This is a genomic window from Kluyvera sp. (genome assembly GCF_047971185.1).
Lineage (GTDB): Bacteria > Pseudomonadota > Gammaproteobacteria > Enterobacterales > Enterobacteriaceae > Kluyvera.
This window is the reverse complement of the sequence record NZ_JBKDZH010000025.1, coordinates 1-47,216: the sequence shown is the minus strand read 5'-3', so window position 1 is coordinate 47,216 and position 47,216 is coordinate 1. Positions and strand designations below refer to the sequence as shown.

General features: G+C 57.9%; 41 protein-coding genes and 1 pseudogene. 19 read left to right on the top strand and 23 right to left on the bottom strand.

What is annotated here, in order from left to right:
• The 4 genes from ACK5JN_RS06875 to trmJ all read right to left on the bottom strand — a co-directional run.
• Positions 1-132: iron-sulfur cluster assembly scaffold protein (locus tag ACK5JN_RS06875; protein WP_416869474.1), on the bottom strand; the 132-nt coding region annotated here is incomplete at its 3' end.
• A 150-nt stretch (positions 133-282) separates the two neighbouring features.
• Complete coding sequence (iscS, locus tag ACK5JN_RS06870; protein ID WP_416869472.1) at positions 283-1,497, bottom strand: cysteine desulfurase; 1,215 nt, start codon at positions 1,495-1,497, stop codon at positions 283-285.
• A gap of 160 nt (positions 1,498-1,657) precedes the next feature.
• Positions 1,658-2,149 (bottom strand): Fe-S cluster assembly transcriptional regulator IscR, encoded by a 492-nt coding sequence (iscR, locus tag ACK5JN_RS06865; RefSeq protein ID WP_416869471.1) that lies wholly within the window; start codon positions 2,147-2,149, stop codon positions 1,658-1,660.
• 243 nt (positions 2,150-2,392) lie between these two features.
• A complete protein-coding gene (gene trmJ / locus ACK5JN_RS06860; protein WP_416869470.1) occupies positions 2,393-3,124 on the bottom strand; it encodes a tRNA (cytosine(32)/uridine(32)-2'-O)-methyltransferase TrmJ in 732 nt (243 codons plus the stop codon).
• Positions 3,125-3,244: 120 nt separating this feature from the next.
• Between trmJ and suhB the strand changes: the two genes are divergently transcribed.
• Positions 3,245-4,048, top strand: coding sequence for an inositol-1-monophosphatase (gene suhB, locus ACK5JN_RS06855; protein WP_416869469.1), 804 nt, complete (start codon positions 3,245-3,247; stop codon positions 4,046-4,048).
• Between the two features lie 117 nt (positions 4,049-4,165).
• Here suhB and ACK5JN_RS06850 read toward each other — a convergent pair whose 3' ends face one another.
• On the bottom strand, positions 4,166-5,149 hold the full coding sequence (locus ACK5JN_RS06850; RefSeq protein ID WP_416869468.1) for a nickel/cobalt transporter: 984 nt from the start codon (positions 5,147-5,149) through the stop codon (positions 4,166-4,168).
• On the bottom strand, positions 5,140-5,778 hold the full coding sequence (locus tag ACK5JN_RS06845; protein WP_416869467.1) for a DUF1007 family protein: 639 nt from the start codon (positions 5,776-5,778) through the stop codon (positions 5,140-5,142). The genes ACK5JN_RS06850 and ACK5JN_RS06845 overlap by 10 nt, the downstream gene beginning before the upstream one ends.
• Before the next feature lie 116 nt (positions 5,779-5,894).
• Here ACK5JN_RS06845 and csiE point away from each other — a divergent pair, with 116 nt between their 5' ends.
• Positions 5,895-7,172 (top strand): stationary phase inducible protein CsiE, encoded by a 1,278-nt coding sequence (gene csiE, locus ACK5JN_RS06840; RefSeq protein ID WP_416869466.1) that lies wholly within the window; start codon positions 5,895-5,897, stop codon positions 7,170-7,172.
• On the opposite strand, the gene ACK5JN_RS06835 is transcribed toward csiE, so the two are convergent.
• Complete coding sequence (locus ACK5JN_RS06835) at positions 7,169-8,305, bottom strand: 3-phenylpropionate MFS transporter (RefSeq protein ID WP_416869465.1); 1,137 nt, start codon at positions 8,303-8,305, stop codon at positions 7,169-7,171. The genes csiE and ACK5JN_RS06835 overlap by 4 nt on opposite strands.
• Positions 8,306-8,444: 139 nt before the next feature.
• Entirely contained in the window at positions 8,445-9,329 is an 885-nt protein-coding gene (gene hcaR / locus ACK5JN_RS06830) for a DNA-binding transcriptional regulator HcaR (protein ID WP_416869464.1), read from the bottom strand.
• Positions 9,330-9,464: 135 nt separating this feature from the next.
• Here hcaR and hcaE point away from each other — a divergent pair, with 135 nt between their 5' ends.
• From hcaE to ACK5JN_RS06800, 6 genes are all read left to right on the top strand, one after another.
• A complete protein-coding gene (gene hcaE / locus ACK5JN_RS06825; RefSeq protein WP_416869463.1) occupies positions 9,465-10,826 on the top strand; it encodes a 3-phenylpropionate/cinnamic acid dioxygenase subunit alpha in 1,362 nt (453 codons plus the stop codon).
• A complete protein-coding gene (hcaF, locus tag ACK5JN_RS06820) occupies positions 10,823-11,341 on the top strand; it encodes a 3-phenylpropionate/cinnamic acid dioxygenase subunit beta (protein WP_416869462.1) in 519 nt (172 codons plus the stop codon). Before hcaE ends, hcaF begins: the two co-directional genes overlap by 4 nt.
• Complete coding sequence (gene hcaC / locus ACK5JN_RS06815) at positions 11,341-11,658, top strand: 3-phenylpropionate/cinnamic acid dioxygenase ferredoxin subunit (protein WP_316130271.1); 318 nt, start codon at positions 11,341-11,343, stop codon at positions 11,656-11,658. The genes hcaF and hcaC overlap by 1 nt, the downstream gene beginning before the upstream one ends.
• Positions 11,658-12,470 (top strand): 3-phenylpropionate-dihydrodiol/cinnamic acid-dihydrodiol dehydrogenase, encoded by an 813-nt coding sequence (gene hcaB, locus ACK5JN_RS06810; RefSeq protein WP_416869461.1) that lies wholly within the window; start codon positions 11,658-11,660, stop codon positions 12,468-12,470. The genes hcaC and hcaB overlap by 1 nt, the downstream gene beginning before the upstream one ends.
• A 9-nt stretch (positions 12,471-12,479) precedes the next feature.
• Positions 12,480-13,682, top strand: coding sequence for a phenylpropionate dioxygenase ferredoxin reductase subunit (gene hcaD, locus ACK5JN_RS06805; protein WP_416869460.1), 1,203 nt, complete (start codon positions 12,480-12,482; stop codon positions 13,680-13,682).
• Between the two features lie 160 nt (positions 13,683-13,842).
• Complete coding sequence (locus ACK5JN_RS06800) at positions 13,843-14,265, top strand: DoxX family protein (protein ID WP_416869459.1); 423 nt, start codon at positions 13,843-13,845, stop codon at positions 14,263-14,265.
• A 125-nt stretch (positions 14,266-14,390) separates the two neighbouring features.
• On the opposite strand, the gene glyA is transcribed toward ACK5JN_RS06800, so the two are convergent.
• The gene (glyA, locus tag ACK5JN_RS06795) at positions 14,391-15,644 is read right to left on the bottom strand and encodes a serine hydroxymethyltransferase (protein WP_416869458.1); all 1,254 of its coding nucleotides are present in this window, start codon (positions 15,642-15,644) and stop codon (positions 14,391-14,393) included.
• Between the two features lie 327 nt (positions 15,645-15,971).
• On the opposite strand from glyA, the gene hmpA reads away from it, so the two are divergent.
• From hmpA to ACK5JN_RS06770, 5 genes are all read left to right on the top strand, one after another.
• Positions 15,972-17,162, top strand: coding sequence for an NO-inducible flavohemoprotein (hmpA, locus tag ACK5JN_RS06790; RefSeq protein WP_416869457.1), 1,191 nt, complete (start codon positions 15,972-15,974; stop codon positions 17,160-17,162).
• 135 nt (positions 17,163-17,297) lie between these two features.
• A complete protein-coding gene (cadC, locus tag ACK5JN_RS06785) occupies positions 17,298-18,809 on the top strand; it encodes a lysine decarboxylation/transport transcriptional activator CadC (RefSeq protein ID WP_416869456.1) in 1,512 nt (503 codons plus the stop codon).
• 349 nt (positions 18,810-19,158) lie between these two features.
• The gene (gene cadB / locus ACK5JN_RS06780) at positions 19,159-20,490 is read left to right on the top strand and encodes a cadaverine/lysine antiporter (protein ID WP_416869455.1); all 1,332 of its coding nucleotides are present in this window, start codon (positions 19,159-19,161) and stop codon (positions 20,488-20,490) included.
• Between the two features lie 89 nt (positions 20,491-20,579).
• Complete coding sequence (gene cadA, locus ACK5JN_RS06775) at positions 20,580-22,727, top strand: lysine decarboxylase CadA (RefSeq protein WP_416869473.1); 2,148 nt, start codon at positions 20,580-20,582, stop codon at positions 22,725-22,727.
• A gap of 59 nt (positions 22,728-22,786) precedes the next feature.
• Entirely contained in the window at positions 22,787-24,250 is a 1,464-nt protein-coding gene (locus ACK5JN_RS06770) for an oligopeptide:H+ symporter (protein ID WP_416869454.1), read from the top strand.
• Positions 24,251-24,394: 144 nt separating this feature from the next.
• Here ACK5JN_RS06770 and glnB read toward each other — a convergent pair whose 3' ends face one another.
• The 5 genes from glnB to purL all read right to left on the bottom strand — a co-directional run bounded on the left by glnB (position 24,395) and on the right by purL (position 32,731).
• Positions 24,395-24,733, bottom strand: coding sequence for a nitrogen regulatory protein P-II (gene glnB / locus ACK5JN_RS06765; RefSeq protein WP_002914032.1), 339 nt, complete (start codon positions 24,731-24,733; stop codon positions 24,395-24,397).
• 68 nt (positions 24,734-24,801) lie between these two features.
• Positions 24,802-26,139, bottom strand: a complete 1,338-nt coding sequence (glrR, locus tag ACK5JN_RS06760) for a two-component system response regulator GlrR (RefSeq protein ID WP_416869453.1) — start codon at positions 26,137-26,139, stop codon at positions 24,802-24,804.
• Complete coding sequence (qseG, locus tag ACK5JN_RS06755; protein WP_416869452.1) at positions 26,132-26,824, bottom strand: two-component system QseEF-associated lipoprotein QseG; 693 nt, start codon at positions 26,822-26,824, stop codon at positions 26,132-26,134. Before qseG ends, glrR begins: the two co-directional genes overlap by 8 nt.
• 17 nt (positions 26,825-26,841) lie before the next feature.
• A complete protein-coding gene (locus ACK5JN_RS06750) occupies positions 26,842-28,278 on the bottom strand; it encodes a sensor histidine kinase (protein WP_416869451.1) in 1,437 nt (478 codons plus the stop codon).
• A gap of 565 nt (positions 28,279-28,843) precedes the next feature.
• Positions 28,844-32,731, bottom strand: a complete 3,888-nt coding sequence (gene purL, locus ACK5JN_RS06745; protein ID WP_416869450.1) for a phosphoribosylformylglycinamidine synthase — start codon at positions 32,729-32,731, stop codon at positions 28,844-28,846.
• Between the two features lie 245 nt (positions 32,732-32,976).
• On the opposite strand from purL, the gene mltF reads away from it, so the two are divergent.
• From mltF to ACK5JN_RS06725, 4 genes are all read left to right on the top strand, one after another.
• Complete coding sequence (gene mltF / locus ACK5JN_RS06740) at positions 32,977-34,515, top strand: membrane-bound lytic murein transglycosylase MltF (protein WP_416869449.1); 1,539 nt, start codon at positions 32,977-32,979, stop codon at positions 34,513-34,515.
• Positions 34,516-34,668: 153 nt separating this feature from the next.
• Positions 34,669-36,030, top strand: a complete 1,362-nt coding sequence (locus ACK5JN_RS06735; RefSeq protein ID WP_416869448.1) for an MFS transporter — start codon at positions 34,669-34,671, stop codon at positions 36,028-36,030.
• Positions 36,030-38,009, top strand: a complete 1,980-nt coding sequence (locus tag ACK5JN_RS06730) for an amylo-alpha-1,6-glucosidase (RefSeq protein WP_416869447.1) — start codon at positions 36,030-36,032, stop codon at positions 38,007-38,009. The genes ACK5JN_RS06735 and ACK5JN_RS06730 overlap by 1 nt, the downstream gene beginning before the upstream one ends.
• Positions 38,010-38,028: 19 nt before the next feature.
• On the top strand, positions 38,029-38,865 hold the full coding sequence (locus tag ACK5JN_RS06725; protein ID WP_416869446.1) for a helix-turn-helix domain-containing protein: 837 nt from the start codon (positions 38,029-38,031) through the stop codon (positions 38,863-38,865).
• 9 nt (positions 38,866-38,874) lie between these two features.
• On the opposite strand, the gene tadA is transcribed toward ACK5JN_RS06725, so the two are convergent.
• Positions 38,875-39,411, bottom strand: coding sequence for a tRNA adenosine(34) deaminase TadA (gene tadA, locus ACK5JN_RS06720; RefSeq protein ID WP_416869445.1), 537 nt, complete (start codon positions 39,409-39,411; stop codon positions 38,875-38,877).
• Between the two features lie 32 nt (positions 39,412-39,443).
• Positions 39,444-40,079 (bottom strand): phosphatidylglycerophosphatase C, encoded by a 636-nt coding sequence (gene yfhb, locus ACK5JN_RS06715; RefSeq protein ID WP_416869444.1) that lies wholly within the window; start codon positions 40,077-40,079, stop codon positions 39,444-39,446.
• A gap of 225 nt (positions 40,080-40,304) precedes the next feature.
• On the opposite strand from yfhb, the gene ACK5JN_RS06710 reads away from it, so the two are divergent.
• Together ACK5JN_RS06710 and ACK5JN_RS06705 are read left to right on the top strand one after the other, a co-directional pair.
• Entirely contained in the window at positions 40,305-41,153 is an 849-nt protein-coding gene (locus ACK5JN_RS06710; protein WP_416869443.1) for a MurR/RpiR family transcriptional regulator, read from the top strand.
• A gap of 93 nt (positions 41,154-41,246) precedes the next feature.
• The gene (locus ACK5JN_RS06705) at positions 41,247-41,507 is read left to right on the top strand and encodes a YfhL family 4Fe-4S dicluster ferredoxin (protein ID WP_416869442.1); all 261 of its coding nucleotides are present in this window, start codon (positions 41,247-41,249) and stop codon (positions 41,505-41,507) included.
• Here the strand turns inward: ACK5JN_RS06705 and acpS are convergent.
• From acpS to ACK5JN_RS06670, 7 genes and pseudogenes are all read right to left on the bottom strand, one after another.
• Positions 41,504-41,884, bottom strand: coding sequence for a holo-ACP synthase (gene acpS, locus ACK5JN_RS06700; protein ID WP_416869441.1), 381 nt, complete (start codon positions 41,882-41,884; stop codon positions 41,504-41,506). The two genes, ACK5JN_RS06705 and acpS, sit on opposite strands and share 4 nt — an antisense overlap.
• Positions 41,884-42,615, bottom strand: coding sequence for a pyridoxine 5'-phosphate synthase (pdxJ, locus tag ACK5JN_RS06695; protein WP_416869440.1), 732 nt, complete (start codon positions 42,613-42,615; stop codon positions 41,884-41,886). The genes acpS and pdxJ overlap by 1 nt, the downstream gene beginning before the upstream one ends.
• 96 nt (positions 42,616-42,711) lie before the next feature.
• Positions 42,712-43,419 (bottom strand): DNA repair protein RecO, encoded by a 708-nt coding sequence (recO, locus tag ACK5JN_RS06690; protein WP_416869439.1) that lies wholly within the window; start codon positions 43,417-43,419, stop codon positions 42,712-42,714.
• An 11-nt stretch (positions 43,420-43,430) separates the two neighbouring features.
• Positions 43,431-44,336: a GTPase Era gene (gene era, locus ACK5JN_RS06685; RefSeq protein ID WP_416869438.1), complete on the bottom strand. Its 906-nt coding sequence runs from the start codon at positions 44,334-44,336 to the stop codon at positions 43,431-43,433.
• Complete coding sequence (gene rnc, locus ACK5JN_RS06680; protein ID WP_064543445.1) at positions 44,333-45,013, bottom strand: ribonuclease III; 681 nt, start codon at positions 45,011-45,013, stop codon at positions 44,333-44,335. Before rnc ends, era begins: the two co-directional genes overlap by 4 nt.
• 218 nt (positions 45,014-45,231) lie before the next feature.
• Entirely contained in the window at positions 45,232-46,206 is a 975-nt protein-coding gene (gene lepB, locus ACK5JN_RS06675) for a signal peptidase I (RefSeq protein ID WP_416869437.1), read from the bottom strand.
• 15 nt (positions 46,207-46,221) lie between these two features.
• Positions 46,222-47,216, bottom strand: a pseudogene (locus ACK5JN_RS06670) (elongation factor 4); the annotation flags it as partial.

Below are 47,216 nucleotides of genomic sequence, written 5' to 3'. Positions count from 1 at the left end.
CTGCAACTTCATCACATCGCCGCAGGCCGGTGCGCCGACCATGCCGCTGCCGACGCTGTCGTCGCTGTTGTCGAAGGAACCTACGTTACGCGGGTTTTCGTAGTGATCGATTACTTTTTCGCTGTAAGCCATGATGAATTCTCCTTTTATCGATGCCCTAAATAATTCGAGTTGCAGGAAGGCGGCAAGGGAGCGAATCCCCAGGAGCGTACACAAGTACGTGACTGGGGTGAGCGAGCGCGGCCAACGCATCTGCAACTTGAAGTATGACGGGCATACCGATTAATGATGTGACCATTCAATACTGTTCAGATCCACGCCCTGCTTGAACATTTCCCACAGCGGAGAAAGGTCGCGCAGACGGCCAATGGAGTTGCGAACCAGATTGATGGTGTAGTCAATCTCTTCTTCGGTAGTGAAACGACCTAAAGAGAAACGGATAGAGCTGTGTGCCAGCTCATCGGTCATACCCAGCGCGCGCAGCACGTAGGATGGCTCGAGGCTTGCAGAGGTACAGGCAGAACCGGAAGAAACGGCCAGGTCTTTCAGCGCCATAATCAGCGACTCGCCTTCAACAAAGTTGAAGCTGACGTTGAGGATGTTCGGCGCGCCCTGCTCGAGGTCGCCGTTCAGGTACACTTCTTCCATGTCCTTCACGCCGTTCCACAGACGGTTACGCAGGCCGCGCAGACGGGCCATTTCGGTCTCCATCTCTTCTTTCGCGATACGGTACGCTTCGCCCATGCCGACGATCTGGTGAACAGGCAGGGTGCCGGAACGCATGCCGCGCTCGTGACCGCCGCCGTGCATCTGCGCTTCGATACGGATACGCGGTTTACGACGCACGTACAGCGCGCCGATGCCTTTCGGGCCGTAGATTTTGTGGCCGGAGAAGGACATCAGGTCCACTTTCAGCTGGCTCAGGTCGATAGGCAGTTTGCCCACGCTCTGGGTGGCGTCAACGTGGTAGATGATGCCGCGCGCACGGCACATTTCGCCAATGGTCGCGATGTCCTGCACCACGCCAATTTCGTTGTTCACGTGCATGATGGAGACGAGGATGGTGTCGTCACGCATGGCTGCTTCGAGCTCTTTGAGATCGATGATGCCGTTGCGCTGCGGTGCCAGGTAGGTGATTTCGAAACCTTCACGTTCCAGCTGACGACAGGTGTCCAGCACGGCTTTGTGTTCGGTTTTGCTGGTGATGATGTGCTTGCCTTTTTTCTGATAAAAGTTGGCTGCACCTTTGATCGCCAGGTTGTCAGATTCGGTCGCACCGGAAGTAAAGACGATTTCACGCGGGTCAGCGCCCACGAGGTCGGCAATCTGATTACGGGCGATATCTACCGCCTCTTCAGCCTGCCAGCCGAAACGGTGTGAACGAGAGGCCGGGTTACCAAAGGTCCCGTCCAGGGTCAGAAACTGCATCATTTTCTCGGCAACACGCGGGTCCACCGGCGTGGTTGCGGAGTAGTCGAGATAAATCGGTAATTTCATTGCTCTTTAACTCCGTACATCACTCAATGCAAGGAGTCAGGCAACCGGCTGGATGTACGACCGCTTGACGGGAGGGTGTCCCGGCCTGACTCTGAAATCTATTTTTCTATTGCCAGCCCTGCAAAGTGCACCTGAAATGGCACACGGCAGGACGGGTATATTATGCGCGTAATTTAACGTCGATTGCGTCTTGTACGCGGGTATTGCGGGTGGTGTCGTGCGAGTGTTGACGACCGGACACATCCAGAACTTCCTGGTTATTCACCAGTTCACCGAGAGTGATGTTGTTCAGGAAACCGGTCAGACGGTCGCTCAGATCGCGCCACAGAGCGTGGGTCAAACATTTATCGCCGCCCTGGCAGCCACCTTTCCCCTGGCAGCGGGTCGCGTCAACGGACTCGTTCACTGCGCTGATCACTTCGCCTACGGCAATGTGATTCGCTTCTTTACCCAGCAGATAACCGCCGCCTGGACCACGTACGCTGGACACTAAGCCATTTTTACGCAGACGGGAGAACAGCTGCTCCAGATAGGAGAGTGAAATTCCCTGACGTTCAGAAATATCAGCCAACGGCACCGGGCCCGCTTCGGAGTTGAGTGCAACGTCCAGCATCGCGGTCACGGCGTAACGCCCTTTAGATGTCAGTCTCATGTCTTACTTAACCTCAAACTCGCCCCTGCCCGGGGTTTTTAATAATAGTGTGGGTATTGCATAGCAGGGCCAAGTCTGACATTCCTGACTAAATCAGTCAACTATTTACTTGAGTAAATTAGTCAGGTATTTGGCGTTCCGTGCGGTATTGGTTCTGAGCTGTCCCCGGGGTCGGCCAGAGGCCTCGCCCGGGCTACAAGAACGGTGTAGCCCGGCCAAGCGGAGCGCCGCCGGGAATACATCTTACTCTTTGTTTTTCTGCTCAATCGAAGCCAGAATCCCACGCAGGATGTTCAGCTCCTGGCTTTCCGGGCGCGCGCGGGTGAACAAACGACGCAGTTTGTTCATCACCTGCCCCGGGTGGTTCTCGCGGATAAAGCCGGTCGACAGCAGCGTCTGCTCCAGATGCCCGTAGAAACGTTCAAGATCGTCCACCAGCGGGTACGGCGTCTCTTCGTGCTCGACTTTAGGTTCCGTGCTTTCCTGCGCCGCCAGCCAGGCCATACGCACTTCATAAGAAATGACCTGCACCGCCATCGCCAGGTTCAGCGAGCTGTATTCCGGGTTAGCGGCAATCGCCACGTGGTAGTGGCATTTCTGCAGTTCGTCGTTGGTCAGGCCAACGCGTTCACGGCCAAACACCAGCGCGACCGGCGCATGCTCAGCCTCGGCGACGCTTTTCAGGCCGCATTCGCGCGGGTCGAGCATCGGCCACGGCAGGGTGCGGGAGCGTGCGCTGGTGCCTACCACCAGGCTACAACCGGCCAGCGCTTCGTCGAGGGTGTCGACGATCTGCGCGCTGCCAATCACATCGCTAGCGCCAGCCGCCAGGGCGATGGCCTGGGAGTCCGGTTTCACCAGCGGGTTAACCAGCCACAGGTTAGTTAAGCCCATGGTTTTCATTGCGCGGGCAACGGAGCCCATGTTGCCGGTGTGGGAGGTTTCAACCAGCACAATTCGAATATTTTGCAGCATTGTCTTTCTTCGTCTAAAGATTATTCACCCATATTACCATAAAGCTGAGACAGAATCCGAATTCGCTGCTATGATATGCGCCGTTTTCCCCGTTCTTTAACATCCAGTGAGAGTAACCTGATGCATCCGATGCTGAACATCGCCGTGCGCGCAGCGCGCAAGGCGGGTAACCTGATTGCCAAAAACTACGAAACGCCAGAAGCTGTTGAAGCGAGCCAGAAAGGCAGCAATGATTTCGTGACCAACGTTGATAAAGCGGCCGAAGCGGTGATTATCGACACCATTCGCAAATCTTACCCGCAACACACCATCATCACCGAAGAAAGCGGTGAACATGTTGGCGAAGATCTGGATGTTCAATGGGTTATCGATCCGCTGGATGGCACCACCAACTTCATCAAACGTCTGCCACACTTCTCTGTTTCCATCGCCGTACGCATTAAAGGCCGTACTGAAGTGGCCGTGGTTTACGATCCGATGCGTAACGAACTGTTCACCGCCACTCGTGGCCAGGGCGCACAGCTCAACGGTTACCGTCTGCGCGGCAGCAACGCCCGCGACCTGGATGGCACCATCATCGCCACCGGCTTCCCGTTCAAAGCCAAGCAGCACGCGACCGCTTACATGAACATCCTCGGCAAAATGTTTACCGAATGCGCGGACTTCCGTCGTTCCGGTTCCGCCGCCCTGGATTTGGCCTACCTGGCCGCCGCGCGCGTTGACGGTTACTTCGAAATCGGCCTGAAGCCGTGGGACTTCGCTGCGGGCGAGCTGATCGCACGTGAAGCCGGCGCGCTGGTGTGCGATTTCGTCGGTGGTCACAACTACATGATGACCGGCAACATCGTTGCGGGTAACCCACGCGTGGTGAAATCCATGCTGGCGAACATGCGTGACGAGCTGAGCGAAGCGCTGAAGCGCTAATCAGCATTGCCCGGCGGCGCAACGCTTACCGGGCATTGATTCTCGTAGTCCGGCCGAGCAGAGCGACGCCGGGGACGCGCGGTACATCCCGGCGTCGCTCTGCTCGGCCGGGCTACGTTAGAAGGGTCTTAACCCTCTGCCTACCGGCACCGCACTTACCCACATCACTACCGCCGCCGTCACCAGAATAATCCCGCCCGCTAAGGCCAATGTCGTCCAGCCCACCTGCCGCCACAGCACCGGCGTTTTATTGCCGCTCAGCTTCACCGCCAGCGTGCGAAAACCGTGTACCAGTAAAGCCAGCGACGAGATGGTCAGCGACGTTCCCGCCGCCATGGCCAGCGCCGAGGCCACGCCCCAGGCAAACACGCCGATCACCTTGCTGAACAGCAGCACCATAATGGCGCCGGAACACGGACGCATCCCCATAGAGAGAATAATCATCAGCCGCGCGCGCCAGTCGTCGCCCTGCTCAAGCTGCTCAGGATTTGGCAAATGCTGATGCCCGCAGCCGCAGCCGTCGTGGTGCACATGCTGCGGCGTGAAGGCGGTGAATGTCGGTTTTCGCAATAACGCGCGCAGTTTTTTCAGCGCCCGCCAGCACAGCAGCAGCCCCAGTACGCCCACCAGCGCGTAGCTCCCCTTCTCCAGCCAGAAGCTGCTGAGATGCAGCTGCCGCGCCGGAAGCCGTAATACGGTGAGCACGATAACCACCAGCCCAATCGCCACCAGCCCCTGTAATAATGACGAGGCCAGCGTCAGACCGATGCTCGACTTGAGTTTCGACGGATGCGTCGCCAGCCAGGTGGTAATCACCACTTTACCGTGCCCCGGCCCCAGCGCGTGCAGCACGCCGTAGACAAAGCTGAACAGCAGCAGCGTGCCGCCCGCCTGGGTGGGATTATCGGCAACGGCTTTCAACAGGCCGCTCATCTGCTGATTAACCTCGCGCTGCCAGATAACGCTTTTCAGCATCACCTGCGGCCACGCCTGCCACAGCCAGAGCAGCCCCACGGCGGCGGCCAGCAGGAAGAGCGCCAGCGGCCACAGCGAAACCCAGCGCCGGGCCGGGCGGCGTCGGTTAACGGAAATCACTGACATGCTACGGTCACCTTCTGGGCAAACTGTTTACCTAGCTCCATATCCTCCTCCGGCGCGTCTTCTTTATCGAGCGACTGGGCGTAGGAGAGCATCTGTTCGCTGGGCTGCGGGGTATGCACGCTCACGCTACACGCGCCTTTAAAATCAGCGGCAAACGCCACGTCACTGTCTTTTTCGTAGCTCATATCAACATAGTAGGTTGGATCAAAGGTGGAGAAGGTATAGGTTTGCCCCGCCAGCGGCTGCGGCGAGGCCAGCGGCAGGGTGAAGGTCAGCACCGCCTGATGCCCCTCACGCGCCAGCGCATAGTCTTTCGGCAAATGAGTAAACTTCACCTTCTTACCGTTGTGCCAGAACTCGGTGAAGTAGTGCTGCCCGAGCACGTTAGCCATCACCTCCGCCGCCAGCTTTTTCCATACTTCGCTGCCCGGTTTGGCGTTACCCGCGTCGTACAGCAGGTCCGCCGAGGTCAGTTCATCCATTACCCAGCGCATTTTCATGCCCGTGAGCTGGCCGTCGCTCACCGCTAATTGATTGGTTATGGTAATAAAGCTGTGCGGGTGCGCCCGCGCGCTTAACGATAAAAGCGCAAGAAATACCACAACCGCGCATTGTTTCACTCTCTTCATCCGTTCCTCAGTGAAAAATTCTGTGAGCGTCGCCAGCAATCCTTTACGAAAGCGCCGTGGTCGCCGCCATCTTTTGTCTATCCTTAACCCTAGTTACCTACAGCTGGATTTAGCCGATGATGACCGTACTTGAACCGCCATCGGTGCTTTCCAGTCCCCAGCGCCGCTGCCAGGCGCTGCTGATGCTGTATCTCCCAGGGCACACCATTACCGCGGAATACATTGGCATTGTGAATAATGTCGATGTTTCAACCGCCCGGCAAGATATCGTTGACGCCGGCGAGGAGATCGAGCGTTACCATCGTCTGGCAATCGCCACTCAGGCGGATGGCAGCTATCGGATTGAAGGCACCACCCTCGACCAACGCCTGTGCCTTCTGCACTGGCTGCGACGTGCGCTGCGCCTGTGCCCGCAGTTTGTCGCTCACCATTTTACACCGGCCATCAAAACGCAGCTGAAACAGCTGAAAATTGCCCGTACGTTATATGACGAAACCAATCTCCAGGCGCTGGTTAACCGCTGCGCCCGCAGCCTGCAGCGCGAGTTTGAGTGCCGCGATGGGCAGTTTTTACGTCTCTATTTACAGTACTGCCTGCTGCAGCACCAGCAGGGCATCAGCCCTCAGTTCAATCCCCTGCAAAGCGCCTGGACTCAGTCCACCGTCGAATACCAGATGGCGGCGGATATCGTGCGCCACTGGCAGCGGCGAGTAATGCAGACGCCCAACCCTGAGGAACAGCATTTCCTCGCCCTGCTGTTTATGCTGTTGAAAATCCCTAACCCGCTCCACGATGGCCGCCAGCAGGACCAACAGCTGCACCTGGCGATTGCCCGCCTGGTCGAGCGCTTCCAGCAGATCGCCGGATGCCGCTTTACCGACGAGCGCGGCCTGCACAACCAGCTGTATATCCACCTGGCGCAGGCGCTCAACCGCTGCGTCTTTGGGATCGGCATCGATCACCATCTCCCTGAAGAGATCCACCGCCTGTATCCGCGCTTAATTCGTACCACCCGCAGCGCGCTGGCCGATTTTGAAACGCGCTACGCCCTGCGCTTTAGCGATGATGAAGCGGCGCTGATTGCGGTGATTTTTGGCGCGGGGTTGATGCAGGAGAGCGAGCTGCATGAAAAACAGGTGGTGTTACTGACCGGCGATAACCCTGCGCTGGAGCAGGCGATTGAGCAGCAGCTGCGGGAGCTGACCCTGCTGCCGCTCAACGTGAAGTATCTGGCGGCGCATATCTTCCAGAAAGAAGGCGCGCCGAAGGACAGCACGCTGGTGATATCACCTTACGCGATTGTGCTGCCGCTGTTTTCACCGCCGCTGATCCACGCCGAGCAGTCGCTCAGCGAACATCAGCAGCAGCGTATCTGCCAGATCCTCGAAACCTAGCGCACGACGGCTTTTGGCCGCAGCACCAGCGCAGGCAAGGCGACCAGCGCCATCACCCAGAACAGCCCCTGATGCAGGTGCTGATAAAGGAAGCCCGCGAACATGGTCATCACCGCGATGCTGCCGCCCATCGCCACCGCCGAGTAGACCGCCTGCAGGCGAATCACTTCGCTGCCCTGACGGGCGGCAATATAGCGCATGGCCGCCAGATGGCAGACGGTAAAGGTGCCGCAGTGGAGGATCTGAATCAGAATCAGCCACGGTAAGCTGGTGGTCCAGCCCATCAGCCCCCAGCGAATCACGCCGCAAACGGCGGAGAGCAGCAGCAGATCGCGGGCGCTAAAGCGGCGGAACAGCTTTTTGCTCAACGCAAACGTCACCACCTCCGCGACCACGCCCAGCGACCACAGGTAGCCGACGGCCGACGCCGAGTAGCCCGCCCCCTGCCAGAAAATAGCGCTAAAACCATAATAGGCGGCGTGTGCCCCCTGCAACAGGCTGACGCAGGCGAGGAAGCGCCAGTTTTGCGTCACCAGCGAACGCCAGGCCGGCCAGCCCACCGACTCCTGATGACGCGACTCGCCGAGCGGCATCACCGATGGCTTCAGCAGCATGCCCAGCAGCATCGAAGCAATGCCCAGGCTGAGCATCAGCAGAATGACATGATAATCGAACAGGCTGACCAGCTTGCCGGTCAGCGCCGAGCCAATCACAAAGGCGATCGATCCCCACAGGCGCACCCGCCCGTAGTCCATGGTGATCTGTTTTTGCCAGGTATTGGCCAGCGCATCGGTCAACGGTACCAGCGGCGAGAAAAAGAGGTTAAAGCCGATCATCACCGCCATCAGCCACGCCACGTTACTGCCCGCCCAGAAGGCCAGCGCGAACAGCAGCGTCATCAGCGCCAGCACCCGCAGAACATTAATGAGGCGTGACGGATCGCTGACCCGCGGCGCGATCAGCAGGCTGCCGAGAAAACGGGCCACAAGCCCGGCGCCGAGCAGCAGACCGATGGTTTCGGGAGACAGCCCCGCCCCTTTGAGCCAGACGCTCCAGAAAGGGAGAAAAATCCCGTAGCTAAAGAAGTAGGTAAAGTAACTGAGCGCCAGCCAGCGCGTGGAGTGCAAAACCATGGGTCCTCCCGTTATGGAGGCGATAGTCTAATGACTCCGGCCACTTTCAGGAGAGCACTAAAGCAGGTGCGTAGCAGATAAATGTGATGAACATCACCTTTCTGCTTTCTATCGGCGATGCTACCCGGGCAGGCTCACATCAGGCTACCGTCGGAAGCTTTTGTGCCAGCGCAATAAAATCTCTTAAAGCGGGCTTTAATTCGCCCTTTTTCCACGCCATCAGCAGCGCCAGCGTCGGCGCTTCGCCTTTAATCGGCCGAAAAACCACCTGTCCGGTATTAAAATTATTCATATAACCGGGTATCAAAGTGGCGCCCAGCCCCATGCCGACCAGATTCATGGTGACCAGGATATTGGTCGCCACCTGCACGATATTTGGCTGGCTGCGCTCTTTCTCAAACCACGCCTTAACCACCGAGGAAAGCTCGCCGGAATAGTCGGGATCGGTGGTGATAAAGTTCACGCCGTGCAGCTGCTGGGCGGAAATACGGCTCTCTGCGGCTAACGGATGGTCAGCCGGAAGCACCACCACCAGCGGTTCGTGAAACAGTTCGATGGATTCAATATCCTGGCCATGAATGGGATAGCGCATCAGCCCAACGTCCAGCTCGCCGCTGCGCAGCTTCTCTTCCTGTTGCGTGGTGATGAGGCTCGCTAATTCGATATGCGTGTCAGGCTGGCGCAGGCGCAGCATCGGCAGCACTCTGGGCAGCAGGTTGACCTCGGCGGAGGGGACAAACCCAATCGCCAGATGGTCGTTATTCAGCGCCGCTTTACGGGCGCGCAGTTTGGCCTGCTCGGCGTTATCGAGAATCGCCTGCGCATCCTGCAAAAAGCATTCGCCGGCCGCCGTGAGAGTCACTTTTCGCTTGTCTCGCTCCAGCAGCGATACGCCCACGCATTGCTCCAGATCGCGGATTTGACTGCTCAGAGAAGGCTGCGAGGTGTGCAGTTTCTCCGCGGCTCGCGTGAAGTTCAACTCCTGCGCCACCGCGACGAAGTAGCGCAGGTGCCTCAATTCCATGTCCCTCTCCTTGTTATCGAAAAAACGTCTCAGCTGGTAGAAATTTACCATTTCACAGATTGATAACTAACCAGCAACATCCTTAGGGCACAAAAAAAGAAGGTCAATACATCTTAGCTTTCAGGATTAAAAAATATGACCACACCCTCAAATTTAGACATCTACCAACTGATTGATACCCAACACGGTCGCGTAACCCCACGAATTTATACCGACCCTGACATCTACCAACTGGAGCTGGAACGCATCTTCGGCCGCTGCTGGCTGTTTCTGGCCCACGAAAGCCAAATCCCCAAACCGGGCGATTTCTTTAACACCTACATGGGCGAAGACGCGGTCGTGGTGGTGCGCCAGAAGGACGGCAGCATCAAAGCGTTTCTCAACCAGTGCCGCCACCGCGCGATGCGCGTGAGTTACGCCGACTGCGGTAACACCCGCGCGTTTACCTGTCCGTATCACGGCTGGTCGTACGGCATTAACGGCGAATTGATCGACGTGCCGCTGGAGCCGCGCGCCTACCCACAAGGGTTGTGCAAATCCCACTGGGGGCTGAACGAAGTGCCGTGCGTCGAGAGCTACAAAGGGCTGATTTTCGGCAACTGGGATACCACCGCGCCGAATCTGCGCGATTATCTCGGCGACATCGCCTGGTATCTCGACGGCGTGCTGGATCGCCGTGAAGGCGGCACTGAAATCGTCGGCGGCGTGCAGAAGTGGACCATCGACTGCAACTGGAAATTCCCCGCCGAACAGTTCGCCAGCGACCAGTATCACGCGCTGTTCAGCCACGCCTCCGCCGTGCAGGTGCTGGGCGCGAAAGACGACGGCAGCGATAAGCGCCTCGGCGACGGCCAGACCGCCCGCCCGGTGTGGGAAACCGCCAAAGACGCGCTACAGTTCGGCCAGGACGGGCACGGCAGCGGCTTCTTCTTTACCGAGAAACCGGACGCCAACGTCTGGGTCGATGGCGAAGTCTCCAGCTACTATCGCGACACCTATGAAGAGGCCGAGCAGCGTCTGGGCAAAGTACGCGCCCTGCGTCTGGCCGGTCACAACAATATTTTCCCCACTCTCTCCTGGCTGAACGGCACCGCCACGCTGCGCGTCTGGCATCCGCGCGGGCCGGATAAAGTCGAAGTGTGGGCGTTCTGCATCGCCGATAAAGCCGCCTCTGATGACGTCAAAGCCGCTTTTGAAAACAGCGCCACCCGCGCCTTCGGCCCAGCGGGGTTCCTTGAGCAGGATGACTCGGAAAACTGGTGTGAGATTCAAAAACTGCTGAAAGGCCACCGGGCACGCAACACCAACCTGTGCCTGGAGATGGGTCTTGGTCAGGAAAAACGCCGTGAAGACGGCATTCCGGGGATCACTAACTATATCTTCTCGGAAACCGCCGCCCGCGGCATGTATCAGCGCTGGGCCGATTTATTAAGCAGCGAAAGCTGGCAGGAAGTGCACGAAAAAACCGCCGCGTACCAGCAGGAGGTGATGAAATGAGCGCGTTAGTCTCTCTGGAGCTGCATCACCGCATCAGCCAGTTCCTGTATGAAGAAGCGCGTCTGCTGGACGACTGGCAGTTTCGCGACTGGCTGGCGCAGCTGGATGACGACATTCGCTACACCATGCGCACCACGGTCAATGCTCAAACCCGTGACCGCCGCAAAGGTGTACAGCCGCCGACCACCTGGATTTTCAACGACAACAAAGACCAGCTTGAGCGCCGCATCGCGCGGCTGGAAACCGGCATGGCGTGGGCCGAAGAGCCGCCTTCCCGCACTCGCCACATGATCAGCAACCTGCAGGTGAGCGAAACCGAGCAGCCGGAGGTGTTCGCCGTGCGCCTGAACTATCTGCTGTATCGCGCGCAAAAGGAGCGTGACGAGACGTTCTACGTCGGCACGCGCATGGATAAAGTCCGTCGTCTGCCGGGCGACGAATGGCGCTTACTGGAGCGTGAGATCGTGCTCGATCAGGCGGTGATCACCTCCCACAACCTGAGTGTACTGTTCTGATGAGCCGCATATTTGCCTGCTCCGCCACGGAGCTACCGGAGGGGGAAGCCCTCCGGCTGGAAACCTCTCCCGTCATCGCGCTGTTTCACGTTGGCGGTGAGTTTTATGCCATTAACGATCGCTGTAGCCACGGTAACGCCTCGATGTCTGAAGGCTATCTGGAAGACGATGCGACGGTAGAGTGCCCGCTGCACGCCGCCAGCTTCTGCCTGAAAACCGGCAAAGCGCTGTGCCTGCCCGCCACCGACCCGCTCACCACCTACGCGGTGCATGTGGAAGGTGGTGAGGTGTTTATTGATGTCCCCGAGGAGGCCTGATGAGCGATTTACGCGATAACGTCGTCTTTATTACCGGCGGCGGTTCCGGCCTGGGCCTGGCGCTGGTGGAACGCTTTATTGAAGAAGGTGCGAAGGTTGCCACGCTGGAACTTTCGCCAGCCAAAGTCGCCAGCCTGCGCCAGCGCTTTGGCGAGCATGTACTGGCGGTGGAAGGTAACGTGACCTGCTACGCCGACTACCAGCGCGCGGTGGATAGTATCCTCACCACCTTCGGCAAACTGGACTGTTTTATCGGCAACGCGGGTATCTGGGATCACAACGCTTCGCTGGTCAATACCCCTGCCGAGGCGCTGGAGAGCGGCTTCCACGAGCTGTTTAACGTTAACGTGCTGGGTTATCTGCTGGGTGCCAAAGCCTGCGCCCAGGCGTTAATCGCCAGCGAAGGCAGCATCATCTTTACCCTGTCTAACGCCGCATGGTATCCCGGCGGCGGCGGGCCGCTGTATACCGCCAGTAAGCACGCGGCCACCGGGTTGATTCGCCAGTTGGCCTACGAACTCGCCCCCAAAGTGCGGGTGAACGGCGTCGGTCCGTGCGGCATGGCGACCGATCTGCGCGGCCCGCAGGCGCTGGGGCAAAACGATACCTCGATTATGCAGTCGCTAACGCCGGAGAAAATCGCCGCCATTCTGCCGCTACAGTTCTTCCCCGATCCGGCCGATTTTACCGGCCCGTACGTAATGCTGGCGTCGCGTCGTAACAACCGCACGCTGAGCGGCGTGATGATCAACGCCGACGCCGGTCTGGGGATCCGTGGGATCCGTCACGTCGCGGCCGGTCTGGAGCTGTAAGGAGCAAGCATGAACGAACAGATTATTGCCATTATCGGCGGCGGCCAGGCAGGCGCGATGGCCGCCGCTGCGCTACGTCAGCAGGGGTTTAGCGGGCCGTTACACCTCTTTTCTGACGAGGCGCATCTGCCCTACGAGCGCCCGCCGCTGTCGAAAGCGATGCTGCTGGACGATAACCCGCAGCTTCAGCCGGTGCTGCCCGCCAACTTGTGGCAGGAACACAACGTGCAGCTGCATCTGGGCGTGACGCTTCGCGGGATCGATCGCGCCTCGCGCACGCTAACGCTCGCCGATGGGCAAACCTACCGCTGGACGCAACTGCTGCTGGCGACCGGTGCCGCCGCCAGACCACTGCCGCTACTGGATGCGCTGGGCGAGCGCTGTTTTACCCTGCGCCATGCCGCAGATGCCGAGCGCCTGCGTGCGGTTTTGCAGCCGGGGAAATCGGTGGTCATCGTCGGCGCGGGCACCATTGGCCTGGAACTGGCGGCCAGCGCCACCCAGCGCGGCTGCCGGGTGACGCTGGTCGAACTGGCGGATACGGTGATGGGCCGCAATGCGCCGGCTCCGGTACGCGATTATTTGCTCGCTCGCCATCAGTTAGCCGGCGTGCGGGTGCTGCTCAACAGCGCCATTGAGCACGCTGAAGCGGGAGAATTTCTCACGCTCACCCTGCAAAACGGCGAAACGCTGACCGCCGACGCGGTGGTTTACGGCATCGGTATCGTGGCCAACGATACGCTGGCCCGCAACGCGGGGCTGGAAACCGCCAACGGTATTATCGTTGATAACGCCTGTACGACCGCCGACCCGGCGATTTTCGCCGCCGGTGATGTGGCGCTCACTCGCCAGCCGGATGGTTCACTGCGCCGGCTCGAAAGCTGGGAAAACGCCAACTTTCAGGCACAGGTGGCCGCCGCCGCGATGCTCGGCTTGCCCCTGCCCACTGCCGCGCCGGGGTGGTTCTGGACCGATCAGTACAGCGATAACCTACAGTTTGTCGGTGAGATGCAGGGAGAAAGCTGGCTGTGTCGTGGAAACCCGGATGACGGCAAGGCTATCTGGTTCCAGCTGCGAGAGGGCGCGATGATCGGGGCGGTGGCACTGAACAATGGCCGCGAGGTGCGCGTACTGCGCAAGCTGATTCAGTCAGGACGCGTTGTCAGTGAAGACGCGCTTTGTGATGACGGCGTACCGTTAAAGTCGCTTTAGCAGGTACGCACGACGGCCCCTTCTTATCGATGCGGTAAAGGGGCCGTTCGGCATCGTAGACCAATGCACCATCCAATCTACTGATTTTTCGCCGCTGTGTGGCAGCCCACAAAATTGTGTATTACGTTTAAATCAGACGTACTTACACAAAGGAACTGCCATGAACTCGCTTCGCTATCTCGACTTCGGCGCTTCTCGCGATCTGCTGCTGCTGATTGCCCGTATCGCTATCGTGCTGCTGTTTATTCTCTCCGGCTATCCCAAAATGCTCCACTACGACGGAACGGTGCAGTATATGGCGTCCATCGGTACGCCAATGCCTGCGCTGGCGGCCATCATCGCAATTGTGATGGAGGTTCCGGCCGTCATTCTGGTGATTCTGGGGTTCTTTACGCGCCCGCTGGCGGTGATTTTTCTGTTCTATACGCTGGGGACGGCGGTGATTGGCCACCACTACTGGAACATGAGCGGCGATGCGGTGATGCCGAATATGATTAACTTCTACAAAAACATCAGCATCTCGGGGGCGTTCCTGCTGCTGGCGATCGTCGGGCCGGGGAAAATTTCGTTAGATAAGCGCTGAGGGTTTGCCCGATGGCGCTACGCTTATCGGGCCTACTCTGCTTTCGTAGGCCTGATAAGGCTAAGCCGCCATCAGGCAAAAAAAAGGCCGCATACGCGGCCTTTTTCACATCCTACGATTCACGCTTACGCATAAACCGGGAAGCGTGCGCAGATATCCAGCACTTTTGCTTTCACGCGTTCGATGGTGGCTTCATCATTGATGTTGTCCAGCACGTCACACATCCAGCCAGCCAGCTCTTTCACTTCCGCTTCTTTGAAGCCACGGCGAGTGACAGCCGGGGAACCGATACGGATACCGGAAGTCACAAACGGGCTCTTCGGATCGTTCGGTACGCTGTTTTTGTTCACGGTGATGTTGGCGCGGCCCAGGGCGGCGTCAGCTTCTTTACCGGTCAGGTTTTTATCCACCAGATCCAGCAGGAACAGGTGGTTTTCAGTGCCGCCGGAAACCACTTTGTAGCCGCGGTTCAGGAACACTTCCACCATCGCTTTGGCGTTTTTCGCAACCTGCTGCTGGTAGACTTTGAATTCCGGCTCCATCGCTTCTTTCAGCGCCACCGCTTTACCCGCGATCACGTGCATCAGCGGGCCGCCCTGCGCGCTTGGGAACACGGCAGAGTTCAGTTTTTTGTACAGATCTTCATCGCCGCCCTTCGCCAGGATCAGGCCGCCGCGCGGACCCGCCAGGGTTTTGTGAGTGGTGGTGGTGACAACGTGAGCGTGCGGAACCGGGTTCGGATAGACGTCTGCGGCAATCAGGCCGGCAACGTGCGCCATATCGACGAACAGGTATGCGCCAATGCTGTCTGCGATTTCACGCATTTTTGCCCAGTCAACCACGCCAGAGTAAGCGGAGAAGCCGCCGATGATCATCTTCGGCTTGTGCTCTTTAGCCAGCTTCGCCATTTCGTCGTAGTCAATTTTACCGGACTCATCAATACCGTAAGGCACGATGTTGTACAGTTTGCCGGAGAAGTTAACCGGGGAGCCGTGAGTCAGGTGGCCGCCCTGCGCCAGGTTCATACCCAGCACGGTATCGCCCGGCTGCAGCAGCGCGGTGTAAACGGCAAAGTTAGCCTGAGAGCCGGAATGCGGCTGCACGTTAGCGTAGTCAGCGCCGAACAGTGCTTTTGCGCGGTCGATAGCCAGCTGCTCTACTACGTCTACGTATTCGCAGCCGCCGTAGTAGCGCTTGCCCGGGTAACCTTCAGCATATTTGTTGGTCAGCTGAGAACCCTGTGCCTGCATCACGCGTGGGCTGGTGTAGTTTTCGGAGGCGATCAGTTCAATGTGCTCTTCCTGACGTACTTTTTCTTGCTCCATAGCCTGCCACAGTTCGGCATCATAATCGGCAATGTTCATTTCACGCTTTAACATCCGCATCTCCTGACTCAGCTAACAATAAAATTTTGGCCTGAAAAAGGCAGTCCTGTTGGACAACGGCCCACAGTATAACTGATTAGTTCTGTGATAACAGGTCTTGACAAACGAAATTACGCAAACGTTTACCTTCAAGCCACACAAGGGCTTGAGGAATAAAGCGCTTCATCGGGTAAGCGGATTTCTTTTCAGGATTGTGATGCAAATAATTCATGTTGTAACCGCGCTAATGCATTCTTACAAAGAACCATTTACAAAGCAGGGTTATTTTTATAAGATGCATTTAACATGCAACAATAGATAACACGAAAAGGAAGACCTGCCATGCTTGACGCTCAAACCATCGCTACCGTGAAAGCCACGATCCCGCTGCTGGTAGAGACCGGCCCAAAGCTCACCGCCCACTTTTATGACCGGATGTTTACCCACAACCCGGAGCTGAAAGAGATTTTCAATATGAGCAACCAGCGCAACGGCGACCAGCGTGAAGCGCTGTTCAACGCGATTGCCGCCTACGCCAGCAATATTGAAAACCTGCCCGCCCTGCTGCCGGCGGTAGAGAAAATCGCCCAGAAGCACACCAGCTTCCAGATTCAGCCGGAACAGTACAACATTGTTGGCGCGCATCTGCTGGCGACGCTGGACGAAATGTTCAGCCCGGGCCAGGAAGTACTGGACGCGTGGGGCAAAGCCTACGGGGTGCTGGCAGGGGTGTTTATCAACCGTGAAGCGGAAATTTATCAGGACAACGCCAGCAAAACCGGCGGCTGGGAAGGCACCCGCGCCTTCCGTATCGTGAAGAAAACCCCGCGCAGCGCGCTGATTACCAGCTTTGAAATGGAGCCGGTCGACGGCCAGCTGGTAGCGGATTACCAGCCGGGCCAGTATCTGGCGGTATGGCTGAAGCCGGAAGATTTTGCGTTCCAGGAAATTCGTCAGTACTCGCTCACCCGTAAGCCGGACGGCAAGGGCTACCGTATTGCGGTGAAGCGTGAAAACGGCGGGCAGGTTTCAAACTGGCTGCATAACGTAGCAAAAGAAGGTGATGTGGTTCATCTGGCAGCGCCAGCGGGTGATTTCTTCCTGAGCGTTTCGCCGCAAACGCCGGTGACGCTGATCTCCGGCGGCGTCGGCCAGACGCCGATGCTGGCGATGCTCGACACGCTGGCCAAAAACCGCCACCCGGCGCAGGTGAACTGGTTCCACGCGGCGGAAAACGGCGAAGTGCATGCCTTTGCCGATGAGGTGCAGGCGCTGGGCGCTGAGCTGCCGCACTTTACCTCGCACCTGTGGTATCGCACCCCAACCGATAGCGATCGCCAGGCCGCCGCCTTTGATAGCGAGGGCCTGATGGCGCTGGAACCGCTGGCTGAAAATCTGCAGGACCCGCAGATGCAATTTTACCTCTGCGGCCCGGTAGCCTTCATGCAGCACGCGGCTAAACAGCTGGTGGCGCTCGGCGTCAGTACAGACCGCATTCACTATGAATGCTTCGGCCCGCATAAAGTACTGTAATCTTTTCTTTCCAGGCGGGCCGCTTCAGCCCGCCTGCTCTCGCTTCCCGCGCCCGGCAAGGTCAAAAAACCGGGGAATGAATTGTGTTATGATTATTCTCCTGTCCTATTTTTTATCCTTTGGCGATTCAATTTTATGCAACAACCGGTTGTACGCGTTGGGGAATGGCTGATCGCGCCTTCTATTAATCAAATCAGCCGCGCTGGTCGTCAGCTCACCCTGGAACCCCGATTAATCGATCTCCTGATGTACTTTGCCCATCATCCGGGAGAAGTGCTGAGCCGCGATGAACTGATCGAAAATATCTGGATGCGTAATATTGTGACCAACCATGTGGTCACCCAAAGTATCTCTGAATTACGCAAATCGCTGCGCGACGGTGACGATAACCCAATCGAATACATTATTACCGTCCCTAAACGCGGCTATCAGTTGACGGCGGAAGTGACCTGGCTGGATGAAGCCGATGTCAGCCAGCACACCGAGCCAGCGGCAGTGACGCCAACCGCTACGCCGGCCCCCGCTCCCGAAACGCGCCCAACGCCGGTCCCCTTGAGCCCTAAGCGCCGCTGGTTCTCCAGCTTCTGGACCCAGTGCGCCTTCCTGCTCTCTTTGGGCGTGTTGATTGCCATGGTGTTGCTGACCGTCGTTCGCCCTCACCCGCCGATTACCCGTTCGCACCTACTGCTGAACCCGCGCGATATTGACGTGCGCTTCGAACCGGGCGCCTCATGCAATAACTGGGTATCGCAGCAGGCGTACGCCATTGGGCTGGGGACGCTGATCACCACCTCGCTGAACACTTACTCCACCTTTATGGTGCACGATAAAACCAACTACAACGTCAACGAGCCCAGCAGCTCGGGGAAAACGCTGACCATCAGCTTCGTCAACCAGCGCCACTATCGCGCGCAGCAGTGCTTTATGTCGGTCCTGCTGGTGGATAACGCCGACGGCTCGACGATGCTCGATAAGCGCTACTTCGTCACCGACAGTAACCTGGTCTCTATTCAGCGTGACCTGTTCGACAGCCTCTCCACCGCATTGACACAGCCGTGGCCCGCGCAGATGCAACAGGAGCTGGCGCATCTGGATATGACGCAGCCGATGTCGCTGGCGCAGTTCTACCAGGCGCTGCTGCTGATTTCCGAAGGCGATGCGTCTTCCTTAACCAAAGCCAGCACGCTCCTCGACAGCATTATTAAGCAGTCGCCTGATTTCGCCTACGGCTACGCCCAGAAAGCGATGGTTGATGTATTACGCAATTCCCAGCAGCCTTTTGATAACCAGCAGCTCGCGGCGCTAAACCGCGAATTAGATAAAGTGGATGCGATACCTGAAATACAAAACAGCGCGGTGCGTTATCGTATTCAAGCCATTAACGCGTTAGCGAAAGGCAGCATTGATAACGCGTACGAGGCGATTAATAAAAGCATTACGCTGGAGATGTCGTGGCTGAATTATGTAGTGCTGGGAAAAGTTTATGAAATGAAGGGCGAGAACCGCCTGGCGGCCGATGCCTATATTACTGCCTTTAATTTACGCCCCGGCGACAACACGCTGTACTGGATTGAAAACGGAATATTCCAGACATCCGTCGAGAAAATTGTGCCTTATCTACAAACGTTTCAACCCAAAGCCTCATAGCGAGCGCTGACTTAGCCTTATCATGGTTAAATAAGCTCAAACCTAATGTAATATTGATGTTGTTGTGAGGTGTTAATTGTTACCTTACAGCAACATCGATCTCCCTCATTACCACCAACATACCACCTTGTAATTAAAAGAATTTTATCTTTTCATGATATAAAGTTTTTATCCTGACATGTTAATACAAAAAGCTAAACACCTCATCTTTCTGATGTTTGTGTTTATTTCACTTTTACTTTAGGACTTCTCTTAGCCTGCTCAGTAATATTGCCGTCAGTTGGTCGGGTCGCTCGCCATAGCTCACCTCGCGGTCCGGTCTTAAAAATACTGTTCAGGAGACAAGAACATGAGTTCTGCTAAAAAGATCGGGCTATTCGCCTGTACCGGGGTTGTCGCCGGTAATATGATGGGGAGCGGTATTGCTTTATTACCAGCCAACCTCGCGGGTATTGGTGGCATTGCAATCTGGGGCTGGGTAATTTCTATTATCGGCGCCATGTCTTTGGCCTATGTCTATGCCCGACTGGCGACCAAAAATCCGCAGCAGGGTGGCCCTATCGCCTACGCCGGTGAATTATCTCCGGCCTTCGGTTTCCAGACCGGGGTACTTTATTATCACGCCAACTGGATTGGTAACCTGGCTATCGGGATTACCGCCGTCTCTTATTTATCAACCTTCTTCCCGGTATTAAACGACCCCATTCCAGCGGGTATCGCCTGTATTGCCATCGTCTGGCTGTTCACCTTCGTGAACATGCTCGGTGGGACCTGGGTAAGCCGACTGACCACCATTGGTCTGGTGCTGGTGCTTATCCCGGTGGTCATCACCGCCGTTATCGGCTGGCACTGGTTTGACATGGCAACCTATCAGGCTAACTGGAACACCTCGGCGACCACCGATCCGCACGCGGTTATCAAAAGTATTCTGCTGTGCCTGTGGGCGTTCGTTGGCGTGGAATCTGCCGCCGTCAGCACCGGCATGGTGAAAAACCCGAAACGTACCGTGCCGCTGGCCACGATGCTGGGCACCGCGATTGCGGGTGTGATTTACATCGCCGCCACCCAGGTGATCTCCGGTATGTATCCGGCTTCCGTCATGGCCTCTTCCGGCGCGCCGTTCGCCGTGAGCGCCTCGACGATCATGGGTAGCTGGGCTGCGCCAATGGTGTCTGCCTTTACCGCCTTTGCGTGCCTGACTTCTCTGGGTTCCTGGATGATGCTGGTTGGCCAGGCAGGCGTACGTGCCGCTGACGACGGTAACTTCCCGAAAGTGTATGGCGAAGTCGACAAAAACGGCATTCCTAAAAAAGGCCTGCTGCTGGCCGCCGTCAAAATGACCGCGCTGATGATTATCATCACCATCATGAACTCCAGCGGCGGTAAAGCCTCTGACCTGTTCGGCGAGCTGACCGGTATTGCGGTTCTGCTGACCATGCTGCCGTACTTCTACTCCTGCGTCGACCTGATCCGCTTCGAAGGCTTCAACATCCGTAACTCGGCGAGCCTCGTGTGCTCCGTGCTGGGCTGCGCGTTCTGCTTCATCGCGCTGATGGGCGCCAACTCCTTCGAGCTGTCCGGCACCTTTATCGTCAGCCTCGTTATCCTGATGTTCTACGGCCGCAAAATGCACCAGCGTCAGCATGACGACCACGACAAAAAACCGGCTGAAGCGCTCTAACCGCTAACCCCCAAATTCTCCAGGCCCTTCCTCCCCTGCCGCAAGCGCGGTGGGTAGGGCCTCCTTTACCTGGAAACATGACTATGACTATGAACGTTATTGCTATCATGAACCACATGGGCGTCTACTTTAAAGAAGAGCCTATTCGTGAGCTTCACCGCGCCCTGGAAGGCCTGAACTTCCAGATTGTTTACCCGAACGACCGCGAAGACCTGCTGAAGCTGATCGAAAACAACGCCCGTCTGTGCGGCGTGATTTTCGACTGGGATAAGTACAACCTCGAGCTGTGCGAAGAGATCAGCGCGATGAACGAGTACATGCCGGTCTACGCCTTTGCCAACAGCTATTCCACCCTCGACGTTAGCCTCAACGATCTGCGTATGCAGGTTCGCTTCTTCGAGTATGCGCTGGGCGCAGCTGACGATATCGCCGCGAAAATTCGCCAGAACACCGACGAGTACATCGACACCATTCTGCCGCCGCTGACCAAAGCGCTGTTCAAATACGTTCGCGAAGGCAAATACACCTTCTGTACCCCGGGCCACATGGGCGGTACCGCCTTCCAGAAAAGCCCGGTCGGCAGCATTTTCTATGACTTCTTCGGCCCGAACACCATGAAGTCTGACGTATCGATTTCCGTTTCCGAGCTGGGTTCCCTGCTGGACCACTCCGGCCCGCACAAAGAAGCCGAAGAGTACATCGCCCGCGTGTTTAACGCCGAACGCAGCTACATGGTGACCAACGGTACATCTACCGCTAACAAAATCGTCGGCATGTACTCCGCCCCAGCGGGCAGCACCGTGCTGATTGACCGTAACTGCCATAAATCGCTGACCCATCTGATGATGATGAGCGACATTACGCCGATTTACTTCCGCCCGACCCGTAACGCCTACGGCATTCTCGGCGGCATCCCGCAGAGCGAGTTCCAGCACGCGACCATTGCCAAACGCGTGAAAGAGACGCCGAACGCCACCTGGCCGGTCCACGCCGTTATCACCAACTCCACTTACGACGGCCTGCTGTACAACACCGACTACATCAAGAAAACGCTGGATGTGAAATCCATCCACTTCGACTCCGCGTGGGTGCCTTACACCAACTTCTCGCCGATTTACGCGGGTAAATGCGGGATGAGCGGCGGCCGCGTGGAAGGCAAGGTGATCTACGAAACCCAGTCTACGCACAAGCTGCTGGCGGCGTTCTCGCAGGCTTCCATGATTCACGTGAAGGGTGACGTTAACGAAGAGACCTTCAACGAAGCCTACATGATGCACACCACCACCTCTCCGCACTACGGTATCGTGGCCTCCACCGAAACCGCCGCGGCGATGATGAAAGGTAACGCCGGTAAGCGCCTGATCAACGGCTCTATCGAACGTGCGATCAAGTTCCGTAAAGAGATCAAGCGCCTGAAAGGCGAATCCGAAGGCTGGTTCTTTGACGTCTGGCAGCCGGATCATATCGATGGCCCGGAATGCTGGCCGCTGCGCTCCGACAGCCCGTGGCACGGTTTCAAAAACATCGATAACGAGCATATGTATCTCGACCCGATCAAAGTCACCATTTTGACCCCGGGGATGAAGAAAGACGGCACCATGGACGAGTTCGGTATTCCGGCAAGCCTGGTCGCCAAGTATCTCGACGAACGCGGCATCATCGTTGAGAAAACCGGCCCGTACAACCTGCTGTTCCTGTTCAGCATCGGTATCGATAAAACCAAAGCGCTGAGCCTGCTGCGCGCGCTGACCGAGTTCAAACGCGCCTTCGACCTCAACCTGCGGGTGAAAAATATCCTGCCGGCGCTGTACCGCGAAGCGCCGGAGTTTTATGAAAACATGCGCATCCAGGAGCTGGCGCAGAACATTCATAAACTGGTTGAGCATCACAACCTGCCGGACCTGATGTTCCGCGCGTTTGAAGTGCTGCCGGAAATGGATATGACGCCGTACGCCGCGTTCCAGAAAGAGCTGCACGGTGAAACGGAAGAGGTTTACCTGGAAGAGATGGTGGGCCGCGTTAACGCCAATATGATCCTGCCGTATCCTCCAGGTGTTCCGCTGGTAATGCCGGGTGAAAAGATCACCGAGCAGAGCCGTCCGGTGCTGGAGTTCCTGCAGATGCTGTGCGAAATCGGCGCCCACTATCCGGGCTTTGAAACCGACATCCACGGCGCGTATCGCCAGGCTGACGGCCGTTACACCGTTAAGGTGCTGAAAGAAGAAAACACTAAATAATAAAAAAAGTGAGGGAAGCGGCTAGCCGCTTCCCTTTTTTCACCCAGCAAGGAGTTCACATGAAAACACCCTCACAACCGCACGCGATCTACTACATCGTGGCGATTCAAATCTGGGAATACTTCAGCTTTTACGGCATGCGAGCCCTACTCATCCTCTATCTCACCCACCAGCTTGGCTTTAACGACAGCCACGCCATCAATCTTTTCAGCGCTTACGCTTCTCTGGTCTACGTAACCCCTATTCTCGGCGGCTGGCTTGCCGACCGCCTGCTCGGCAACCGCACGGCGGTGATTGCCGGCGCATTATTAATGACGCTCGGCCACGTGGTGCTCGGCGTCGAATCCGACGCGACCTGGAGCCTGTATCTGGCGCTGGCAATTATTATCTGCGGCTACGGCCTGTTTAAATCCAACATTAGCTGCCTGCTCGGCGAGCTGTACGCGCCGGATGATCAACGCCGCGACGGTGGATTTTCTCTGCTGTACGCCGCGGGCAATATCGGCTCGATTGCCGCGCCGATCGCCTGCGGGCTGGCCGCACAGTGGTACGGCTGGCACGTGGGTTTTGCGCTGGCGGGCGTCGGGATGTTTATCGGCCTGCTGGTTTTTTTAAGCGGCCATCGCCACTTCCGCCATACGCAGGGGGTCAACCGCCAGGCGCTGCGTGCGGTAAAATTTGTCTTACCGACGTGGGGTTGGCTAGTGCTGATGCTGTGCGCCGCGCCGATCTTTTTCACCCTGCTGCTGGAGAATAATGGGTCCGGCTATCTGTTAGGGATTGTCTGCGCCGCCGCCGCGGTCATCGTGGTGCGCATTATGCTGCGCTTTCCCCAGCATCGCCGGGCGCTGTGGCAAATCGTGTTGCTGATGCTGACCGGGACGCTGTTCTGGGTACTGGCGCAGCAGGGCGGCAGCTCGATCAGCCTGTTTATCGACCACTTCGTGAATCGCCGCTGGCTGAACGTGGAAGTGCCTACCGCGCTCTTCCAGTCGGTCAACGCGATGGCGGTGATGTCCGCGGGCGTGGTGCTGGCGTGGCTGGCGCGTCCGGAAGGCGGCATGAGCTCGGCGCTGCGGGTGTGGCTGAAGTTTGCCTTCGGGCTGCTGCTGATGGGGGCGGGTTTTATGCTGCTGGCGCTGAATGCGCACGGCGCGCAGCTGCACGGTCAGGCCTCGATGGGGATGATGGTTGGCGGGCTGGCGCTGATGGGCTTTGCCGAACTGTTCATTGACCCGGTGGCGATGGCGCAAATCACCCGCCTGAACCTGCCCGGCGTCACCGGCGTGCTGACCGGCATCTATATGCTGGCAACCGGCTCGGTGGCCAACTGGCTGGCGGGGGTGGTGGCGCAGAAAACCACCGAATCACAGATTAGCGAAACGGCTATCGATGCCTATGGGCACTTCTTCTCGCAGATGGGAGAGTGGACGCTGGGCTGCGTGGCGCTGATTGGGGTGCTGGTGGTATTGAAACGTCTAATCGGCTCGCCCAGCGCGCCGCTGGCGCAGGCAGATGAGTAATAAAAAGGCTGCCTAATACTTTGTAGGCCGGATAAGGCGTTTACGCCGCCATCCGGCACATCACGCAGATCCTGCCGGATGGCGCTTTGCTTATCCGGCCTACGCCGACTGCCTGCGCATTGCCGCAGGCAGCTGACAACGGGCTTAAATCGCCGCGTCGTCCTCTTCGCCGGTACGGATACGAATCACGCGCGCCACGTCAAAGACGAAGATTTTACCGTCGCCGATTTTGCCGGTCTGGGCGGTACGGATAATGGTATCAACGCAGGTATCGACGATATCGTCGGTGACCACGATTTCAATTTTGACCTTCGGCAGGAAGTCCACCATGTACTCCGCGCCGCGGTACAGCTCGGTGTGGCCCTTCTGGCGACCAAAGCCTTTCACTTCCGTTACCGTCATCCCGGTGATGCCAACTTCCGCCAGCGCTTCACGTACGTCATCCAGTTTGAAGGGTTTAATAATCGCATCAATCTTTTTCATGGTGTTCCTGTCGTTTTTATCGCGTAACCGGTTGCTCACCGTATCATAAATCACTCGTATGTACGGTGCTACTCTTTAAAATCGTTGGCGTCCAGTTCATGGCGCGAGAGTAATTTATAGAATTCGGTACGGTTGCGTCCCGCCATGCGCGCGGCGTGGGTCACGTTGCCCTTGGTAATTTGCAGCAGCTTACGCAGGTAGTTGAGTTCAAACTGATTACGCGCCTCCACGAAGGTGGGCAACGCGGTGTTCTCCCCTTCCAGCGCCTGATCCACCAACGCATCGCTGATGACCGGCGACGAGGTCAGCGCCACGCACTGCTCAATCACGTTCACCAGCTGGCGCACGTTGCCCGGCCAGTTGGCCGCCATCAGCCGTTTCATCGCATCGGTGGAAAACGCGCGCACGAACGGCTTATGACGATCGGCGGCCTGGCGCAGCAGATAGTTTGCCAGTAGCGGGATATCTTCGGTGCGCTCGGCAAGCGTCGGGATCTTCAGGTTCACCACGTTCAGGCGGTAGAACAGATCCTCACGGAACTCGCCGCGCGCCATCGCTTTTGGCAGATCCCGGTGGGTGGCGGAGATAATCCGCACGTTAATGTCGAGGTCGCGATTGCTGCCCAGCGGGCGCACCTTGCGCTCCTGCAGCACGCGCAGCAGCTTCACCTGCAGCGGCGCGGGCATATCGCCGATTTCATCGAGAAACAGCGTGCCGCCCTCTGCCGCCTGGAACAGCCCCTCACGGTTGCTGACCGCGCCGGTAAAGGCCCCGCGCGCGTGGCCGAACAGCTCGGACTCCAGCAGCTGCTCCGGCAGCGCGCCGCAGTTAATGGCCACAAACGGCCTGGCATGACGCGGGCTGGCGTTGTGAATCGCCTGCGCCAGTATCTCTTTACCGGTGCCGCTCTGGCCGTTAATCAGCACGCTGACGTCCGACTGCGCCACCATCTGCGCCTGCTCCAGCAGCCGCAGCATTAACGGGCTACGGGTGACGATGGCTTCTCGCCACCGCTCGTCGTTCGCCGGTGCGGAGCGCTCCAGCGCCTCGTCGATGGCTTTATACAGTGCGTCTTTATCCACCGGCTTGGTTAAGAAGCTGAACACGCCCTGCTGAGTAGCGGAGACCGCGTCCGGAATCGAACCGTGCGCGGTGAGGATAATCACCGGCATTCCCGGCTGCACTTTCTGGATTTCACTGAACAGCTGCATGCCGTCCATTTCATCCATACGCAGGTCGCTGATCACCAGGTCGATGCGCTCTTTCGCCAGAACGCGCAGCCCCTGCTGCCCACTTTCCGCCGTATCCACCCGGTAGCCTTCGCTGGCCAGGCGCATGCCCAGCAGCTTGAGCAGGCCGGGATCATCATCCACCAGCAGCAGATGCGCAGATTTACGGTTACTCATGTTGCTCCTCATCAGATGTCGCCGCATGCGACATATCGGCGCCCGGCTTACGGCTGGAGAGCTGGCGCTCAATATCCGTCAGGTTTTGCAGTTTACGGGTGGTGAGGTCCAGTTCAGCCTGGAGCTGCTGCTGCTGCAAACGCAGTGCGTCCAGCTGACCGTCGCTGGTTTCCTGCAGTTTGCTGTAGCGCAGGCGTTCTTCGGACAACGACAGCTGTAGTGCCTGCCCGTCGCGCCATACCTGGTACAGCGGACGAATACGCGACGGAATTTGCGGGCTCAGCGCGTCGGTGTCGCTCACTAGCTGGCGGCGCTCCGACGGGGCAATTTTCGCATTGGCCAGCAGGATGCCGCGCTTAAACGCGCCCTGCCAACTATCGGTGGCCAGCGCGTTGGCTTCGGCGCGGGCGCGCGCCGCTGACAGGCGGTCGGCACAGTCCATGCCGCGCAGCCAGTAAAGTGGATTATTTTCGGCCGCGGCGCCGTTGAGCGACCAGATGTCATCGCAATCGGTCGACAGGTAATCCGCCACCTGCTGACGCGGCTCGCTGCTCTCGCCGCTGGCCCCCGCCTTATGCGGCAGCAGCGTGGCGTGACAGCCGGACAGAATCAGGCAGGCCAGGCCAAGCAGGCCGCCTCGCCACTGCCGTAGTCGTCGACCCGTACGTACTAATCGTTGGGGCATAGTTACTCGATATCGATTCAGGTGATTGTTTTTTCAAGCCCAGGAGCCGGAAGCTCGATGCGAAAACAGACGTTGCCATCCTGAGCGTCGAGGAGATGCAGTTCACCGTGCATTTTGCGCACGGAGTCGCGCGCCAGGCTTAACCCCAGACCGCTCCCTTTCACCGCGCCTTTGCGCTGGTGGCTGCCCTGGAAGAAAGGCTCAAAAATCATTAATTTTTCGGCGTCCGGGATAGGCGAGCCGGTATTGATAACATCAATAGAAACCCGCGCCCCTTCCCGACGGCTTCGCAGACAAATGTTACCGGATTCAGTGCCATAGTGCACCGCATTCGAGTAGAGATTATCCAGCGCATTCATTAATAGCGAGGTTTCCGCCAGGCAGCCGGCTGCCTGCAGGTCAACCTGCGTGTGCATCATTTTAGCTCGCGCGGGCAGGCTGTGCGCGGAAACCACCATTTCAACCAGCGGCGCCAGCGCAACGTACTCCATCCGCACGGTGGTTTCGCTGAGCTTACGGTTATAGTCCAGCAGCTGCTCAATCAGGGTTTGCAGGTTGCGGCTGCTGCTGTCGAGGATAGCGACCACCTCTTTTTGCTCGGCGGAAAGCGGCCCGACAACCTGATCGGCCAGCAGCTCGGTGCCTTCGCGCATGCTGGCGAGCGGCGTTTTCAGCTCGTGGGACAGATGACGCAGGAACTGGTGGCGCTGGGATTCCAGCCACGACAGGCGCTCGCTGAGCCAGATAATGCGCTGCGCGACGGATCGCAGCTCGCGCGGCCCGCGAAACATCATTTCACCGTCCAGCGACTGCCCTTCCCCCAGGCGGTTGATCATACTCTCAATGTCCTTCACCGGGCCGATGATCATGCGGGTAAACAGCAGCACCATCGCCAGGCTCACCAGAAACAGCACCAGCGCCTGCCAGCCGAAGAACTGGCCGCGTTCGGCAATCGCCTGCTGTAGCTGCTGCCCACGGGAGAAGACCACCGTGCGGGTGGACTGCACCAGATCGGCGTTGGCGCTAGAAAACGCTTCCAGACGCGTCAACGCCGGTTTTTCCGGGCCGCTGTTGGTGCACTGAAGCTGCGCCAGGTCTTGCAGATTCTGGCGTAGACGCTGATAGAGGGTTGCATCGGGCAGCACGCCCGCGTGCGCCTCCAGCATATCGCTATAGCGCTTGCGCTGACTCTGATACACCTTCGCCAGCGTCGGATCATCCAGCACGCAATACTGGCGATAGCTACGCTCCATATCCAGCGCAATGTTTGCCATCGCCTCGCTGCGGCGGGCGTCGATAAGCGTGGTGCGGTTGGTCTGCTCGGCCTGCGCGCTCAGCATGTTGAGGCTCTGCCATGCCTGCCATGCCAGCACCAGCAGCGGCAGCAGAATCAACAGAAAGGCCAGCGTCACCAGTTGGCGCAGCGATCGGGGCGAAAGAGAGAGGCGAGTCAAAAGAGGTGTCTCAGTAAATCAACGTACCAGAATGCTAACTGAGGAAATCGACGAGGGAAAGGCCAGAAACAATAAAGCCGGGCATAAGCCCGGCTTTATCAGGGAATAAGGCGGTGCCTAACTCAACGTTTCGCCCGATGGTTGATAAAGCAGCGCTATTATCATTTGCTGGACGGCAGGCACCTTGTTGTGCGTCATTCGAAGTTTATGTAGCACGTCCCGAAGGGGCTGACATAAGAAGGTGAATGAGCCACTGGTTATTATTATGCACGATGCGTGCCACAATACAAAACAATAAATTAACACAATGAAATATATAGAAAATATATTAAACAGGCACGCCCACTGAATTGTTCATTATTTATTCACAATGTCGCCAATAAGAGACGCTATTTTTCTATATAAATAAATGACTGTAAAATCAATAAATTAAACGTCTCCATTTGGAGACAATGACCTGGGCGAAATGTCGGGGTTTGCCGACACTATCACCGCCCCGCCGCCGCGTAGTCTGGCAGGACGACTGCAGAATAAAAAAAGCCCCTCCGGAGAGGGGCTGGATGGCTTAGCCAAGCTGTTTACGCGCGTTGCGGAAGATTCGCATCCACGGGCTGTCTTCGCCCCAGTTTTCCGGGTGCCAGGAGTTAGCCACCGTACGGAACACGCGCTCCGGGTGCGGCATCATAATCGTCACGCGGCCGTTTTCGCTGGTCACGGCGGTAATACCGTTCGGGGAACCGTTCGGGTTCGCCGGGTAGGCTTCAGTCACTTTGCCGAAGTTGTCGACGAAGCGCAGCGCCACCAGGCCTTTGCTTTCCAGCGCGGCGAGATGCGCGCCGTCGCGGACTTCCACGTGGCCTTCACCGTGGGAAACGGCGATCGGCATACGGGAGCCTTCCATCCCTTGCAGCAGCAGCGATGGGCTGCTGGCCACTTCCACCAGGCTGAAGCGTGCTTCAAAACGGTCGGAGTGGTTACGCACAAAGCGCGGCCACAGGTCGCTGCCCGGGATCAGCTCGCGCAGGTTCGACATCATCTGGCAGCCGTTACACACGCCCAGCGCCAGCGTTTGTGGGCGATGGAAGAAGGTGGCGAATTCATCGCGTACGCGGTCGTTGAACAGAATCGATTTCGCCCAGCCCTCGCCCGCGCCCAGCACGTCACCGTAGGAGAAGCCGCCGCACGCTACCAGCGCCTGGAAGTCTGCCAGTCCGGTGCGCCCTGCCAGCAGGTCGCTCATGTGAACGTCGATAGCATCAAAGCCCGCACGGTGGAACGCCGCCGCCATCTCGACGTGAGAGTTCACGCCCTGCTCGCGCAGTACGGCCACTTTCGGGCGCGCGCCGGTGGCGATGTAAGGCGCCGCGACGTCAGCGTCGATGTCGAAGGTGAGCTTCACGTTGAGGCCTGGATCGTTATCGTTGGCTTTCGCTTCATGTTCCTGATCGGCGCATTCCGGGTTATCGCGCAGACGCTGCATCTGCCAGGTGGTCTCTGCCCACCACATACGCAGCGTGGTGCGGCTTTCGCTAAATACCGGCTGGCCGTTGGCGGTCAGGGTGAAGCGGTCGCCTTCAACGGCTTTACCGAGGTAGTGCACGCAGTCGGCCAGACCGTTGGCGGCCAGAATCGCTTCCACCGCTTCGCGGTCAGCGGCGCGCACCTGAATCACCGCCCCCAGCTCTTCGTTGAACAGCGCAGCCAGGCGATCGTCGCCCAGCGCCGCCACGTCGGCCTCGACGCCACAGTGGCCCGCAAAGGCCATCTCGGCCAGCGTCACCAGCAGGCCGCCGTCAGAACGGTCGTGGTAGGCCAGCAGTTTACGCTGTGCCACCAGCGCCTGAATCGCGTCGTAGAAGCCTTTCAACTGCGCGACGTCGCGCACGTCGGCCGGTTTGTCGCCCAGTTGACGGTAAACCTGCGCCAGCGCCGTTGCGCCCAGGGCGTTGTGGCCAAGGCCCAGGTCAATCAGCAGCAGGGCGTTGTCCTGCGTGGAAAGCTGCGGCGTAATGGTGTGACGCACGTCTTCCACGCGGGCAAAGGCGGAAATCACCAGCGACAGCGGCGAAGTCATTTCGCGCTGCTCGTTGCCTTCCTGCCAGCGGGTTTTCATCGACATCGAGTCTTTACCCACCGGGATGGTCAGGCCCAGCTGCGGGCACATCTCTTCGCCGATGGCTTTTACCGCTTCGTACAGACCGGCGTCTTCGCCAGGGTGACCGGCGGCGGACATCCAGTTTGCCGACAGCTTAATGTGTTTAATATTGCCAATCTGGGTGGCGGCGATGTTGGTCAGCGCTTCGCCTACCGCCAGACGCGCAGAGGCGGCGAAGTCCAGCAGCGCGACCGGCGCACGTTCGCCGATAGACATCGCTTCACCGTAGTAGCTGTCAAGGCTAGCGGTGGTGACCGCGCAGTTGGCTACCGGGATCTGCCACGGGCCGACCATCTGGTCGCGCGCCACCATGCCGGTAACGGTACGGTCACCGATGGTCACGAGGAAGGTTTTTTCCGCCACGGTCGGCAGGTGCAGCACGCGGTTCACCGCGTCGGCGAGGGTAATCTGCTCGCGCGCCAGCTGCTCGCCTTTAGCCTTCAGCGTTTTCACGTCGCGGGTCATTTTCGGCGTTTTGCCCAGCAGCACGTCCAGCGGCATGTCGATCGGCTGATTGTCGAAGTGGCTGTCGCTCAGGGTCAAATGCTGCTCTTCGGTGGCTTCGCCAATCACCGCATACGGCGCGCGCTCGCGCTGACACAGTTCGTCGAACAGCGGCAGCTGGTCGGCAGCCACCGCCAGCACGTAGCGTTCCTGAGATTCGTTACACCAGATTTCCAGCGGACTCATGCCCGGCTCGTCGCTGAGGATGTCGCGCAGCTGGAATTTGCCGCCGCGTCCACCGTCGCTGACCAGCTCCGGCATGGCGTTAGACAGACCGCCCGCGCCCACGTCGTGAATAAACAGAATCGGGTTGGCGTCGCCCAGCTGCCAGCAGCGGTCGATCACTTCCTGGCAGCGGCGTTCCATTTCCGGGTTGTCGCGCTGGACGGAGGCGAAATCGAGATCCGCGTCAGACTGGCCGGAGGCCATCGAAGAGGCCGCGCCGCCGCCAAGGCCGATGTTCATCGCCGGGCCGCCGAGCACGATCAGCTTCGCGCCGACGACGATCTCGCCTTTCTGCACGTGATCGGCGCGGATGTTGCCGATCCCGCCCGCCAGCATGATCGGTTTATGGTAGCCGCGCAGCTCTTCACCGATGTGGCTGTTAACCTTCTCTTCGTAGGTACGGAAGTAGCCGGTCAGCGCCGGGCGACCAAATTCGTTGTTGAACGCCGCGCCGCCCAGCGGGCCGTCGGTCATGATATCCAGCGCGGTAACGATACGTTCCGGCTTGCCAAAATCTTCTTCCCACGGCTGTTCGAAGCCCGGGATACGCAGGTTGGACACGGAGAAGCCCACCAGCCCGGCTTTCGGCTTCGCGCCGCGCCCGGTCGCGCCTTCATCACGAATTTCACCGCCGGAGCCGGTTGCCGCGCCCGGCCACGGAGAGATGGCGGTCGGGTGGTTGTGGGTTTCCACCTTCATCAGGATATGCGCTGGCTCCTGGTGGAAATCGTAGCGGCCGGTTTTGTGGTCGGCGAAGTAGCGTCCGACTTCGGACCCTTCCATTACCGCGGCGTTGTCTTTATAGGCCGACAGCACGTGATCCGGTGTGGTTTCGAAGGTGTTTTTAATCATTTTAAACAGCGACTTCGGCTGCTGTTCACCGTCGATAATCCAGTCGGCGTTAAAAATCTTGTGGCGGCAGTGCTCGGAGTTAGCCTGCGCGAACATGTACAGTTCGATGTCATTCGGGTTGCGCCCCAGTTTCGTGAACGCATCCTGCAGATAGTCGATTTCATCTTCCGCCAACGCCAGGCCGAGACGCACGTTGGCGTCAATCAGCGCCTGACGGCCCTGGCCGAGCAGATCGACGCTGGAGACCGGCGCAGGCTGGTGATGCGCAAACAGTTTTTCGGCGTCCTGTAAGGAATCGAAGACGCTCTCCATCATGCGATCGTGCAGTTCGGCGGCAACCGCGCTCACCTGCTCCGCGCTAAGCGTCGCCGCTTCTATATAGTAGGCTACGCCGCGCTCCAGACGCAGCACCTGCTGCAGGCCGCAGTTGTGGGCGATGTCGGTAGCTTTGGAAGACCAGGGAGAGATAGTGCCAGGACGGGGAGTGACGAGCAGCAGTTTACCGGTAGGCGTATGGCTGTTCAGGCTTGGGCCATACTGCAACAGTCGCTCGAGTCGGGCCCGCTCGTCTTCGGTTAGCGGTGCCTCCAGGTCGGCAAAATGGACATACTCGGCGTAAATATTGCTTACCGGGAGGTTGGCTGCCTGAAACCGCGTCAGCAGTTTGTTAATACGAAATGCAGACAGTGCAGGCGAACCACGCAGAATTTCCATCATAAGTCTCTCGTCTTCTCAGCTTTCAGTGTGCGCAATGGGGGAGAACGGGCGCTAGTATAGAGAATCCTGCGCCCCGACGAAACCGTTTGCGTCGAAATAAAATCGTCCCCCGTCTTTACCAATAGATGTGACACACATCGCGAATCAGTTGCCAACTGGCGCAATCTTAAGCAAAATGCCGCTCATTCTGTTACAAACCGTAATGTTATCAGGGACCTCTACGGGTACCGCAGCGAATTAACTATTTGAAAAAATTAAAGATTAATTATCTGCTGATCGGCGTTGTCACGTTGCTGCTGGCAGCGGCCCTTTGGCCCTCCCTTCCCTGGTTTGGCAAACCAGAGAATCGCATCGCCGCTATCCAGGAGCGGGGGGAGCTGCGCGTCAGTACCGTGCAGTCGCCGCTGACCTACGCCACCATCAATGGCACAGTTTATGGGCTTGATTACGAGCTGGCCCAACAGTTTGCCGACTACCTCGGCGTGAAGCTGAAAGTCACCGTTCGCCAGAATATCAGCCAGCTGTTTGACGATCTGGACCACGGTGATGCCGATTTGCTGGCCGCCGGGCTGGTCTACAACAGCGAGCGCGTAAAAAGCTATCAGGCAGGGCCAACCTACTACTCCGTGTCGCAGCAGCTGGTTTATCGCGTGGGCAGCCCCCGGCCGCGTAACCTGAGCAACGTCACGGCCGACCAGCTCACCGTTGCGCCAGGCCAGGTGGTGATCAACGACCTGCAAAGTCTAAAAGAGCAAAAGTATCCCGACCTCACCTGGACGGTGGATGATAAACGCGGATCGGTCGATCTGATGCAGGCGGTGATTGACGGTAAGCTCAGCTACACCATCGCCGATTCCGTCGCGATCGGCCTGTTCCAGCGCGTACACCCGGAGCTGGCGGTGGCGCTTGACGTCACCGATGAACAGCCGGTGACCTGGTTTAGCCTGCAGGACGGCGACAATACGCTTTCTGCGGCGATGCTCGACTTCTTCAATAATATGAACGAGGACGGCACCCTCGCCCGCCTGGAAGAAAAATACCTCGGCCACGGCGACGACTTTGACTACGTCGATACCCGCTCTTTCCTGCGCGCCGTTGATAACGTCCTGCCCGACCTGCAGCCGCTGTTTGAAAAGTATGCCAGCGCCATCGACTGGAAGCTGCTGGCGGCTATCTCCTATCAGGAGTCGCACTGGGATCCGCTGGCCACCTCGCCGACCGGCGTGCGCGGGCTGATGATGCTGACCAAAAATACCGCCCAGAGCTTAGGCCTGAGCGACCGCACCGACGCCGAACAGAGCATCAGCGGCGGCATGCGCTATATACTGGCGATGATGGAGAAGGTACCGGACAGCGTGCCGCAGGATGAGAAAATCTGGTTTGCGCTGGCGGCCTACAATATGGGCTATGCCCATATGCTCGACGCCCGCGCGCTGACGGCGAAGCAAAAAGGGAACCCGGATAGCTGGGCCGATGTAAAGCAGCGCCTGCCCCTGCTTAGCCAGAAGCCGTGGTACAGCAAACTGACCTACGGCTACGCGCGCGGCCATGAAGCCTACACCTACGTCGAGAATATTCGTAAGTACCAGATAAGCCTGGTGGGCTATTTGCAGGAAAAAGAGAAGAAGGCGACGGAACGACTGGAGATCGCCGAGGCTTACCCGGTGGTAACCCTGGATGAGCTTCACCGCGACAACAACCTTTTCGGCCTGTTCTCCTTTTTACGTCAGGATAGCCAGAACGGCAACGACGCCTCTCTGCGCTATTTTCCGGCACAGCACTAGATTACCGTTCAAAAACGCCGACAGCGTCACGCTCGTTTCCGCGCCAGTGCCAAATCAAGCCGATGACTCGGCAATGACGCTGTTATCTAATACCTCTATGCTCAGGCCGTATCGCTAATACGGCCAAATATCCCAGCGTTTAATGAGGTTTGTATGGAAACAAAAACGGCGTCTCCCTGGAGATTACGGCTTGGTTTTTCCGTAGCCGATATTTCCTGTAATTTAGTGTGGCAATTAATTTCATTATATTTAATGTATTTCTATACCGATATCATGAAGCTCCCGGCTTATTATATCGGTATTATGTTTTTGATTACCCGCCTGGCCGACGGGGTCACGGACGTCTTAATGGGGATCCTGATTGATAATACCAGCACCCGCTGGGGCCGCTGCCGCCCGTGGCTGGCGATTGGGGCCATCCCTTTTGGCCTGTTATGTATTCTCGCCTTTTATATTCCAGACTTCGGCACCACCGGCAAACTAATATGGGCGTTTATCACCTATTTTTTATTATCGGTGATGTTTACGGTGGTCAATATTCCGTATAACGCGATGCTTCCTTTCTTAAGCAATGATGCGCATGAGCGTACCGTGCTTTCCTCCGTAAGAATTATGTTTAGTTTTATTGGATCGACGATTGTGTCGGTCGCCACGCTGCCATTGGTTAATTGGCTGGGCAATGGTAATCAGGATCGCGGATTTATCTATACCGCCACGCTGTTCGGCGCGCTGTCGACCTTCTTTCTGTTTGTCAGCTTTTGCAACGTGAAAGAGCGCTACGCCATTACGCCGGAAAAGATGACCCTGCGCCGCGCCTGGCAGGGGCTGAAGGAGAACACACCGTGGAAGGTGTTCGCCATCAATATTCTATTTATGTGGGGCGCGTTCTTTTTACAGTCCGGCGCGCTGATCTACTTCTTTAAATATTACGTCGGCAACACCGCGCTGACCTCCGTCGCCGCCGGTATTGCTTCGTTTGTGCCGCTGCTGGGTACGCTGACCGTGCCGTTCCTCGCTAAACGGCTGCGCAAGATTCAGGTCTATCAGCTGGCCTGCGCCGTCAACCTCGGCGGTATGGTCATCATGATGCTCTCCGGCGTCAACGTCTGGGGGCTGATGTCCGGCGCGGTGCTGCTGGCGCTGGGCTTCGGGCAACGTAACGCCATCTATTTCTCGATGCAGGCCGATCCGGTGGACTACGGCGAGTGGAAAACCGGCATCAACACCGCGGGCATTCTCACCTCGGTAAACGGCTTTATTGGCAAGGTGGCGATGGCGGCGGCCGGGGCGCTAAGCGGCTTTATGCTCTCGGCGACCGGCTACGTGGCGGAGGCGCAGCAGTCGGCAGCGGCGATTATGGCGATTAAAGCCTGCTATCTGTGGATCCCGGCGGGGTTAATTGTCATCTCGATGCTGTGGATGGGGCGTTTTTATACCCTCGATAACCAGTATGAAGAGATTAAAAAGCAGCTCGCAGAACAAAAATTACTGAATGCAGAAGGTCTGGGGAATTGATGATGACGATGCGTAATGCTCACGCAAAATGGATCTGGCTGGCCGGTGACTTCGAGATCCGCCACGCGTTATTGCAAAACCTGCAGCGCGAAGAGCGCGGCTTCGACTGGCCCGCCTACTGGCACGTGGAGGACTGCTGCAAAAGCGTCGTCTTTACCCGCCGCTACTGTTTTACCGAACCGCAAACCTTCACCGTCCAGGTAGAGGGTTCCGGCTACGCGCTGATCGACGGCAAAAAATATCCGCTGCAAGGCGTGCTGACCTGCCCGGCGGGCGAGCAGATGCTCACTTTCTACGTCGCCAACGCCAGCGGCCTTCCGACGCTGCGCGTGGACGGCGAGCAGGTGTTCAGCGATGAACGCTGGTTTGCCAGCGACTATATCGACACCGCCCCGGCGGGCTGCGATGCGCTCTATCAGTCGGCGACGACCTCGCCCAACGTCGTTAATTTTCAGCGCGAGCGGCGGCTGCCGGTAAGCGAACGTGCGATTAATGGCGGCGTGCTGTTCGATTTCGTGCGCGTGGTCAACGGGCCGCTCGCGGTCAGCTTCCACAGCGATACACAGCCGCCGGTGACGCTGTGTTACGGCGAGTCGCAGGCGGAAGCGCTGGACACGCAGTATTGCTACTACTCGCAGACGGACGTCACTCCGGCATCGGTTATCCGTAAACGCGCCTTCCGCTACGTTTTTATTCCCGACGTCGCGCCCGGTGCGGTCAGCCTGGCGGCGGAGCATGAGTTTATCGCCAGACCGGGCTGCGCCAGCTTCCGCAGCAACGATCCGCTGATCGACCAAATCTGGCAGGTTTCCCGCGAGACCTTCACCCTGTGCAGCGATCTGTTTTTCATTGACGGCGTGAAGCGCGATCGCTGGATCTGGTCGGGCGATGCCTGGCAGTGCACGCTTATCAACCCGTATCTGTTTTTCGATGAAGATATCAACCGCCGTACCCTGCTCGCCCTGCGCGGCCGCGATCCGATGCGTCAGCATATCAACACCATCGTCGACTACTCACTGCTGTGGGTGATCAACATTGAGAAGCACTACCAGATGAGCAACGACGCGGCGTTTGTGCGCCAGGTGTACGGCAAAATGGTCAGCCTGATGGCGTGGCTAACGCCCGATATCGACGAGAGCGGTTTTATTCGCGGTAAAGAAGGCGACTGGATTTTTATCGACTGGGCCGACATCGACAAAACCGGCGCGGTGTGCGCCGAGCAGATGCTGCTGCTGAAGGCCTGGCGTTCGCTGGTGCTGTGCGCGGAGATCGTCGGCGCGGATCCTGCCGAGTGGCAGCGGCGGGCCGATAAGCTGGCAAAAAACATCGACCTCTTTTTCTGGGACGAAGAGCAAGGTGCGTATATCGACAGCTACGAGAGCGGCAAACGTAACGTCACCCGCCATGCCAATATCTTCGCGCTGATGTTTGATTCCGTCACCCCCGAGCGGCGGCAGACCATCGTCGAACGCGTGCTGATGAACGAGGCCATCGCCCCCATCATCACCCCCTACTTCACCTTCTTCGAGCTGGATACCCTGTGCCAGTGCGGACGTCAGGATGTGGTCTGGCAACGGATGCGTGATTACTGGGGCGGCATGCTGGCGCTGGGCGCAACGACCTTCTGGGAAGAGTACAACCCGGATATCGAGGGCGACGCGCACTACGCGATGTACGGCGACAAGTTTGGCAAGAGCCTGTGCCACGCCTGGGGAGCGAGCCCGCTGTACCTGCTGGGGCGCTACTTTGTCGGCCTGCACCCGCTAACGCCGGGCTATGAAACCTTCGCCATTGAGCCGTGGCTTACGCCTTTTAGCGTGCTGGACTGCACATTGCCGATTAAAGAGGGTGAAGTCACGCTCACCTTACGCGACAATCAGCTGACGGTTTGCGCCTCCCGCAGCGGCGGCGTGCTGCGGCTGCGCGGCGAAAGCTGGCCGCTTATCGCCGGGCAGGCGTTAACGCGGCCTGTTAACTAACGACGCCAGGAGAGGAAGAATGAAGATTATGCTCGCGCAGGACTACTTCCTCTCCGATATCCACGCCTTTTCGCTGTTCAGCTCGCGCGATCAGGAGATGGCGGATATTCACGGCCATGATTTTCACGAAATCGTCATCGTCAAAGAGGGCTGCGGGTTTCACGTCATCAACGATCGCGTCAATCTGGTCTTTAAGGGCGACTTTTTCTTCGTCTCCGCCAACGACATTCACTATTACGAATCCACCCGCCATCTGTCGCTCATCAATATTCTGCTGCGCCGCGACGGCGAATTTCAGTTTGTAAAATCGCTGCTGCCGCTGCTGATGCAGCTTCAGACGCAGACCCGTGAGCGACCGTCGTCACTCAACGAAACGGCGCTGGCGCGCGTGGTGCAGCTGGCGGCGGAAATTCACAGCAAAACCGATGATAACTATGACAGCACCTACTTCGTCACCACCGAAGCCATCCTGCTGACCATTGTCGGCATGTTGATGGAGAGCAGCGTCAGGCTGCCGCGGGGCAGTCGATATGATGATAAGAAACGACGGCTGCTGCACAGCATTCGCGACAATTTGCAGCAGGGCGTTATCTGGGAGCATCTGGCGGAAGAGTGCGCGATTCCTAAAAGGACGTTATATCGGTTTATCAAGGAATTTACCGGCTTCACGCCAGATCAGTTCGTCCAGCGCTACCGTCTGTTGAAAGCGCAGGAACTGCTGCGCACCACTGAACGCTCGGTCGCCAGCATCGCCCGCGCCTGCGGGTTTAGCTCCCTGCCCCGGCTGACCGAGGCCTACAGTCGCTGTTTTCAGCATTCGCCGAGCGCGGAGAGGGAAAAGCGGACAGTTGAGTAGCCCGATGATTTACTCACCGTTATGCAGCGAACGTTTCAACGCCTTCTGCTGCTGCCGGCGATAGCGGAAGAAATCGCTCAGCATCGCCGAGCATTCATCGGCCAGCACCCCTTCGGTGATTTCCACGCGATGATTCATCCCCGGGTGATGCAGCACATCAATCAGCGAGCCCGCCGCGCCGGTTTTGGCATCGCGGGCGCCGAACACCAGGTTGCCGATACGCCCGTGCACCATCGCCCCCGCGCACATTACGCAGGGTTCCAGCGTCACGTATAGCGTGGTGTCGATCAGCCGATAGTTCTGTAACACCAGCCCCCCCTGACGTAGCGCCATAATCTCCGCGTGCGCCGTAGGGTCGTGGCGGCCAATCGGCCTATTCCAGCCTTCGCCAATCACCTGATTGTTGTGCACCAGCACCGCGCCGACCGGTACCTCGCCCTCTTCCCAGGCGCGACGGGCCAGCACCAGCGCGTGGCGCATCCAGTATTCGTGATTCTGTTCAATGTCGGACAACGTCGTGACTCCAGGTGATAAAACGCGGCGCATTATACACAATATCCAGCAAAGCGCAGCGCTCGCTATTCCAGCTGTTCCAGCTCGCCGAGCGGGGTTACGCGCCAGCGGTGCTCACAGAAGAAGAGTAGCGGGTTATCCTGCTTGCTGTCGCTGTAACCGCTGTACAGACGTAGCGGCGCGCCAAGACGCTGCTCCAGCTGCACCACTTTTTCATGTCCCAGACAGCGCACCGACAGCACGCGGCCCCCCAGCGCGCGGCGCATCTGGCTGCCGATAAGATTGACGCGCGTCATCCAGGGCGCGTCGGCATAGGCGCGCTCCACCAGCGTTTGCGGCGATCCGGTAATCAGCCAGACGTCGGCATCCTGGCGCTGGAGGTAACTGTCTAAACGCGCCTGCACCACCGGGAACGGCGTCACCGTGGCGCGAAACCAGATAATAAAGCTCGCCTCCAGGGCATTGAGCGTGGCTTCACGCCGCCCGAAGGTGCAGCCCCACAGCAGCACGCTCATCGGCCAGCGGGCCGCGCGGCCTTTGAAGAGTATCGTAAGGCCGATAATGGGTAACAATGGCAGTACCAGCAGCGCGTTCAGCGGCAGACGCCACAGCAGATAACGAATAAACGCGCCAAACAAATCCTGCTGATGCAGCGTACCGTCGAGGTCAAAAAACACGACGCGGCGGGAGTGGCTTGTCAAAAGAGTCTCCTGTATTCCTTACGGGCCAGCCCACAGACTAGCAGATCGTCCACCTTCTTTCGTCAAACAACGGCTCAACGGGGGTTATCCGTGAAAAGAGTTGCGTTTTTGCGAGAGCGTGGAATATTTAATTCGAAGTATTCCGTTATAATAGAATACATAATTCTTGCAGACGCGCAGAATAGTGTTCTGGCACAACGTGGTTAGAGTGCCCGTGAGGTTGTTATGAATTGTCTTATCAGTATTCGCCAGCGTTATCCCCAACTGGCACAAAGCGATCGCAAACTGGCGGATTTTATTCTGGCGCAGCCGGATCTGGCGCGTCATTTAAGCTCGCAGCAGCTGGCAAGCCAGGCGGGCGTTAGCCAGTCCAGCGTGGTGAAATTCGCCCAGAAGCTGGGTTTTAAGGGCTTTCCGGCGCTGAAGCTGGCGCTGAGCGAAGCGCTGGCCAGCAACGCCAATCCCCATTCCGTTCCGGTGCATAACCAGATTTGCGGCGACGATCCGCTGCGTCTGGTCGGTGAGAAGCTGATTAAAGATAACGTGGCAGCAATGCACGCCTCGCTGGACGTCAATAGCGAAGACAAACTGCTGGAGACCGTGAACCTGCTGCGCGGCGCGCGGCGCATCGTACTGACCGGTATCGGTGCATCGGGTCTGGTGGCGCGTAATTTTAGCTGGAAGCTGATGAAGATCGGGTTTAACGCCGTCGCGGAATTGGACATGCACGCCCTGCTGGCCACCGTTCAGGCCATGGCCCAGGACGATCTGCTGCTGGCTGTCTCCTACTCCGGCGCGCGGCGGGAGATCAATCTGGCCGCCGATGAAACCCTGCGGGTCGGCGGTAAGGTACTCGCCATTACCGGCTTTTCGCCGAATGCGCTGCAGCAGCGCGCCAGCCACTGTCTGTATACCATTGCCGAAGAACAGGCGACGCGCAGCGCGGCCATCTCCTCCACCAGCGCTCAGATGATGCTGACGGACCTGCTGTTTATGGGGCTGGTACAGCAGGATCTGGAAAACGCGCCGGAGCGTATTCGCCACAGCGAAGCGCTGGTGAAAAAGCTGGTTTGATCTGCGGTGCGATTACCACAGAAAAGGTATGGCCTGAGTGGAAAATGAGCGTATAATTCGCGCCCTGTTTATTTTGTTTCTGAGAAATTCCTGATGGCGCTGTTAATCACCAAAAAATGTATCAACTGCGATATGTGCGAACCGGAATGCCCGAACCAGGCCATTTCGATGGGTGATAACATCTATGAGATCGACAGCGATCGCTGCACCGAATGCATCGGCCATTATGAAACGCCGACCTGCCAGAAGGTGTGCCCGATCCCGAATACCATTCTCAAAGATCCGGCACATTTAGAGAGTGAAGAGCAGCTGTGGGATAAATTTGTCCAGATGTATCACGCGGACAAAATCTAGCTTTCGATAATTACCGTCGCACAGGCGTAGTGGCGCTCATCGGCGAGCGTCACGTGCATATGAGCTACGCCCATCCGCTCGGCCAGCAGTTTCGCCTCACCCCATAAACGCAGCTTCGGCTTGCCCATCTTGTCGTTATAAACCTCAAACTGATTGAACGCCAGCCCGTTACGGATACCGGTGCCCAGCGCCTTCGACGCCGCTTCCTTCACCGCAAAGCGCTTGGCCAGAAAACGCACCGGCTGCTGGTGCGTCTCCCAGATGGCCCACTCATTATCGCTAAGTACCCGACGCGCAAGGCGGTCGCCGCTACGGGCAATCACCGCTTCAATACGGGCGATTTCGACAATGTCTGTTCCAAGCCCCAGAATCGCCATTACGCGCGCGCTTCCAGCATCAGGCGCTTCATTTCCGCCACCGCGTCTTTCAGGCCGCTCATCACCGCCCGACCAATAATGGCGTGGCCGATATTCAGCTCGTGCATTTCCGGCAGCGCGGCAATCGCTTTCACGTTGTGGTAAGTGAGACCGTGACCCGCGTTAACCTTCAGGCCCAGGCTTGCGGCGTAGGTCGCGGCTTTCGCGATACGCTCAAGCTCTTTGGCTTGCTCCGCATCAGTGACGGCATCGGCGTAGCAGCCGGTGTGGATTTCGATATACGGCGCGCCCACATCAGCGGCGGCTTTAATCTGCGCATCATCGGCGTCAATAAACAGCGACACCAGGATGCCCGCGTCGGCAAGGCGTTTGCAGGCATCACGCATTTTGTCGAACTGACCGGCAACGTCCAGACCGCCTTCGGTGGTCACTTCCTGACGCTTTTCCGGCACCAGGCAGCAGAAATGCGGTTTGGTGTCGCAGGCGATAGCCAGCATCTCTTCGGTGACGGCCATCTCCAGGTTCATGCGAGTGTCCAGCGTCTGACGCAGAATGCGCACGTCGCGGTCGGTGATATGGCGACGGTCTTCGCGTAAATGCACGGTGATTCCGTCTGCCCCGGCCTGCTCGGCGATAAACGCGGCCTGCACCGGGTCCGGATAGGCAGTGCCGCGCGCGTTACGCAGGGTGGCAATGTGGTCAATATTGACGCCTAACAGTAATTCAGCCATGACAATCCTCGTGTCTTCATTTTTTTCATTAGTTTTCCCTCACCCCGGCCCTCTCTCAAAGAGCGAGGAAGAAAAGCAGAGTGAGCGTGTTGTGGATCACCGCTTCGGCATAAACTGACGGAACAGCTCGCGGCTTTTCAACGGTTTCCCACCAAGATACGGCTTTAGCGCCATACGGGTAAAGCGTTTCGCCGCGCGTAGCGTATCAACATCAGGGAACTCGCGGCTGGCCAGCGCTTTCAGCTGATGGCCGGTAAAGGTGTTGTTATCCATCACTACGCTGGCGATAAACCCTTTCTCTTCGCGATAGCGGTAGGTCATGGTGTCGTCAACCTCATCGCCGCTGCCGGCACAGTGCAGAAAATCCACGCCGTAGCCCAGATGCCCGAGCAGCGCCAGCTCAAAGCGGCGCAGCGCCGGTTCGGGCGAGCCGGTTGCACCCGCCAGCGCCTGAATGCAGTGCAGGTAATCGAAGAACAGCTCGGAAAAGCGGGTTTCGTGCTCAAGCACGCGGGAGATCAGTTCATTGACGTAGAGACCGCTGTACAGCGTGATGCCGCTTAACGGCAATGCCAGCGAGACGGCTTCCGCACTGCGCAGCGTTTTGACTTCGCCGCGGCCGCCGAAGCGCACTAACAGGGGGGTAAAGGGCTGAAGCGCACCTTTGAGGTTGGAACGTTTGGAACGTGCGCCTTTCGCCACAAGGCGCACGCGACCCGACTCTTCCGTGAAGACGTCCAGCATGAGGCTGGTTTCGCTCCAGGGGCGACTATGCAGAACAAAAGCGCGCTGCCAGCCCTCCATCGGGGTTATTCTCAGAGATCGTCGACGTAACCGAGACTGCGCAGCGCGCGCTCGTCATCCGCCCAGCCTGATTTCACTTTCACCCACAGCTCCAGGTGAACAGGCGCTTCGAACATATCCTGCATATCTTTACGGGCTTCAATACCGATGGTTTTGATCTTGGCGCCTTTGTTGCCAATCACCATCTTCTTCTGCCCTTCACGCTCAACCAGGATCAGGCCGTTGATGTCGTAGCCGCCGCGCTCGTTAGTCACGAAGCGTTCGATTTCAACGGTGACCGAGTACGGCAGCTCTGCGCCCAGGAAACGCATCAGTTTTTCACGAATGATTTCCGAGGCCATAAAGCGCTGAGAACGGTCGGTGATGTAATCTTCCGGGAAGTGGTGCGTTGCTTCCGGCAGGTGCTTACGCACGATACCGGCCACGGTGTCCACGTTCAGCCCGCTCTCCGCAGAGATAGGCACAATATCGAGGAAGTTCATCTGGCTGCCGAGGAACTGCAGGTGCGGCAGAAGATCCGCTTTTTCCTGTACGTTATCAACCTTGTTCACCGCCAGAATGACCGGCGCTTTGCCATCACGCAGCTTGTTCAGCACCATTTCGTCGTCCGGCGTCCAGCGTGTGCCTTCCACAACGAAAATCACCAGCTCAACGTCACCGATGGAGCTGCTAGCCGCTTTGTTCATCAGGCGGTTGATAGCGCGCTTCTCTTCCATATGCAGGCCCGGGGTATCGACGTAGATCGCCTGATACTCGCCTTCGGTATGGATACCAACGATGCGGTGACGCGTGGTCTGCGCTTTACGGGAAGTGATAGAGATCTTCTGCCCGAGCAGCTTGTTCAATAACGTGGATTTGCCGACGTTCGGACGTCCGACGATGGCAATAAATCCGCAGTAGGTTTTTTCTTCGCTCATTCCAGCTCCAGCTTTTTCAGCGCCTGTTCGGCGGCAGCCTGTTCCGCCTTGCGACGGCTGGAACCTGTGCCGACCACCGGTTCACTCAGGCCGCTAACCTGGCAGTGGATAGTAAATTCCTGATCGTGTGCTTCCCCACGCACCTGAACCACCAGATAAGACGGCAGCGGCAGATGGCGGCCTTGCAGATACTCCTGCAAGCGTGTTTTTGGATCTTTTTGCTTATCGCCCGGGCTAATTTCGTCCAGACGGGTCTGGTACCAGGAGAGGATCAGCTTCTCGACGGTCTGAATATCGCTGTCGAGGAACACCCCGCCGATTAACGCTTCAACGGTATCCGCGAGAATAGATTCGCGACGGAAGCCGCCGCTCTTCAGCTCGCCCGGCCCCAAGCGCAGGCATTCGCCCAGCTCGAACTCACGCGCAATTTCCGCCAGCGTGTTACCGCGCACCAGCGTCGCACGCATGCGGCTCATGTCGCCTTCGTCCACGCGCGGGAAGCGGTGATAGAGCGCGTTGGCGATCACGTAGCTTAATATGGAATCGCCCAGGAACTCTAAGCGTTCGTTATGTTTGCTGCTGGCACTGCGGTGCGTTAACGCCTGTTGCAACAGCTCCTGATGAAGAAAAGTGTAGCCCAGCTTCCGTTGAAGCCGATTAATTACGATGGGGTTCATGCGATACCAAATAAATAAATGCGTCCACAATGCAGCACACGAAACAGACCTGAGGGAAACCAACGCGGTTTCGTGTGCCGTGTCTCCGATAAGAGACATCCGAAACTTCGGGGGGATATTCTATACGCAACGACAAGGGATGTCGTTAGTTTGAATAGATTAAAACTAAATAATTCACGCGGCGCACACCAGGCCGCCACGTGAAGTCGAAAAGAGGATTAATGAATCCCACCGATGCGGCTTAAACGCACGCCGGTTGGCCACTGGCCCTCTTGTTTTTCGAAGCTCATCCAGATAGCGGTTGCCTTACCCACCAGGTTCGCTTCCGGCACAAAGCCCCAGTAACGGCTGTCCGCGCTGTTATCGCGGTTATCACCCATCATGAAGTATTGCCCCGGCGGTACGATCCAGGTTGCCAGCGGCAGACCGGACTGGTGGTAGTACATGCCCGCCTGATCCTGTGCGATTGGCACGGTCAGAATACGGTGGGTCACGTCGCCCAGCGTTTCCTGACGTTGATCCAGGCGCACGCCATCGGCTTTACGCTCGCCCTGCGGCATTTCGAAGAAGCCGCTCGTCGCCTCGCCGCCGTTGCTGCGGGAGAAGGTCTGCACGAAATCGCTCGGTTCAACGTTGGAGTAGGTCACCGGCAGCGCGCTACCGCACGCCTGGCCGGAGCTGCATCCCGGTTGAATCGTCACCTGCTTGGCGATTGGATCGTAGGTGACCTTATCGCCCGGCAAACCGACGGTACGTTTGATGTAGTCCAGACGCGGATCTTCCGGGTATTTAAATACCACGATGTCGCCGCGTTTCGGATGGCCCGTTTCAATAATCGTTTTCTGGTAGATCGGGTCTTTAATTCCGTAGGCGAATTTCTCCACCAGGATAAAGTCGCCGATCAGCAGCGTTGGCATCATCGAACCGGATGGGATCTGGAACGGTTCATAAATAAACGAGCGCACGATCAGCACGATCGCCAGCACCGGGAAGACCGACGCGCCGGTTTCCAGCCAGCCCGGTTTCGGGCCAACTTTCTTCAGCGTCTTTTTGTCCAGCGCTTCGCCGGTAGCAACCTGCGCCGCCGCCTGACGTTCCCGCCGTTTGGGCGCGAAGATAAACTTATCAACGCACCACAAAACGCCCGTGACCAGTGTGGCAATCACCAGAATCAGGGCAAACATGTTCGCCATGCCAACTCCTTAAGATTATTTGCTGTCTTTACCGACATGCAGAATGGCGAGGAACGCTTCCTGCGGCAGTTCGACGTTACCGATCTGCTTCATGCGTTTTTTACCCTCTTTCTGTTTTTGCAGCAGCTTTTTCTTACGGCTGATATCGCCACCGTAGCACTTCGCCAGAACGTTTTTACGCAGCTGCTTCACCGTTGAACGCGCGATGATGTGCGTGCCGATGGCCGCCTGAATCGCGATATCAAACTGTTGGCGCGGGATCAGATCTTTCATCTTCTCGACCAGCTCACGGCCACGGCTCTGGGAGTTGTCGCGGTGAGTAATCAGCGCCAGCGCATCGACGCGTTCGTTGTTGATGAGGACATCAACGCGCACCATGTCAGACGCCTGGAAGCGCTGGAAGTTGAAGTCCAGCGACGCATAGCCGCGGGAGGTCGACTTCAGACGGTCGAAGAAGTCGAGTACCACTTCCGCCATCGGAATTTCGTAAGTCAGCGCCACCTGGTTACCGTGGTAAACCATGTTGGTCTGTACGCCACGCTTCTCGACGCACAGCGTGATCACGTTGCCGAGGTAAGCCTGCGGCAGCAGCATGTGACACTCGGCGATCGGCTCGCGCAGTTCGTAGATGTTGTTCAGCGGCGGCAGCTTGGACGGGCTATCGACGTAGATAGTCTCCTTCGCCGTGGTTTCCACTTCGTAGACTACGGTCGGCGCGGTAGTGATCAGATCCAGATCGTACTCACGCTCCAGACGTTCCTGAATGATCTCCATGTGCAGCAGGCCGAGGAAGCCGCAGCGGAAGCCAAAACCCAGTGCGGTAGAGCTTTCCGGCTCGTAGAACAGGGAGGCATCGTTCAGGCTCAGCTTGCCGAGCGCGTCACGGAAGTTTTCATAGTCGTCAGAACTCACCGGGAACAGACCGGCGTAAACCTGCGGCTTCACTTTTTTAAAGCCTGGCAGCGGTTTGTCTGCCGGGTTACGCGACTGGGTCAGGGTATCGCCCACCG

Bases quoted from the DNA above. Each gene is read 5' to 3' on its own strand.
- hcaC (WP_316130271.1), top strand. From the start codon at position 11,341: ATGAGCCGCATATTTGCCTGCTCCGCCACGGAGCTACCGGAGGGGGAA.
- ACK5JN_RS06800 (WP_416869459.1), top strand. From the start codon at position 13,843: ATGAACTCGCTTCGCTATCTCGACTTCGGCGCTTCTCGCGATCTGCTG.
- trmJ (WP_416869470.1), bottom strand. From the start codon at position 3,124: ATGCTGCAAAATATTCGAATTGTGCTGGTTGAAACCTCCCACACCGGC.
- cadC (WP_416869456.1), top strand. From the start codon at position 17,298: ATGCAACAACCGGTTGTACGCGTTGGGGAATGGCTGATCGCGCCTTCT.
- ACK5JN_RS06850 (WP_416869468.1), bottom strand. From the start codon at position 5,149: ATGTCAGTGATTTCCGTTAACCGACGCCGCCCGGCCCGGCGCTGGGTT.
- pdxJ (WP_416869440.1), bottom strand. From the start codon at position 42,615: ATGGCTGAATTACTGTTAGGCGTCAATATTGACCACATTGCCACCCTG.
- glyA (WP_416869458.1), bottom strand. From the start codon at position 15,644: ATGTTAAAGCGTGAAATGAACATTGCCGATTATGATGCCGAACTGTGG.
- hcaB (WP_416869461.1), top strand. From the start codon at position 11,658: ATGAGCGATTTACGCGATAACGTCGTCTTTATTACCGGCGGCGGTTCC.
- rnc (WP_064543445.1), bottom strand. From the start codon at position 45,013: ATGAACCCCATCGTAATTAATCGGCTTCAACGGAAGCTGGGCTACACT.
- glrR (WP_416869453.1), bottom strand. From the start codon at position 26,139: ATGAGTAACCGTAAATCTGCGCATCTGCTGCTGGTGGATGATGATCCC.
- ACK5JN_RS06725 (WP_416869446.1), top strand. From the start codon at position 38,029: ATGAAGATTATGCTCGCGCAGGACTACTTCCTCTCCGATATCCACGCC.
- ACK5JN_RS06730 (WP_416869447.1), top strand. From the start codon at position 36,030: ATGATGACGATGCGTAATGCTCACGCAAAATGGATCTGGCTGGCCGGT.
- ACK5JN_RS06845 (WP_416869467.1), bottom strand. From the start codon at position 5,778: ATGAAGAGAGTGAAACAATGCGCGGTTGTGGTATTTCTTGCGCTTTTA.
- hcaR (WP_416869464.1), bottom strand. From the start codon at position 9,329: ATGGAATTGAGGCACCTGCGCTACTTCGTCGCGGTGGCGCAGGAGTTG.
- recO (WP_416869439.1), bottom strand. From the start codon at position 43,419: ATGGAGGGCTGGCAGCGCGCTTTTGTTCTGCATAGTCGCCCCTGGAGC.
- ACK5JN_RS06770 (WP_416869454.1), top strand. From the start codon at position 22,787: ATGAAAACACCCTCACAACCGCACGCGATCTACTACATCGTGGCGATT.
- hcaF (WP_416869462.1), top strand. From the start codon at position 10,823: ATGAGCGCGTTAGTCTCTCTGGAGCTGCATCACCGCATCAGCCAGTTC.
- era (WP_416869438.1), bottom strand. From the start codon at position 44,336: ATGAGCGAAGAAAAAACCTACTGCGGATTTATTGCCATCGTCGGACGT.
- ACK5JN_RS06735 (WP_416869448.1), top strand. From the start codon at position 34,669: ATGGAAACAAAAACGGCGTCTCCCTGGAGATTACGGCTTGGTTTTTCC.
- lepB (WP_416869437.1), bottom strand. From the start codon at position 46,206: ATGGCGAACATGTTTGCCCTGATTCTGGTGATTGCCACACTGGTCACG.
- iscS (WP_416869472.1), bottom strand. From the start codon at position 1,497: ATGAAATTACCGATTTATCTCGACTACTCCGCAACCACGCCGGTGGAC.
- csiE (WP_416869466.1), top strand. From the start codon at position 5,895: ATGATGACCGTACTTGAACCGCCATCGGTGCTTTCCAGTCCCCAGCGC.
- ACK5JN_RS06705 (WP_416869442.1), top strand. From the start codon at position 41,247: ATGGCGCTGTTAATCACCAAAAAATGTATCAACTGCGATATGTGCGAA.
- hcaE (WP_416869463.1), top strand. From the start codon at position 9,465: ATGACCACACCCTCAAATTTAGACATCTACCAACTGATTGATACCCAA.
- tadA (WP_416869445.1), bottom strand. From the start codon at position 39,411: ATGCGCCGCGTTTTATCACCTGGAGTCACGACGTTGTCCGACATTGAA.
- hcaD (WP_416869460.1), top strand. From the start codon at position 12,480: ATGAACGAACAGATTATTGCCATTATCGGCGGCGGCCAGGCAGGCGCG.
- iscR (WP_416869471.1), bottom strand. From the start codon at position 2,149: ATGAGACTGACATCTAAAGGGCGTTACGCCGTGACCGCGATGCTGGAC.
- qseG (WP_416869452.1), bottom strand. From the start codon at position 26,824: ATGCCCCAACGATTAGTACGTACGGGTCGACGACTACGGCAGTGGCGA.
- suhB (WP_416869469.1), top strand. From the start codon at position 3,245: ATGCATCCGATGCTGAACATCGCCGTGCGCGCAGCGCGCAAGGCGGGT.
- ACK5JN_RS06835 (WP_416869465.1), bottom strand. From the start codon at position 8,305: ATGGTTTTGCACTCCACGCGCTGGCTGGCGCTCAGTTACTTTACCTAC.
- glnB (WP_002914032.1), bottom strand. From the start codon at position 24,733: ATGAAAAAGATTGATGCGATTATTAAACCCTTCAAACTGGATGACGTA.
- cadB (WP_416869455.1), top strand. From the start codon at position 19,159: ATGAGTTCTGCTAAAAAGATCGGGCTATTCGCCTGTACCGGGGTTGTC.
- acpS (WP_416869441.1), bottom strand. From the start codon at position 41,884: ATGGCGATTCTGGGGCTTGGAACAGACATTGTCGAAATCGCCCGTATT.
- cadA (WP_416869473.1), top strand. From the start codon at position 20,580: ATGAACGTTATTGCTATCATGAACCACATGGGCGTCTACTTTAAAGAA.
- ACK5JN_RS06710 (WP_416869443.1), top strand. From the start codon at position 40,305: ATGAATTGTCTTATCAGTATTCGCCAGCGTTATCCCCAACTGGCACAA.
- purL (WP_416869450.1), bottom strand. From the start codon at position 32,731: ATGATGGAAATTCTGCGTGGTTCGCCTGCACTGTCTGCATTTCGTATT.
- hmpA (WP_416869457.1), top strand. From the start codon at position 15,972: ATGCTTGACGCTCAAACCATCGCTACCGTGAAAGCCACGATCCCGCTG.